Annotated in this window: 48 protein-coding genes and 3 pseudogenes (2 of these 51 cut by a window edge); 33 read left to right on the top strand and 18 right to left on the bottom strand. The window is 61.2% G+C overall.

Annotation, left to right across the window (positions count from 1 at the left end):
• The 4 genes from C4Q27_RS26950 to C4Q27_RS26965 all read left to right on the top strand — a co-directional run.
• Window positions 1-170: the final stretch of an efflux RND transporter periplasmic adaptor subunit gene (locus tag C4Q27_RS26950; RefSeq protein ID WP_104887662.1), read on the top strand. The gene continues 934 nt to the left of window position 1, outside the view; the window shows 170 of its 1,104 coding nt (coding positions 935-1,104); the start codon falls outside the window, past its left edge; it ends in the stop codon at window positions 168-170.
• Window positions 167-3,259, top strand: a complete 3,093-nt coding sequence (locus tag C4Q27_RS26955) for an efflux RND transporter permease subunit (protein ID WP_104887663.1) — start codon at window positions 167-169, stop codon at window positions 3,257-3,259. Before C4Q27_RS26950 ends, C4Q27_RS26955 begins: the two co-directional genes overlap by 4 nt.
• Window positions 3,260-3,331: 72 nt before the next feature.
• Window positions 3,332-4,624, top strand: a complete 1,293-nt coding sequence (gene fabF, locus C4Q27_RS26960; protein WP_064492099.1) for a beta-ketoacyl-ACP synthase II — start codon at window positions 3,332-3,334, stop codon at window positions 4,622-4,624.
• Window positions 4,621-5,859: a multidrug effflux MFS transporter gene (locus C4Q27_RS26965; protein WP_064492087.1), complete on the top strand. Its 1,239-nt coding sequence runs from the start codon at window positions 4,621-4,623 to the stop codon at window positions 5,857-5,859. The genes fabF and C4Q27_RS26965 overlap by 4 nt, the downstream gene beginning before the upstream one ends.
• Before the next feature lie 152 nt (window positions 5,860-6,011).
• Here the strand turns inward: C4Q27_RS26965 and C4Q27_RS26970 are convergent, their stop codons facing one another.
• Window positions 6,012-6,995 carry a TerC family protein gene (locus C4Q27_RS26970; protein WP_064492088.1) on the bottom strand — a complete coding sequence of 328 codons (984 nt, stop codon included), beginning with the start codon at window positions 6,993-6,995 and terminating at the stop codon, window positions 6,012-6,014.
• An 802-nt stretch (window positions 6,996-7,797) separates the two neighbouring features.
• Between C4Q27_RS26970 and C4Q27_RS26980 the strand changes: the two genes are divergently transcribed.
• From C4Q27_RS26980 to C4Q27_RS26995, 4 genes are all read left to right on the top strand, one after another.
• Window positions 7,798-8,178, top strand: coding sequence for a hypothetical protein (locus C4Q27_RS26980; RefSeq protein WP_010954186.1), 381 nt, complete (start codon window positions 7,798-7,800; stop codon window positions 8,176-8,178).
• Window positions 8,179-8,289: 111 nt separating this feature from the next.
• Complete coding sequence (locus C4Q27_RS26985; RefSeq protein ID WP_104887665.1) at window positions 8,290-8,817, top strand: (2Fe-2S)-binding protein; 528 nt, start codon at window positions 8,290-8,292, stop codon at window positions 8,815-8,817.
• On the top strand, window positions 8,814-9,815 hold the full coding sequence (locus C4Q27_RS26990) for a xanthine dehydrogenase family protein subunit M (protein ID WP_104887666.1): 1,002 nt from the start codon (window positions 8,814-8,816) through the stop codon (window positions 9,813-9,815). Before C4Q27_RS26985 ends, C4Q27_RS26990 begins: the two co-directional genes overlap by 4 nt.
• Complete coding sequence (locus tag C4Q27_RS26995; RefSeq protein ID WP_104887667.1) at window positions 9,812-12,028, top strand: xanthine dehydrogenase family protein molybdopterin-binding subunit; 2,217 nt, start codon at window positions 9,812-9,814, stop codon at window positions 12,026-12,028. The genes C4Q27_RS26990 and C4Q27_RS26995 overlap by 4 nt, the downstream gene beginning before the upstream one ends.
• A gap of 49 nt (window positions 12,029-12,077) precedes the next feature.
• On the opposite strand, the gene C4Q27_RS27000 is transcribed toward C4Q27_RS26995, so the two are convergent.
• From C4Q27_RS27000 to clpK, 6 genes are all read right to left on the bottom strand, one after another.
• A complete protein-coding gene (locus C4Q27_RS27000; protein WP_104887668.1) occupies window positions 12,078-13,859 on the bottom strand; it encodes a monovalent cation:proton antiporter-2 (CPA2) family protein in 1,782 nt (593 codons plus the stop codon).
• A 194-nt stretch (window positions 13,860-14,053) separates the two neighbouring features.
• Window positions 14,054-14,557, bottom strand: a complete 504-nt coding sequence (locus C4Q27_RS27005) for an Hsp20/alpha crystallin family protein (RefSeq protein ID WP_064492091.1) — start codon at window positions 14,555-14,557, stop codon at window positions 14,054-14,056.
• A 26-nt stretch (window positions 14,558-14,583) separates the two neighbouring features.
• Window positions 14,584-14,955, bottom strand: a complete 372-nt coding sequence (locus tag C4Q27_RS27010; RefSeq protein WP_020190681.1) for an Hsp20/alpha crystallin family protein — start codon at window positions 14,953-14,955, stop codon at window positions 14,584-14,586.
• A gap of 27 nt (window positions 14,956-14,982) precedes the next feature.
• Window positions 14,983-15,438 (bottom strand): Hsp20/alpha crystallin family protein, encoded by a 456-nt coding sequence (locus tag C4Q27_RS27015; protein ID WP_010954193.1) that lies wholly within the window; start codon window positions 15,436-15,438, stop codon window positions 14,983-14,985.
• Between the two features lie 189 nt (window positions 15,439-15,627).
• Complete coding sequence (locus tag C4Q27_RS27020; RefSeq protein ID WP_010954194.1) at window positions 15,628-16,098, bottom strand: phosphate-starvation-inducible PsiE family protein; 471 nt, start codon at window positions 16,096-16,098, stop codon at window positions 15,628-15,630.
• A gap of 60 nt (window positions 16,099-16,158) precedes the next feature.
• Window positions 16,159-18,930 carry a heat shock survival AAA family ATPase ClpK gene (gene clpK, locus C4Q27_RS27025; RefSeq protein WP_064492093.1) on the bottom strand — a complete coding sequence of 924 codons (2,772 nt, stop codon included), beginning with the start codon at window positions 18,928-18,930 and terminating at the stop codon, window positions 16,159-16,161.
• Window positions 18,931-19,671: 741 nt separating this feature from the next.
• On the opposite strand from clpK, the gene C4Q27_RS27030 reads away from it, so the two are divergent.
• Window positions 19,672-21,873 (top strand): bifunctional diguanylate cyclase/phosphodiesterase, encoded by a 2,202-nt coding sequence (locus C4Q27_RS27030; protein ID WP_064492094.1) that lies wholly within the window; start codon window positions 19,672-19,674, stop codon window positions 21,871-21,873.
• Window positions 21,874-22,002: 129 nt separating this feature from the next.
• On the opposite strand, the pseudogene C4Q27_RS27035 reads toward C4Q27_RS27030, so the two are convergent.
• The 4 genes and pseudogenes from C4Q27_RS27035 to hisI all read right to left on the bottom strand — a co-directional run.
• Window positions 22,003-23,619, bottom strand: a pseudogene (locus C4Q27_RS27035) (heavy metal translocating P-type ATPase); the annotation flags it as partial.
• 366 nt (window positions 23,620-23,985) lie between these two features.
• A complete protein-coding gene (dksA, locus tag C4Q27_RS27040) occupies window positions 23,986-24,390 on the bottom strand; it encodes an RNA polymerase-binding protein DksA (RefSeq protein ID WP_064493495.1) in 405 nt (134 codons plus the stop codon).
• 36 nt (window positions 24,391-24,426) lie between these two features.
• Window positions 24,427-25,773 (bottom strand): dihydroorotase, encoded by a 1,347-nt coding sequence (locus C4Q27_RS27045; protein WP_104887669.1) that lies wholly within the window; start codon window positions 25,771-25,773, stop codon window positions 24,427-24,429.
• Window positions 25,770-26,183 carry a phosphoribosyl-AMP cyclohydrolase gene (gene hisI / locus C4Q27_RS27050; protein WP_064493493.1) on the bottom strand — a complete coding sequence of 138 codons (414 nt, stop codon included), beginning with the start codon at window positions 26,181-26,183 and terminating at the stop codon, window positions 25,770-25,772. Before hisI ends, C4Q27_RS27045 begins: the two co-directional genes overlap by 4 nt.
• 97 nt (window positions 26,184-26,280) lie before the next feature.
• Here hisI and C4Q27_RS27055 point away from each other — a divergent pair, with 97 nt between their 5' ends.
• Together C4Q27_RS27055 and hemB are read left to right on the top strand one after the other, a co-directional pair.
• Window positions 26,281-26,715, top strand: a complete 435-nt coding sequence (locus C4Q27_RS27055) for a DUF4440 domain-containing protein (protein WP_104887670.1) — start codon at window positions 26,281-26,283, stop codon at window positions 26,713-26,715.
• A 5-nt stretch (window positions 26,716-26,720) separates the two neighbouring features.
• The gene (hemB, locus tag C4Q27_RS27060) at window positions 26,721-27,731 is read left to right on the top strand and encodes a porphobilinogen synthase (RefSeq protein WP_064493492.1); all 1,011 of its coding nucleotides are present in this window, start codon (window positions 26,721-26,723) and stop codon (window positions 27,729-27,731) included.
• 51 nt (window positions 27,732-27,782) lie between these two features.
• Here the strand turns inward: hemB and C4Q27_RS27065 are convergent, their stop codons facing one another.
• The gene (locus C4Q27_RS27065) at window positions 27,783-28,949 is read right to left on the bottom strand and encodes an N-acetylmuramoyl-L-alanine amidase (protein ID WP_177410029.1); all 1,167 of its coding nucleotides are present in this window, start codon (window positions 28,947-28,949) and stop codon (window positions 27,783-27,785) included.
• Between the two features lie 129 nt (window positions 28,950-29,078).
• On the opposite strand from C4Q27_RS27065, the gene C4Q27_RS27070 reads away from it, so the two are divergent.
• From C4Q27_RS27070 to C4Q27_RS27090, 5 genes and pseudogenes are all read left to right on the top strand, one after another.
• On the top strand, window positions 29,079-29,480 hold the full coding sequence (locus C4Q27_RS27070; protein ID WP_020190656.1) for a Fur family transcriptional regulator: 402 nt from the start codon (window positions 29,079-29,081) through the stop codon (window positions 29,478-29,480).
• A gap of 46 nt (window positions 29,481-29,526) precedes the next feature.
• Window positions 29,527-30,359, top strand: a pseudogene (locus tag C4Q27_RS27075) (GTP-binding protein).
• A 50-nt stretch (window positions 30,360-30,409) separates the two neighbouring features.
• Window positions 30,410-31,354 carry a GTP cyclohydrolase FolE2 gene (gene folE2, locus C4Q27_RS27080; protein ID WP_104887672.1) on the top strand — a complete coding sequence of 315 codons (945 nt, stop codon included), beginning with the start codon at window positions 30,410-30,412 and terminating at the stop codon, window positions 31,352-31,354.
• Window positions 31,355-31,664: 310 nt separating this feature from the next.
• The gene (locus C4Q27_RS27085) at window positions 31,665-33,755 is read left to right on the top strand and encodes a TonB-dependent siderophore receptor (protein ID WP_104887673.1); all 2,091 of its coding nucleotides are present in this window, start codon (window positions 31,665-31,667) and stop codon (window positions 33,753-33,755) included.
• 14 nt (window positions 33,756-33,769) lie between these two features.
• Complete coding sequence (locus C4Q27_RS27090) at window positions 33,770-34,492, top strand: DUF4198 domain-containing protein (RefSeq protein WP_104887674.1); 723 nt, start codon at window positions 33,770-33,772, stop codon at window positions 34,490-34,492.
• Window positions 34,493-34,534: 42 nt separating this feature from the next.
• Here the strand turns inward: C4Q27_RS27090 and C4Q27_RS29495 are convergent, their stop codons facing one another.
• The 3 genes from C4Q27_RS29495 to C4Q27_RS27100 all read right to left on the bottom strand — a co-directional run bounded on the left by C4Q27_RS29495 (window position 34,535) and on the right by C4Q27_RS27100 (window position 36,583).
• A complete protein-coding gene (locus tag C4Q27_RS29495; protein WP_162497224.1) occupies window positions 34,535-34,693 on the bottom strand; it encodes a hypothetical protein in 159 nt (52 codons plus the stop codon).
• Window position 34,694: 1 nt separating this feature from the next.
• Window positions 34,695-36,011 carry a cation:dicarboxylate symporter family transporter gene (locus tag C4Q27_RS27095; RefSeq protein ID WP_104887675.1) on the bottom strand — a complete coding sequence of 439 codons (1,317 nt, stop codon included), beginning with the start codon at window positions 36,009-36,011 and terminating at the stop codon, window positions 34,695-34,697.
• Between the two features lie 158 nt (window positions 36,012-36,169).
• Entirely contained in the window at window positions 36,170-36,583 is a 414-nt protein-coding gene (locus C4Q27_RS27100) for a VOC family protein (protein ID WP_064493486.1), read from the bottom strand.
• A gap of 101 nt (window positions 36,584-36,684) precedes the next feature.
• On the opposite strand from C4Q27_RS27100, the gene C4Q27_RS27105 reads away from it, so the two are divergent.
• The 9 genes and pseudogenes from C4Q27_RS27105 (at window position 36,685) to C4Q27_RS27145 (ending at window position 47,005) form a co-directional block, all read left to right on the top strand.
• Window positions 36,685-37,557, top strand: a complete 873-nt coding sequence (locus C4Q27_RS27105) for a LysR family transcriptional regulator (RefSeq protein WP_064493485.1) — start codon at window positions 36,685-36,687, stop codon at window positions 37,555-37,557.
• A gap of 31 nt (window positions 37,558-37,588) precedes the next feature.
• Window positions 37,589-38,872, top strand: coding sequence for a DUF2254 domain-containing protein (locus C4Q27_RS27110; RefSeq protein ID WP_104887676.1), 1,284 nt, complete (start codon window positions 37,589-37,591; stop codon window positions 38,870-38,872).
• 128 nt (window positions 38,873-39,000) lie between these two features.
• Complete coding sequence (locus C4Q27_RS27115; protein ID WP_064493483.1) at window positions 39,001-39,390, top strand: DUF2946 family protein; 390 nt, start codon at window positions 39,001-39,003, stop codon at window positions 39,388-39,390.
• Window positions 39,391-39,461: 71 nt separating this feature from the next.
• Window positions 39,462-41,615 (top strand): TonB-dependent siderophore receptor, encoded by a 2,154-nt coding sequence (locus tag C4Q27_RS27120; protein ID WP_104887677.1) that lies wholly within the window; start codon window positions 39,462-39,464, stop codon window positions 41,613-41,615.
• 5 nt (window positions 41,616-41,620) lie between these two features.
• The gene (locus C4Q27_RS27125) at window positions 41,621-43,096 is read left to right on the top strand and encodes a PepSY domain-containing protein (RefSeq protein ID WP_064493497.1); all 1,476 of its coding nucleotides are present in this window, start codon (window positions 41,621-41,623) and stop codon (window positions 43,094-43,096) included.
• Window positions 43,097-43,402: 306 nt separating this feature from the next.
• On the top strand, window positions 43,403-43,693 hold the full coding sequence (locus C4Q27_RS27130; protein WP_010954210.1) for a cytochrome c5 family protein: 291 nt from the start codon (window positions 43,403-43,405) through the stop codon (window positions 43,691-43,693).
• Window positions 43,694-44,040: 347 nt separating this feature from the next.
• Window positions 44,041-44,325: pseudogene (locus C4Q27_RS27135) on the top strand (cytochrome d ubiquinol oxidase subunit II); the annotation flags it as partial.
• 142 nt (window positions 44,326-44,467) lie between these two features.
• Window positions 44,468-44,875: a DUF2946 family protein gene (locus tag C4Q27_RS27140; RefSeq protein WP_064493480.1), complete on the top strand. Its 408-nt coding sequence runs from the start codon at window positions 44,468-44,470 to the stop codon at window positions 44,873-44,875.
• A gap of 78 nt (window positions 44,876-44,953) precedes the next feature.
• The gene (locus C4Q27_RS27145) at window positions 44,954-47,005 is read left to right on the top strand and encodes a TonB-dependent receptor (protein WP_064493479.1); all 2,052 of its coding nucleotides are present in this window, start codon (window positions 44,954-44,956) and stop codon (window positions 47,003-47,005) included.
• Window positions 47,006-47,052: 47 nt separating this feature from the next.
• On the opposite strand, the gene nikR is transcribed toward C4Q27_RS27145, so the two are convergent.
• The gene (gene nikR, locus C4Q27_RS27150; RefSeq protein ID WP_010954217.1) at window positions 47,053-47,469 is read right to left on the bottom strand and encodes a nickel-responsive transcriptional regulator NikR; all 417 of its coding nucleotides are present in this window, start codon (window positions 47,467-47,469) and stop codon (window positions 47,053-47,055) included.
• Window positions 47,470-47,556: 87 nt separating this feature from the next.
• Between nikR and nikA the strand changes: the two genes are divergently transcribed.
• From nikA to C4Q27_RS27185, 7 genes are all read left to right on the top strand, one after another.
• Entirely contained in the window at window positions 47,557-49,131 is a 1,575-nt protein-coding gene (gene nikA / locus C4Q27_RS27155) for a nickel ABC transporter substrate-binding protein (protein ID WP_064493478.1), read from the top strand.
• A gap of 1 nt (window position 49,132) precedes the next feature.
• A complete protein-coding gene (gene nikB, locus C4Q27_RS27160) occupies window positions 49,133-50,074 on the top strand; it encodes a nickel ABC transporter permease subunit NikB (protein ID WP_064493477.1) in 942 nt (313 codons plus the stop codon).
• Window positions 50,071-50,916: a nickel ABC transporter permease subunit NikC gene (gene nikC / locus C4Q27_RS27165; RefSeq protein WP_010954220.1), complete on the top strand. Its 846-nt coding sequence runs from the start codon at window positions 50,071-50,073 to the stop codon at window positions 50,914-50,916. Before nikB ends, nikC begins: the two co-directional genes overlap by 4 nt.
• Window positions 50,917-51,687 carry a nickel import ATP-binding protein NikD gene (gene nikD / locus C4Q27_RS27170; RefSeq protein WP_064493476.1) on the top strand — a complete coding sequence of 257 codons (771 nt, stop codon included), beginning with the start codon at window positions 50,917-50,919 and terminating at the stop codon, window positions 51,685-51,687.
• Window positions 51,684-52,505 (top strand): nickel import ATP-binding protein NikE, encoded by an 822-nt coding sequence (nikE, locus tag C4Q27_RS27175; protein ID WP_064493475.1) that lies wholly within the window; start codon window positions 51,684-51,686, stop codon window positions 52,503-52,505. Before nikD ends, nikE begins: the two co-directional genes overlap by 4 nt.
• A gap of 105 nt (window positions 52,506-52,610) precedes the next feature.
• Window positions 52,611-53,063 carry a four-helix bundle copper-binding protein gene (locus C4Q27_RS27180; RefSeq protein ID WP_064493474.1) on the top strand — a complete coding sequence of 151 codons (453 nt, stop codon included), beginning with the start codon at window positions 52,611-52,613 and terminating at the stop codon, window positions 53,061-53,063.
• Between the two features lie 243 nt (window positions 53,064-53,306).
• Window positions 53,307-54,365 (top strand): diguanylate cyclase, encoded by a 1,059-nt coding sequence (locus C4Q27_RS27185; RefSeq protein ID WP_064493496.1) that lies wholly within the window; start codon window positions 53,307-53,309, stop codon window positions 54,363-54,365.
• Between the two features lie 15 nt (window positions 54,366-54,380).
• Here C4Q27_RS27185 and mhpT read toward each other — a convergent pair whose 3' ends face one another.
• Both mhpT and C4Q27_RS27195 read right to left on the bottom strand, forming a co-directional pair.
• Window positions 54,381-55,622 (bottom strand): 3-(3-hydroxy-phenyl)propionate transporter MhpT, encoded by a 1,242-nt coding sequence (gene mhpT, locus C4Q27_RS27190; protein WP_019438196.1) that lies wholly within the window; start codon window positions 55,620-55,622, stop codon window positions 54,381-54,383.
• A 34-nt stretch (window positions 55,623-55,656) separates the two neighbouring features.
• The gene (locus C4Q27_RS27195; RefSeq protein WP_064493473.1) at window positions 55,657-57,048 is read right to left on the bottom strand and encodes an alginate export family protein; all 1,392 of its coding nucleotides are present in this window, start codon (window positions 57,046-57,048) and stop codon (window positions 55,657-55,659) included.
• Between the two features lie 261 nt (window positions 57,049-57,309).
• Here C4Q27_RS27195 and C4Q27_RS27200 point away from each other — a divergent pair, with 261 nt between their 5' ends.
• A protein-coding gene (locus tag C4Q27_RS27200) for an arylsulfatase (protein ID WP_064493472.1) crosses the window boundary here: on the top strand, window positions 57,310-57,671 show its 5' end (the start). It continues 1,303 nt past the right edge of the window; the window shows 362 of its 1,665 coding nt (coding positions 1-362); the start codon lies at window positions 57,310-57,312; its stop codon lies off the right edge, out of view.

Consider the following 57,671-nt stretch of genomic DNA (forward strand, 5'->3'; position numbering starts at 1 on the left):
TGTCCTGGCGCGCTGTGGAAGTTCTAAGTGTCAGTGACGAAAAAGCGGTCGTGAAGAGTGACCTGCACGCTGGCGATCGGATCGTGGCACTGGGTGCGCATCTGCTGCGCGATGGCGTCGAGGTCATGGAACAGGCTCAAACAGCTCAGGTCATGGGGCACCAACCATGAGCCAGCAGCGTTTCAACTTATCCGCGCTCGCGGTACGCGAGCGATCAATCACCCTCTTCCTGATTGTGCTGATCGCCTTCGCCGGCACGCTGGCCTTCTTCAAGCTGGGCCGTGCAGAGGATCCGCCCTTCACCGTCAAGCAGATGACGATTATCACTGCCTGGCCCGGCGCCACTGCGCAGGAAATGCAGGATCTGGTGGCCGAACCGTTGGAAAAACGCATGCAAGAGCTGCGTTGGTATGACCGTACCGAAACCTACACCCGGCCTGGGTTGGCGTTCACGATGGTGTCGCTGCAAGACAAGACCCCACCTTCGGCGGTTCAGGAGGAGTTCTACCAGGCCCGCAAGAAAGCGGGTGATCAGGCCAAGCTCATGCCAGCGGGCGTCATTGGCCCAATGCTCAATGATGAGTTCTCGGACGTGACATTTGCGGTCTACGCGCTCAAAGCCAAAGGCGAACCGCAGCGCCAGCTGGTACGCGACGCCGAAACACTGCGCCAGCAGCTGCTGCACGTCCCGGGCGTCAAGAAGGTCAACATCATCGGGGAACAGGCTGAACGGATATTCGTGTCCTTTTCCCATGACCGCCTGGCCACGCTCGGAATCACGCCACAGGACATCTTCTCGGCCCTTGACAACCAGAACGCCCTGTCACCGGCGGGCTCGGTCGAAACGCAGGGGCCACAAGTGGTGGTCAGGGTTGACGGCGCCTTCGATCAACTGGCAAAGATTCGCGAAACCCCTGTGGTCGCCCAGGGCCGCCCCCTGAAACTGTCGGATGTGGCCGACGTTGAACGCGGCTATGAAGATCCCGCGACGTTTCTGGTGCGTAACGATGGCGAGCCAGCCTTGCTGCTTGGCATTGTCATGCGCGAAGGCTGGAACGGCCTCGACCTTGGCAAAGCCCTGGAGGCCGAAACAGCCAAAATCAACGAAAGCATGCCCTTGGGCATGACGCTCAGCAAGGTCACCGATCAGGCGGTGAACATCACGTCCTCCGTCGACGAGTTCATGATCAAGTTTTTCGTTGCCCTGCTGGTCGTGATGCTTGTCTGCTTCCTCAGCATGGGCTGGCGTGTCGGCGTTGTCGTCGCAGCCGCGGTGCCATTGACACTGGCGATCGTATTCGTGGTGATGGCCGCAACAGGCAAGAATTTCGACCGGATTACGCTGGGTTCGCTCATCCTGGCCTTAGGGTTGCTGGTCGACGACGCGATCATCGCCATCGAAATGATGGTCGTGAAGATGGAAGAAGGTTACGACCGCATCAAGGCTTCGGCATATGCCTGGAGCCACACGGCAGCCCCCATGCTGTCCGGCACACTGGTTACCGCCATCGGATTCATGCCTAACGGTTTCGCCCAGTCCACTGCCGGTGAATACACCAGCAACATGTTCTGGATTGTCGGCATCGCCCTGATCGCATCCTGGGTGGTGGCGGTAGCGTTCACCCCCTACCTGGGCGTGAAGTTGTTGCCTCGGATCAAGACGATTGAAGGTGGTCATGCCGCTATTTACAACACCCGTCATTACAACCGATTCCGCGCTTTGTTGGGCTGGGTGATCGCACATAAATGGCTCGTGGCAGGCACCGTGGTTTCGACATTTGTGGCCGCCGTGCTTGGCATGGGATTGGTAAAGAAGCAGTTCTTCCCGACCTCCGACCGCCCCGAAGTGCTTGTGGAGCTGCAGATGCCTTATGGCACCTCCATCGAACAGACAAATGCCACTGCGATCAAGGTGGAGTCCTGGCTACGTCAGCAAGAGGAGGCAAAGATTGTCACCACTTACATCGGCCAAGGCCCGCCCCGCTTCTTCCTGGCAATGGCCCCTGAGTTGCCCGACCCGTCCTTTGCCAAGATTGTCGTCCTGACCGAAAACCAGGGCGCTCGTGAGGCCCTCAAGCATCGTCTTCGGGAGGCGGCCTCCGAAGGTCTGGCACCCGGCGCTCAAGTGCGGGTAACACAACTGGTATTCGGGCCCTACTCCCCCTACCCGGTCGCCTATCGGGTGATGGGCCCGGATGCCTCGCAACTGCGTCAGATTGCAGCACGCGTCCAAAGCGTGCTGCAGGCGAGCCCCATGATGAAGACCGTCAATACCGACTGGGGCCCGCTTGTTCCCACGCTTCACTTCTCCCTGAATCAAGATCGCCTGCAGTCGGTTGGCCTGACGTCCGCCTCGGTGTCGCAGCAGCTTCAGTTCCTGCTCACCGGTGTGCCGATCACGTCGGTCAGGGAAGATATCCGCTCTGTGCAGGTTGTAGGGCGTGCCGCTGGCCAGATCAGACTCGATCCTGCCCAGATCGAGAATTTCACCCTGGTAGGCTCGAACGGTCAGCGCGTTCCGGTTTCGCAGATCGGTGATGTGAGCATTCGCATGGAGGACCCCATCCTCCGTCGCCGCGACCGAACGCCCACCATGACAGTGCGGGGTGACATCGCGGAAGGGCTGCAGCCGCCTGATGTATCCACGGCGATCTGGAAAGACCTCCAGCCCATCGTCACGCAGCTGCCTGCGGGCTACAAAATCGAAATGGCAGGCTCTATCGAGGAGTCGGCCAAGGCCAGCCAGGCTATCGTCCCCCTCCTGCCGATCATGATCGCCCTGACTTTGTTGATCATCATACTGCAGGTGCGCTCTATCTCGGCGATGGTCATGGTGTTTCTGACTTCACCGCTGGGGTTGATCGGTGTAGTACCCGTATTACTGCTGTTCGGCCAACCGTTCGGCATCAACGCGTTAGTCGGCTTGATCGCGCTCTCCGGGATTCTGATGCGCAACACCCTCATCCTGATCGGGCAGATTGACCACAACCAGCTTGAAGGACTTGCGCCCTTCGACGCCGTGGTCGAGGCCACAGTGCAACGCGCACGCCCAGTGTTGCTCACGGCATTGGCAGCCATCCTGGCCTTCATCCCCCTCACCCACTCGGTGTTCTGGGGCACCTTGGCCTACACCCTGATCGGAGGCACGTTCGTGGGCACGATCATGACCTTGGTGTTCCTGCCGGCGATGTATTCCATCTGGTTCAAGATCCGCCCCAATAGCCGCATTGCCAAGCCAGAAGCTGCACACCGCGCCTGAGTAGACATTGCCTTCAACCCGTGCGTGCCCGATGCAATTCGAGGTGCGCTCATGATCCAACGAGAGGTCGAAATGACTCACAACGTTAATCAAAAACGCATCGTGGTGACCGGCACCGGCGTTGTCAGCCCGCTGGGCTGCGGCGTAAAGGAAGTCTGGCGGCGATTGCTGGCTGGGCAGTCCGGGATTCGCGCGCTTGCTGGCGATGTCGTCGAAGGCACTGGCGTGTCAGTGGGCGGCAGCGTGCCCACATTGGCCGAGGATGCCGTGGCAGGCTATCAACCCGAGCGGGTCATCCACGCCAAGGAACGCAAGAAGATGGATCGGTTCATCGAGTTTGCGCTGGTAGCAGCGGATGAAGCATTGCAGCAAGCCGGCTGGCATCCCGAGCGTCAGGCTGAACGCGCGCGCACCGCCACCATCATCGCATCGGGCGTCGGCGGCTTCGGTGCCATCGCAGAGGCGGTGCGCACCACTGACGCACGTGGCCCTCGCAAGTTGTCGCCCTTCACGGCGCCATCGTTCCTGGCCAATATGGCAGCGGGTCATGTCTCCATACGCTATGGCTTCGAAGGCCCACTTGGGGCACCCGTCACAGCCTGCGCTGCGGGGGTGCAGGCCATTGGCGACGCCGCTCGGCTCATCAGAAGCGGCGAAGCGGATATTGCGATCTGCGGTGGCGCCGAAGCGGCAATCGATCGTGTGACGCTAGGCTGCTTTGCGGCTGCACGAGCGCTCAGCACGGGCTTTTCGGATAGCCCTGAGCAAGCCTCCCGTCCTTTCGATAGCCAACGGGACGGGTTTGTCATGGCTGAAGGGGCTGGCTTGCTGGTGATCGAGTCGCTGGAACATGCGCTGGCCCGTGGCGCCAAGCCCCTGGCCGAGCTGGTCGGCTACGGAACGAGCGCTGATGCCTACCATCTGACCGCTGGCCCCGAAGACGGAAGCGGTGCCAGGCGCGCCATGCAACTCGCGCTGCAACAGGCGTCGATAGCGCCTGGGGATGTGGACCATATCAATGCGCATGCGACTTCGACCCAGGTTGGCGACAAGGGTGAACTTGCAGCGATTCGCGCCGTATTCGGTAGCGGCAGCGGCGTGGCGATTACATCGACCAAATCGGCCACCGGCCACCTCCTGGGGGCGGCAGGCGGTGTCGAAGCCATTTTCACGGTGTTGGCGCTGCAAGATCAGATCGTTCCACCCACGCTCAACCTGACTCAGGTCGATGATGCTGCGCTTGGCCTTGACCTGGTTGCACGAATAGCCCGTGAAATGCCCATCGAATATGCCTTGTCCAATGGTTTCGGATTCGGTGGTGTGAACGCCAGCGTACTGTTCCGACGCTGGGAGGCCAACGTATGAACAGCCGACTCGAAACACACGCCAACGAAGCTGAAGGTGATGTTCAGAGGGCCAACGTCCTGACGGCCAAGGTCATCCTGTTACTGGCAGCACTCGCTGCCATCAGCAACTTGTCCACCAATATCATCCTGCCCGCTTTTCCTGAAATGGCTCGACAGCTCAACGTCTCATCCCAGCAACTCGGGCTGACGCTCTCCAGCTTTTTCATTACGTTCGCCTTCGCCCAATTACTGGTAGGGCCGCTTGCCGATCGCTATGGCCGCAAGCGCCTGGTAGTAGGTGGGCTGATGATTTTCGTGGTGGGTACGTTTTGGGCGGCTAACGCCGCCACACTCGACATGCTGATCCTCGGACGGGTAATCCAGGCCATTGGCGTGTGTGCCGCCGCGGTTCTGGCCAGAGCCATCGCTCGCGATCTTTATGAGGGTGAGAACCTGGCACGCGCGTTATCGCTGACGATGATCGCTGCCGCCACAGCGCCAGGCTTCTCACCTTTGATCGGCAGTATGCTGAACACCACTTTGGGTTGGCGCGCACTTTTCATAGCCGTCGGCATGTCGGCAATCCTTATCGCGCTGTTCTACCTCAGAGGGATAGGTGAAACCCTTCCTGCCCATCGTCGGGTGACTCAATCAGTACCTGCGATCCTGATCGCATACGGCAAACTGGCGTCCAACCGCCTCTTCATTTTGCCCGCACTCGCGACCAGCCTGCTGATGAGCGGCTTATTCGCCTCGTTCGCCGCTGCGCCGTCAATCTTGATGGAAGGCATGGGGCTCAACTCGCTCCAGGTGGGCCTGTATTTCGCGGCAACTGTCTTCGTGGTCTTTGCCGCTGGCTTGGCTGCTCCTCGCCTGGCTCACCGTTGGGGTAGCCGCGCCATCACCTTGTCAGGCCTCGCGACTGCGTGTACGGCAGGTGCATTGCTGCTGGTCGGCCCAAGCAATCCAAGCTTGGGCTGGTACTCATTGTCGATGGTGCTTTTCCTATGGGGTATGGGTATTGCCAATCCACTGGGAACGGCCTTGACCATGACACCGTTCGGGAAAGAAGCAGGACTGGCTTCAGCCCTTTTGGGATTCCTGACCATGGCGATCGGAGCAGTGTCGACCTGGATGGTTTCCACGCCGAAGTTCCCCACGATTGCCGTACTGGGTGCCACTCAAACCTCGGTGTGCTTTCTGGCAATGGTGCTTTTCGCTTGGTATGTCAAACGTAAGGCAATTGTCAGGTAGGAGTATCTCTGCATGAGGTTTGCTCCTGCTTCGCCTGGGATGTGCCAAATCAACTGCATGGCCCGGGCAGCAGCGGAGGCGACCGCTTTCACGCCTTGAATCCTAGGCGATCCGGTCATCGCGCTCACGCAGCAGCCAGCGGTCGTAATTATTCAAGAAGCATTAGCGGACGCTCGGGTTTTCCAAAGCGAAAGCAACACGCCGCCAATCAGCAGGCCGATTGTAATGCTCAACGATATTTCGGCTGGCACTTTACCCACAATATCATGAAGGAAAATTTTCGAGCCGATAAAGACAAGCACCAGAGCCAGCGCATATTTAAGGTAAACAAAGCGACTGATCATGGCAGCCAATGCAAAATAGAGCGCTCGCAAACCGAGAATGGCAAAGATGTTCGACGTATAAACGATGAACGGATCCTGTGTGATAGCAAAAATCGCAGGCACGCTGTCAACAGCAAACACCAAGTCTGCACACTCAATCAAAATAAGTGCAAGGAAGAGCGGTGTCACCCATAGAATTCTTTTTCCTGACGCATCGGGCAAGCGAACCACAAAGCGTTGACCGTGCAATTCTTTGGTGATGCGTAGGTGTGTGCGCAGGTAGTTGACGAAACGGTTGTTTTGCAAGTCAGGCGCATGATCGACGCGAGCGAATAGCATCTTGACCCCGGTGAAGACCAGGAACGCGCCGAAACAGTAAAGTATCCAACTGAACTGGGCGATGAGCGCAGCCCCAAGGCCAATCATGATAGCCCTCAGTACGATAACCCCCATGATCCCCCAAAATAATACTCGGTGCTGGAACTCCCGAGGAATGGCCAGGAAACTGAATATCAGGGCAATAACGAAAACGTTATCCATTGACAGGGATTTTTCAATCAAGAAACCCGTCACATAGTCCATGCTGGCATCGCCGCCTTTCTGGAAATACACCCAGACCGCGAACAGAAGGCCCATACTGATGTATCCTGCGGACAGCAACAAGCTCTCTTTGACTCCAATCTCCCGATTCCCGCGATGGAGCACACCTAAGTCAAGCGCCAACAGTGTTAGCACAACAGCGAAAAAGGAAAGCCAAAGCCAGAGGTCAGTACCAAGAACGTCTTGGTAGAGATACGTACTAAGGGCAGACATGAGCCCCTCCTGTATAGTCGTAGTTGAACAACTATGACTCCGACATGGCGGTATAACCGTCAGAGGGGCCCGGCGTCACGAATAAAGAATTTATCGAGCGCGAAGTAGGCTGCAAGTAGAAAACATTTACAAATTTTGTCCATGACAAGCTAAAACGCTTGCAGTGAAAAACTAACTTCGCACACCTGATTGCCAGCCTCATGGGTGCCCCGCACGTTATCAACGCCTTCATTGGAGCAAAGCGCCGCTCGCTCGTGTCGACCTGATGCAGCGCCTTCCGTCGGTCAGAAGGCACCCTCCCACGCACGCCAGGCCGAACATAGGGTGAACAATCCAATAAGGCATTTCACCATGACACCAGCAAAACCTTTTACGTTAATGCTTGCACTTTGCCTGGGCTGCGCTTCAGCACTAGCTTCGGCCGCCACAGACCTGAACCATCAGCGCGCCCCAGGCATGCAATCGAACGACAATGGACAAATGAACGGCCAAGGCGGAGCGACTGGCTCGGGAACACCCGGCGATGGCATGGGTACGGGTGATGGCGGCACTGACGACAATGGGACGGACAATACCGGCGGTGACGGTACCGACAGCGGCTCGGGAACCGGCAGTCATGGCTCTGGTAGTAGCGGCACAGGCGCGGGCGGTGGTGGCAGTGGCTCAGCCGGAAGTGGATCTGGCGCAGGTTCCGGCAGTTAGCTGAGAGGGCCGATCGACACGGATCACCCGTCCATCACCGGGCGCCTCAGTTCTGCCCTGGTTTTCAACCGTTCATGCAACCCATGCAGGAGGAAATACCATGCCACGCGGGGACAAAGACAAGTACACGGACAAGCAGAAACGCAAGGCCGAGCACATCGAGCAATCTTACGAGGACAAAGGCGTGGGCAAGGATGAAGCCGAAGCTCGCGCCTGGGCCACCGTCAACAAACAATCGGGGGGCGGTGAAAAACACGCAGGCTCGGGAAGCAGGACACCGTCGCACGTGAAGAAGACCGCACGCTCGGATTCGGCCAAGCGCGCCGCTGAATCTCGCCAGGGGCATTCGCGGACGTCGCATGCGTCGCTGGAATCGCAAAGCAAGGAAAGCCTTATGAAAGAGGCACGCAGCAAAGACATCAAGGGGCGCTCGACCATGACCAAGGCCCAGTTGATTGAAGCCCTGCAAAAACACGGGTGACGGCCAGATGTGATCGGCAACTTGGCAAGCCGGCTGAACGTTTGCTCAACCGGCCCGGTCGCACAACAGAGACGCAGCCGGCTGCGCGAACCCTGACCGTGAGGACCTACCATGAGCGCGATCTCTCCCAATGGGGCTGAAGAACACCCCATCGGCCTGACCCTGAATGGTCAGCGCCTGACACTGCAGGTGAATCCCTGGGCCACCCTCCTCGACCTTTTGCGCGAGCAGTTGGACCTGGTCGGCACCAAGAAGGGTTGCGACCATGGCCAGTGCGGGGCCTGCACGGTGCTGCGCGATGGCAAGCGCGTCAATGCCTGCCTGACCTTGGCCATCATGTGCGACGGGGCCGAACTGGTGACCATCGAAGGGCTGGCCAGCGGCGACGTTCTGCACCCCATGCAGCGTGCATTCATCACCCACGATGCTTTCCAGTGCGGTTACTGCACCCCGGGGCAGATCTGCTCCGCAGTCGGGCTTGCCCGCGAAGGGCGCGCCTACACCCGCGAGGCCATTCGCGAACAGATGAGCGGCAACCTTTGCAGGTGTGGTGCATATAGCAACATCGTCGCTGCGGTGGAAGAAGCCCTACCGTTGATGACGGACCTGGCCCCGCCACAACGAGGGCCGAATCCATGATGCCTTTCAGCTACCACAAGCCCGCATCAATCAGCGAAGCCGTGAGCCTGGCTGACGCCAGCTCACACTTCATTGCCGGCGGCACCAACCTCGTCGACCTGATGAAAGAAAACGTGGTTCGCCCCAAGCGCCTGATCGACATTTCTGGCCTTGGGCTGAACGGCATCCACCCCACGTTGAACGGTGGCTTGTTGATCGGCGCATTGGTGAGCAATGCCGACCTGGCCTGGCACCCAATGATCGAGCAGCACTATCCATTGCTGTCGGACGCCATCCTGGCTGGGGCATCACCGCAGTTGAGGAACATGGCCAGCACCGGTGGCAACTTGCTGCAACGTACCCGTTGCTACTACTTCTACGACACCGGCACTCCCTGCAACAAACGTGAACCCGGCAGCGGATGCCCGGCGCGTACAGGCTCGAACCGTATCCACGCGATTCTTGGTGCCAGTGATGCCTGTGTCGCGACCCATCCCTCGGATATGTGCGTGGCATTGGCAGCGCTCGAAGCCGTGGTGCATGTGCAGGGGCCGCGCGGAGAGCGCCAAATACCTTTTGCGGCATTCCATCGCCTCCCTGAGGACACCCCGGAGCGAGACAATCAGCTGGCAATCGATGAACTGGTGGTCGCCATCGAGCTGCCGCCCCCGGTGTTCGAAAAACATTACCGTTATCTGAAAATTCGCGACCGCGCCTCCTACGCGTTTGCGCTGGTGTCGGTCGCCGCAGCCTTGAGCTTCGATGGCCAGGTGATCCGGCAAGCTCGCCTGGCGCTGGGCGGCGTTGCTCACAAGCCGTGGCGAGACCCGGTTGTGGAACGCATGCTGGCCGGCCAGGCGCCTTGCGAAGCGCTGTTCACCCGGGCCGCAAAAACGTTGCTGCAAGGTGCAAAACCTCTGAGCCACAACGGCTTCAAGGTCACGCTCGCCCAGCGTGCAATTGTGCGGGCATTGGATGACGCGGCGCGCGGCGCCGCTGACGGGGGGCGACGACCATGATCAAATCCACACCGGTAGCCGGTACGTCCCTGGACCGCGTAGACGGCGTGGCGAAGGTCACCGGGCAGGCGCGTTACGCGGGCGAATACCCCGAAGTGGGCCTGCTCCATGGCAGCGTCGTGTCCAGTACCATCGCCCGAGGTCGGGTACTCAACATCGACAGTACGCAAGCGATGCGCGTGCCCGGGGTGATCGCCGTGCTTGATCATGGCCATCGTCCACATATTTCCAGTTATGACGACGACTACAGCGACGCCGACGCCGCGCAGGGGGCGCCGTTTAGGCCCTTGTTCGATGATCGAGTGCTCTACAACGGTCAACCGTTGGCGCTGGTGGTTGCCCAAACCCTCGAACTGGCCCGGTATGCAGGTTCGCTGATCAGGATCGAGTATGCCGAGGAGGCCCACCAGACCGACCTGGGCGCATGCCAACAGTCGCATGCAGCACCCGCCGAGACACCGGCGCCGCGTGGCGACTTTGCCGCGCAGTTTGCCGGGGCCCCGGTGCAGGTGGATGCCACCTACCTGACAGCCAACGAGTACCACAACCCGATGGAGCCCCATGCGTCAACCGTACTCTACAAAGGCGACGGCACGCTGGAAATCCACGACAAGACCCAAGGCACGCAAAACTGCCAGGACTACCTGCACAAGGTGTTTGGCCTGCCCAAGGCAAACATCCGCGTGCGCGCGGCATTCGTCGGCGGTGCCTTCGGCTCGGGCTTGCGCCCGCAGTACCAGTTGCCACTGGCAGTGATGGCGGCGTTGCACCTGAAGCGCTCGGTGCGCGTCACGCTGACTCGCCAGCAGATGTTCACCTTTGGCTACCGGCCCCGCACCGAGCAGCGCCTGCGCCTGGGTGCTGACGCAAACGGGCAGTTGCTGGCGATCGCCCACGATGCGCTTGGCCAGACCTCCCGCTTCGAGGATTTCACCGAGCACGTGGTGGAATGGAGTGGCATGCTCTACCAGTGCGACAACGTTGCCCTCAGCTATCGCCTGGCCTCGCTCGATGTGTACACCCCGCTGGACATGCGTGCGCCTGGCGCCGCGTCGGGGATGATTGCCCTGGAATGCGCCATGGATGAGCTTGCCTGTGCAGCGCAGATTGACCCGCTTGACCTGCGCCGGCGCAATTTCGCCGCCAGCAATGCCAACGAGGGCAAGCCCTACTCCAGCAAGGAACTGCTGGCGTGCTACCGGCAAGGTGCCGAACGTTTTGGCTGGCAAAACCGTAATCCGCAACCGCGCAGCATGCGCCATGGCAACCAGTTGGTCGGCTGGGGGATGGCCGGCGGCGTCTGGGAAGCCATGCAGATGAAGGCCAGCGCCAAAGCGCGCTTCGATGCCCAAGGCCACCTCACCGTCTGCAGTGCCACCACCGATATCGGGACCGGCACCTATACCGTCATGACGCAGATCGCAGCCGACGCGGCTGGCGCCAGGGTCCAGGATGTCACCTTCGTGCTGGGTGACTCTTCACTGCCCACCGCCCCCCTTCAGGGCGGATCGTTCACGGTGTCGTCGGTCGGCTCGGCCGTGCGCCAGGCCTGCCAGGTACTGCGCACCAAAGTGCTGGAACATGCGCGCAAGATGTACCCCCAAGTGGCCAGCACGGCCCGGGAGCAGATCATTTTCGCCGATGGCTACCTGCACGCGGGTAGCCATCGCCTGGCCTTGGCGGACATCATCGCCAGCGCCCCCGAAGGTGAGTTCGAAGTGCAGATCGACGCCGAGCCCGGCGCCAGACGCCAACCGTTCTCCACCGCCACGCATTCGGCGGTATTCGTGGAAGTCCACGTCGACGAGGACCTTGGCACAATCAAGGTAGTACGGGTAGTCAGCGCCGTTGCGGCGGGACGGGTAATCAACCCGAAAACCGCGCGCAGCCAGATTTTGGGAGGCGTGGTGTGGGGGGTGGGTATGGCCCTCCACGAAGCCGCGCTGACCGACCATCGGTTGGGCCGCATCGTCAACCACAACCTCGCGGAATACCACATCCCGGTGAACGCAGACAGCGGGGATATCGAAGTCATCTTCGTTGAAGAGCACGACGACATCGTCAACGAGCTGGGGTCCAAGGGCGTGGGCGAAATCGGCGTCGTCGGGGTGGCAGCCGCGGTGGCCAACGCGGTCTACCATGCCACGGGCAAGCGTGTGAGGGAGTTTCCGATCACGCTCGACAAACTGCTGAAAGACAACAGTCAGGTATGAGTAATATCTGTGCATGAGGTTTGCGCCTGCATCGCCGTCGGATTCCCGCTCACTGGGCGTCGGTGGCTTCAGGCGCAGGCGGATCAATGCGCTCGATATTTCCCAGAACCAACGCTCGCCCGGCAAATAGACCGCCGGATGTTTCCAGGGCAAAACGTGCGGCATCGCGTGTGCGCACCTCGTCGGTCACCGCGTCAGCTTCAACGCTCGAGGCTCCCAAGGTCAGCACGGCCTGGCGGCCAAGCAGCAAGGAGGATTCAAAGGTTTCCCGCACGATGTAGTCGGCGTCGTGCCTGACCAGCTCCAGCGCGTGCTCGCGGTCAAAGGCGCGTACCAGCACCTTCACCTGCGGGCAATACTGCCGCGTGCTTTCGACGATTCGTGTCGCAGCCTTCTTGTCATTCACGCACACAATGATGGTGCGGGCGTGACGGGCCCCGGCAGCATGCAACAGGTCATGCCGGGCACCATCACCGTAATAGACCTTGAAACCATAAGGCTCCACGGCGCGGATCACCTCGGGGTCCATGTCGATGATTGAAAGCTTGGCGCCATGAGCGAGCGGTGCCTGACAAGCGATCTGGCCGACACGGCCAAACCCTATGATGAGTACATGGCCTTGGAGATTCTGTGCCGGCTCCACACCGTCCATGGAAACCGCCCGGGGCCGCGCGAAACGCTTGAGCAACAGAAGGTTCACCGGCGTGAGGGCCATGGACAGCACCACGATAGCCGTCATGTTGGCGTTGATTTCGGCACTGACGACCTTGAGTTTCAGCGCTTCGGTAAACAGCACAAACGCAAATTCGCCCCCCTGCGCCATCAGCACGGCGCGATCCAGCGCATCGCCATGCTGGCTTTTCGCTAGGCGCGCGACCCCATAGATGCACAGCGCCTTGACCACCATCAGCGCCAGCACGCCAGAGCTGATGAGCAGCCAGTTCCTGGCCACCACCTGCAGGTCCAGCGCCATGCCGACGCCGAGAAAGAACAGCCCCAGCAACAGTCCGCGAAACGGTTCTATGTCAACCTCCAGCTGGTGGCGGAAGGTGGACTCCGACAGCAGCACACCGGCAACGAACGCTCCCATCGCCATCGACAGGCCGCCGATTTCCATCAGCAGCGCTGCTCCTAGCACCACCAGCAGCGCGGCAGCAGTCATCACCTCGCGCGCCCGGGCTTGGGCCAGTACCCGAAACAGGGGGTTGAGCAACCACAACCCGATGATCACCAGTGCGCTGAGGGACACGGCTGCGACAGCCATGCGCTGCCACAGGGGTGAGGTGGGTTCGGGCACCGCTGCAGTCGGCGCCAGAAATGCCACCACCGCCAGCAAGGGCACTATCAGCAGATCTTCAAACAGCAGAATGGACACGATGCGTTGGCCCCTCGGCTCGGTCAAGTCACCCCGCTCCGAGAGAACTTGCATGACGATGGCAGTGGATGTGAGTACAAAACCGGCCGCGCAGACGAATGACACCTGCCAAGGGAAACCAAAGGCCTTGCCGACGACGGTGAGCAGAACGGCACAGATCAACACCTGCAGGCTGCCCAGCCCAAAGATCTGCGCCCGTAGCGCCCACAGATGCGAGGGATTGAGCTCCAGGCCAATCACGAAGAGAAACATAACCACGCCCAACTCGCCCACATCAATGATGGTGTGAGGGTCATTGACCAGTTGCAGCCCGAAAGGCCCGATCATCATCCCCGCCAGCAGGTAACCCAGCACCGAGCCGAAACCGATGCGCTTGAGCAGTGGCACGGCCACCACGGCAGCGCTGAGCAACGTGATGACACCCAACAACAGTCCTGCGTTGCCTTCAGCGGCCATGGCTTCGACCCTCAGCCCCTGTCAGGACCGGTTATGGAGAAAGTTCCGGACGAATTATCGCTGGGCGTCTCAGTTCGCCTGGGATGTGCAATATCCACTGCATGGGAAGCCGCAGCTTCCGGTGGAGCAACTGAAGAAACACCCGCCCGCAGGTAGGTCGCGGGCGGGTAATCCTGGTGACGAGGGGCTGTCCCCTAGCCTTCGCGAACCTCGATGCGCCTGCCACTCGCACGCGCTTGCTTGGGCAATTCGATACGCAGCACGCCGTTGTTGCATCTGGCGCTGGCCTGCTCGGCAATGACCTCGGCAGGAAGCCGGAAGGTGCGCCGGAAACTGCCAAAGGTGCATTGCCGGACGCGATAATGCCCATTGCCCTGCTCCTGCTCGACGCGCTTTTCACCGCGAATGATCAGCGTATCGCCCCGCACTTCCAGGTTCAGGTCCTCCTTGACCATTCCAGGTATCTCAAGGCGAACGACGATCCGCTCACCATCCTCGTAAAGATCGCCGGCCAGCAGCCCCCAGTTCGAGGCAAGCGCCGGTGATGAGGTCGCATCCTGCGACTCGCCCCTGCTCCGCTTCACTGGCGTGAAGCGCGTCAGGGCCTCGCTGGTGCGACCGCGAAGCTGACGCCAGCCCTCGCCCAGCGAATGCCAGGTTTCCTCCAGGCCATGTCTGAGTTCAGCTAGTTTGTCCATGGGTCGTCCTCCACACGCTCAAGGCCCTACGCGCTTTTCACGACGATCTTGCGCGGCTGGGCATGTGCATGTTTGGGAACACGTACGTTCAGCACGCCGTCCCGTAGCTCAGCATCGATTCGGGTCGTATCCAGCTCGGAGCTCAAGGTGAAGGCTCGTCTGAATCGCGACAGCTGGACTTCAGCGTAGACGGCCTCCAGCTGTTCGGACAACTGCGGCATGATCTCCCCTTCCAGCACCAGCGTGTCACCCTCCACATTGACCACGAGATGATCCTTGGGCACCCCGGGAAAGTCGGCAAACAGCTGGATTCCGTTTTCGTCTTCGAAGACATCGACGCGCGGCAGCAGTGTTTGGGTTTCAGTTTCGCCGCGCACGACTGCTTGCTTGTCGTTCATGGTGATTCCTCCTTCAAACCTTTGCTGTTACTGGATGACTATACGCTTGGGCTGCAGCGCTTCTCGCCGCGGCAGGGAAATGCGCAGGACGCCGTCGCGGTAGTGGGCCTCGACCTTGTCGGTATCGACTTGATCATTGAGGCTCACGGTACGCTTGAAGGGACCGGCATAGCGCTCGTTGGCGTACACGGAGCAATTGCCCTCCTGCGTGCTGCGCGCGGGCCGGCGCTCGCCGGAAATCGATAGCAGGCCTCGGTGAATCTGCAGATCGATGTCGCTCGGGTCAACGCCGGGAACGAAGGCGTAGACCTCCATGCTCGATGGCGTGCTCGCGACATTGATGGCAGGAAAAGCACCACTGGCCAAGGCACGAATGCTGCCTGGGCGCCCGAGCCCAGTTCCCAGCACATGTTGCAGTTCGCGCTGGAGCTTCTCGAACTCGGCAATCGGATCGCTCGACAGATTAAGAAGGGACTCGTACATGACAATCCTCCTTCCAGCTGACTGAAATGATCTCGAACAGGAGGCGCGAAGCGCCGGGTTTCGGCCCCTGATGACGGAATTATGTGAGCAATCTGGAGGTTTTCAAGCCCCGGTTTGAACGGATATGGAATTACACATCCGCGCTCTTTTTCCCGTTCAATCTTTGCCTTGGCGCCATTCACACAGAGCCTAGGCAACTCGATCATCACGCTCACGCAACAGCCAGTAGGTCAGCCCCAGGGCCAGGGTGGCGCCAGCGAGCGCCGCGACTTTGGCCGGGCTGACATCGGGATCAAGGATCACGATCTTGCGCGACAGCGCGATCAACCCGATCAAGAGGACCGTCTTGACCTGAATGATGCTGCCATGGCGCAAGACAACGCGCACGATGGAATGCTTGAATTCCATCGCGATCAGCAGCGTCATGACCATACCGAACACATTCTGGAAGATCCGGTGGTCCAGCGGATTGAACGCATCGATGATCAGCAGGCTGAAGACTATCTGGATCAGCTGTACCAGCGACACCACGATAACCACCGCGATCACCAGCGAAAGAATGTGAGCGACGATCTGCTCGAAACGCTCGTAAAACGTCAACACCGCCCACTCGCGACGCAGTCGCATGCGCGTGGTCTCGGGCTCATCGCTGTCCTTCATGCCTCACCTCTTCAGCAGCAAGATCATTGCAACGAGAAACCGCAGCCTTCGGCCTGGGCTTCACGCATTTTCACTGTCGAGCTCTTTGGCCGGCTCGGCTTGCCGGCGGTCGAACCCGACCCGCTCCGCCTTGTCGTCCCAGCGCACATGGGCGTGATCACCCTTGCCAATGCCGCCGCCGAGCATTTCACGTGCCAGTGCCGTCTCCAGCTCGCTGCGGATCAGTCGCTTGAGCTCGCGAGCACCGAATTCGGGCTTGTAGCCGACTTGCGCCAAGTGATCGACCAGTGTCTCGTCGAACGTCAGCGTCACGCCCTGGCTCGCGGCATTGCGGGCTACGCGCTCGAGTTGCAGGCCAACAATGTGGCGGATCTCCAGCTTGCCCAGCGCATGGAAGACGATGATCTCATCGATTCGGTTGAGGAACTCGGGGCGAAAGTGCCCACGCAGCACTTCCATCACCTCGACCTTGGTCTGCTCGTACTCCTCACCAGCCGCTCCAGGCGCCTTCAGCCGCCGCTGAATAATGTCGGAGCCCAGGTTGGACGTGGCGATGATAATGGTGTTGGTGAAGTCCACCACGCGCCCCTTGCCATCGGTCAGTCGCCCGTCGTCGAACACCTGCAGCAGGATGTTGTAGACGTCGGGGTGGGCCTTCTCGATTTCGTCGAGCAGCAGCACGCTATAGGGCTTGCGCCGGACCTTTTCGGTAAGCTGGCCGCCTTCGTCATAACCAACGTAACCCGGAGGCGCGCCCACCAGCCGAGCCACGGAATGGCGCTCGCCATACTCCGACATGTCGATACGCAACAGGGCGCTCTCGTCGCCGTAGATGGTTTCGGCCAGCGCCTTGGCCAGCTCGGTCTTGCCGACACCGGTGGAGCCCAGAAACAGGAACGTGGCAACGGGCTTGCTGCCTTCGCGCAGCCCAGCGCGCGACAGCCGAACCGCGTCCGCCACCGCACGCACCGCCTCGTCCTGCCCCACCAGGCGCTCATGCAGCCGCTGCTCCAGGTGCAACAGCTTCTCGCGCTCCTCCACCGTCAGTTCATTGACCGGAATGCCGGTCAGCCGCGAGACGATTTGCGCCACATGTTCCGCCTTGACCTCGGTGCTGCCCGAGCCGCGCTCGAGCTCCCACTCCTCGACCCGCTGCTTGAGTTCGGCCTCCGTGGCTTCGACGCGCTTGCTGATCTGCGCCGCATTGTCATATTGCTTGCGCGAAGCCGCGTAGTCCTGCTCGCGGCGCAATTGGTGCAACTCCGACTCCATTTCCTGCACCGCAACCGGGCGCGCCGTCGCCGATAACTTGACGCGGGCGGCAGCCTGATCGAGCAGATCGATGGCCTTGTCCGGCAGAAAGCGCGCGCTGACGTAGCGGTCGGACAGTTCGGCGGCAGCGATGATCGCCTCCTCGGTGATGCTGACCTTGTGGTGCGCTTCGAAGGTGTCGCGCAGGCCGCGCAGGATCATGATGGTCTGCGCCACCGTTGGCTCGGGCACCACGACCGGTTGGAAACGCCGCTCCAGCGCAGCGTCCTGCTCGATGTACTTCTGGTACTCGTTGAGCGTCGTCGCGCCAATCAGGTTCAGCTCACCACGCGCCATCATCGGCTTGAAGACGTTGGCCACGTCCAGGCCGCCTTCTCCACCGCCCTGGCCTGCCCCGACGATGGTGTGCACTTCGTCGATGAAGAGAATCAGCTCGCCCTGATGCTCGGCGATTTCCTTCAGCACCTTCTGCACGCGCTCCTCGAACTCGCCTCGGTACTTCGCGCCAGCCACCAACGAATTGATGTTCAGTTCGACCAGGCGCTTGTCGCGCAGCGTCTCGGGCACCTCGCCGGCCACCATGCGCTGCGCCAGCCCCTCGACGATGGCCGTCTTGCCCACGCCAGGCTCGCCGATCAACACCGGGTTGTTCTTCTTGCGCCGCGCCAGTACCTCAATGGTGGTTTCGATTTCCTGTGCCCGCCCGATGACCGGGTCCAGCTTGCCATCGCGCGCCATCCTGGTGAGATCGCGCGAGTACTTGTCGAGCTCCGGCGTTTCGGTCGGCGCCTCGGCGCGGCCATCCTCTGCACCCTTGCCAACCACCTTGCTGACGCACTGGCGCAGGGCCTGCGGCATAAGGCCATAGCGGCGCAGCAAGTTGGCGGCCAGCCCTTCGCCCTCTTCGGCCAGCCCGATCAGGAAGTGCTCGGGGCCTACGTATGCGTGCCCCAACTCATTGGAGGCGACGAAGGCGCGACTGAGCGCATCCTTGACCCGAGGCGACACGCCGACTTCGCCTTCAAATGGCTTGTCGCCGCGCTTGGCTTCGGCTTCGATCTGGCGCTTGAGGTCATCAACCTTGATCTTGAACTGGCTCAGGATGGTCTTCACCACATCGCTGTCGGCCAGCGCCAATAGCAGGTGTTCGGTATCGACTTCGGACCGACCGAACTCCGTGGCACGCTTGGCGGCTTCCTGCAACAGGGCCTCCGAGTGTTCGCTGATGCGGCTGGCCAGCCCGCTGCTGCGGCGGCGTGGCGTGCCGGACGCTGCGCGGCCAGGTTCCCCAGACGACGCTTCAGCCACTTCATCGGCACCCGTGGCAACGGATGCCGAGTCTTCTCCGATGCGCAGCAAATCGCTGCCCATGAACTCTTCGAACAAACCGCTGCGCGAGCCGAAAAGGGCTTCCAGTGGGGAAAGGGTGCGTTTTTGCTGGCGCACCAATTGGCGGTAGTGATCATCACACAACAGCATGATGTTGTGGCGGCCATTGACCTTGGCCTCCACCCGTGTCGTGGCGGGTTGGCCACAGACCTGGCATTGTTTGCTGGCCATGCGGGCGCTCCTTGAGTCATTGAGATGACGAGATGGAGCCTGCCGCAGCACCTCGTCTGCTGGTGGGCCTTCGTGACGACTTCAACGAAATCTCCGAGTCAGCTTCAATTCGGAATCGAACGGCTGTGCTTCGATGCACCCGCTTCGCGCTCCTCGAGGATGATCGTCAACAGCCCATTGTCGAATGGGCGCTTGATCAAAACCTGATCGGCATCGTCAGGCAGGTTCAAGGGTGGCGGGCAACAGCCGTAGAGCGTTCGGCACGAGGGAAGGCGCCCGACTGCTGCTCTCGCAGCAGTCGGGCGTGATCGGGATGTTCTTTCCTTGAGATGGGCCATTCAAAGGAAAGCCAGTACTGTATCCGTAATGTCCAGCGCCAGCTTCAGCACGCCTGCTAGGCAAGCGCGGGTTGGCGAGCGCGGGTTGGCGAGCGACGAAAACAGATGCGCCCAGGCCCAAGGAACTTTTGCAATGCTGGCTAAAGTCTGCGCCTGGTAGTTCGCAAGTCAAGCAGTATCTGCGATCGGTTCAGAAATAGTCAGCGGGCAGGCCGAGGCGAGCCGAGTTAAGGCGCACGCGCTCCATCTGATACGTTCTTTTATCATCCACCTGAGTCTTTTTCGTGGAAGGCCCACTGCTTTATAAGATTTCGCGATCGGGGTGCGATCGGACTGTACCCGGGCACTCAATTCTCCAGCCGTTCAGGGAACCGGAAGGCCTCGCAAGTACTCAGGAATCCCCATGAACACCTCCTGCACGAGCTATCACAGCATGGCGCTTTCCGAGTCTCAGCGCGACATACTCGGTATGATTGCGACCAATCATCAACTGCACGACATCCTCACCGCCATCTGCTTGATGATCGACGCCCAGGATCCCGGCACGCTGTGTTCGATACTGCTCACCGATGCGCAAGGCAAGCATTTGCTGAAGGGCGCCGCGCCTGGCCTGCCGCCTGCCTACAGCGATGCGATCCATGGGTTGCCCATTGGGCCTCAGGAAGGCACGTGTGGCACAGCTGCATTCCGCCGCGAGCTGGTGGTGACAGCGGATATAGCCCGGGATCCGAGCTGGGAGCGTTTTCGCAGTCTGGCGCTAGGGTACAATCTACGCTCCTGCTGGTCGTTGCCATTACTCTCGCATCAGGGATCCGTACTTGGGACATTTGCGCTATACCAGGATCAAGCGATTGCGCCAAGCGAGGTGCAGATCCATCGGCTGACCTGCGCGGCGCAACTGGCTGCCATTGCGATCCGACATGAGCGTGACGGCCAACGTCTGGAGGAAAGCGAACAACGGTTTCGCTCATTGTTTACCTACAACCCCAACCCGGTTTTCGCCCTCGACAGGGCGGGCAACATCCAGAGTGTGAACCCTGCTGGCCTGAAGCTTAAAGCTGGCGCGGCAACTGATCTTGTCGGCCATCATTTCTCCCACCTCGTGTTCGAAGAAGACCTGCCGAAAGTGAATCAGCATTTTTTCGCGGCCCGCGCCGGTGAGCCGCAGCGATTCGAGGCAAGGGTGCGCGACGAGAGCGACGACAAGCAGTTGATCATGGATATCGCTAACCTGCCAATCATGGTCAATGGCGAGATCGTCGGGGTATTCGGCATCGCGCGGGATATCAGCAAACAGAAGCATTACGAGCGCCAGTTGAGTATCAATGCCAGCCATGACGGGCTGACGGGTTTGCTTAACCGCCTGTCTCTGGAAGACCGGCTTGTCCTGGCGTGTCGCAGCAGCCGTCAACGTAAAGTTCAACTGGCGGTCATGTACATCGACCTGGATGGATTCAAATCCATCAACGACTCCATCGGGCACTACTTCGGCGATCAAGTGCTGATCGAGGTGGCACAGCGCTTGACCCAGCAGGTCCGTCCGGCTGATACCGTCGTGCGTATGGGCGGCGATGAGTTTGTCGTACTGCTGACGGACCTGCTTCGTGATGAAGACGCTGTCCCGGTGGCCGAGCGACTGCTGGCCAGCATTGGCAAACCCTACTGTATCCAGGGTATTGACCTGCACGTGAGTACCAGTATCGGTATTACGGTAAGCGATGGCCACATCGAGCAGCCGATGAAGTTGATCCAGCAGGCTGACATGGCCATGTACAAAGCCAAGCAACAAGGTCGGAACAACTTTCAATGGTACACCAGTGATCTTAACCACCGCGTTTGCGAGCACAGAAGCCTACGTAATGACCTGCAAAAGGCTATCAAAACTCAATCGTTCAGCCTGCATTATCAACCGCAAATAGAAGCGCGCACGCGTCGGGTGGTCGGGATCGAAGCTTTGTTGCGCTGGGAGCATCCGGTTAGAGGGTTCATCTCTCCAGCGGTTTTCATACCGGTGGCAGAGGACAGTGGTCAAATTATCCCTCTGAGCCTTTGGGTACTCGATACGGCGTGCGCGCAGTTGCGCAACCTATGTGATCAGGGCTTCAACGGTATCTCGATGGCCGTAAATATTTCGCCGATGCATTTCCAGTGCGGTCAGTTCGTTGAATGTATCCAGGCAGTGTTGAGCAAGCATGGGCTAAGCGCTGGACAATTGGAACTGGAGATAACCGAGTCACTCTTGCTGCATAACGTTGAACAAGCAATCGCAACCTTGCACCGCCTCAAAGACTTGGGTGTACGCATTGCGCTGGATGATTTCGGTACGGGGTTCTCCAGCCTGAGTTATCTCAAGTGCTTGCCAATAGACAAAATCAAGATTGACCGCTCCTTTATCCAGGACATCTCGACGAACCCACACGATGCAGCAATCACTCAAGGCATCATTTCGATGGCCCATCATCTCAGCCTGTCAGTGGTCGCTGAAGGTGTGGAAACTGCGCCTCAGGTGAATTTCCTGGAAAGGGGGCGCTGCGATATTCTCCAAGGCTATTACTTTGCGAGACCCATGTCGCATGAGGCGCTCAGGACTTTCTTGGCCGACTAGTCCACCGCCATGGTGATGTCCTCGGCTCGCCGGGTTGATATTTTCGTGCTGCTTTGTAAGCGATGCCCATCGTTGCCGGCGCTGTGACAGGCGGGGGGAGCCCCCACCTGCATGCCTGCGTTATAGGCGTCAGCGTTGGATGCCAGCACGATATGCTGACATTTCCCTCTTCTCCACATCCCGTTCGTCATAACGTAACAAGCGCCCGGAGTTGCTGAGCACCAGCAATGTACTGAAATTGTGCAACAGCGCTGCGACCATCGCCCCCGCCGCTCCCAATAAACCGAAAGCTGCTGCCCCCACGATAGCCAAGGTCCAGCCCAAGCCGATCAGCACGTTCACCTGGAGCGTGCGACGGCAAAGACGGCTGAGACGGAGGCAGGTGCCCAAGCGCCGCAGATCACCGTTGATCAGCACGATATCCGCTGCGGCCAGCGCGATATCAGCACCGCCCGCCCCCATCGCCACCCCCACGACACCCGCCTTGAGCGCCAGCGCGTCATTGATGCCATCACCCACCACCAAGGGGCGGAAGCCAACCTGAAGCTCATGGTTGACCTGGCGCAACTTCTCTTCTGGCAATGCTTCGGACACCACGCGAGTGATACCGACCTGTGCAGCGATGGATTCAGCCACACGGGTGCGATCACCGCTCAGCAGCAACTGACGCTCCAGGCCTAGTTCACGCAATTGCTGCATGGCCTCGGCAGACTCTGCGCGCACGTTGTCGGCCAGCAACAGCCAACCCAGAAATTGCCCATTCTGCGCCAAGCCCGCGATTGGGCCATCATGTTCAGGAACTGGAGGCACCGTCATGCCCAACTCATCGAAAAGCTCCGGTCGCCCCAACGCAGCTTTTCCCTCGGCTGTGTGCGCCACAACGCCAAAGCCTTGGCGTTCATGGACATCCAGTAGCGGCAAATGGTGGTCATGCGGTACCAATGCCGCCAGAGCACGGCTGACCGGATGGCTACTGGCCGCACCGAGACTTGCGGCGAGGTTGATGATATCGGCCTGCGACAACGTACTCGATAGGCCAACCACGCTGCGCAGACGCAGTTTGCCGTAGGTCAGTGTGCCGGTCTTGTCGATCACCAGCGAAGACAAGTCGGCGAGTTCCTCGAGGAAGGCAGACCCTCGAATCAGGATACCGTGCCGAGCGGCGACGGCAATGCCTGCCACCGCTGTCGCCGGTGCCGACAGAACCAATGCACACGGACAGGCGGCGACCAGAACGGCCAACATGGCCTGGGCATCCTTGGTAACGAACCAGGTCGCGGCGGCAATCAGTAGCACCAGTACCAGATAACGCCCGGCGTGTCGTTCGAGCAAGCGTGTGATGGGCGGCTTGGCTTGTTCGGCGCGCTGCATCAGGGCGATGACCTTGCCCAAGGTAGAATCATCGCCAACACGCGTAATCTCCACCCGCAGCAAGCCATCCAGATTGATCGACCCTCCATGGATATCCATCCCGGTCGTCACCTCCTGGGGAATGGACTCCCCCGTGATGGGCGCGGTGTCCAGGCTGGCCTGGCCTTCAATAATGCGTCCATCGTCTGGTACCCGGTCACCGGCACGGACTTCGACTTGGTCGCCAGGGTTGAGGCTTGCGTTATCGACCTCATGAACCTGCCCATCGGCATTGATAAGACGTGCACGACTACGGGTCAGCTGCCCAAGTGCCGCAATCGCTTCTTGCGAGCCGAGCACGCTACGCTCCTCCAGGACATGACCGAAAATCATGACGTACGTGGCGCTAGCAATCGCCACGCTGCTATTGACACTGCAAGGATTGGTCGGGGTGTTCAGCCCTGACTCCTACTGGTTCGTCCTCTTGCCATTTGCGACATATTCGGTAACGTTATAACAACAGATGTAAAAAATCTGTTCGTCCAGCACCAGGACCGGCGCGGCTGATAACGGCTGAGCTATTGAGTCGCTCTTGGGACAGGGCGTCCCCTCCCATTAGGTATCGGGATAAAAACTGGTGTTCAGCGTGATACGTAGGCCCCTGGGCGAATGGGCAAAACAACGTTACCTCGAACGCGAGCATACCCGGGGGCATCTACTGTGGCTATGTGCTGATGAACCCTATGGTGGCGATTTGCACCCTCAATCGTCGCGCATGTGCCGCTCATTGCGCTCCTGGCGTTCTTTGGCCTCCACGCACAGGGTGGCGGTTGGCCTGAGCAGCAACCGCTTGAGACCAATCGGTTCGCCAGTTTCCTTACACCAGCCATACTCGCCACGGGCAACGCGTTCCAAGGCCTCGTCGATCTTGTCCAGCAGTTTTTTCTCCCGCTCCAGCAGCCTCAATTGCCATTGACGATGCTCCTCCGCCGTGCCGATATCGGAGGGATCACTGGTAGGCTCGAAGTCGCGGATCGCTTCGAATTCTTCAGCGATGCGTTGCTGAAGCTCATTGCGCTGGGCAAGCAGCAGCTCACGGAAGAACCTTTGCTGGGCAGCGTCCATGTAGGCGTCTTCGGGTTGGGATAGTAGCTCTTGTTCGGTCATTGCAGGTGCGCTCAGGTCAATGAAAAGAAATGGCGGTCAACCGCGTCGTGCGTTGAACGCCAGCGGCAAGCCTTGGCAGCCCTCGACCAGCCGGCCTTCATGCCAGGCCAGTTGCCCGGAGACCAGTGTCGTGGCCACTCGGTGATGAAAACGATGGTGCACGAACGGCGTCCACTGACAGTGCGCCAGAACCGGGTCGAGGCTGACAGCGCGGGGCTCGGGCAGACGCTCGATCAGCGTCATGTCCGCCCAGTAGCCCTCACGCAGGTAACCGCGTTCCGAAATGGCGAACAGATCCGCGACGGCGTGGCTGGTCTTGCGCACCAGTTGGGCAACTGTCAGCACGCCCTCCTCCACAAGCTCGAAGAGCGCCGGAAGTGCATGCTGTACCAACGGCAAACCTGATGGCGCCGAGGCATAAGGGCGTTGTTTTTCCGCCAAGGTGTGGGGTGCGTGATCGGTACCGATGACGTCGATGCGGTCGCACAGCAGAGCCTGACGCAGTGCGTCCCGGTCTTCCCGGGTTTTGATGGCAGGGTTGCATTTGATCAGGTGGCCCAAGCGGGCATAGTCACGGTCATCGAACAGCAGATGGTGCGCGCACACTTCGGCGGTGATCTGCTTGCCCTGCAAAGGCCCAGGCTGGAACAACTTCAGCTCTTGGGCGGTGGTCAGGTGCAGCACATTCAACCGTGTGCCGAACTGCTTGGCAAGCTGCACCGCCAGGCTCGAAGAGCGCAGGCAGGCATCGGCATCCCGAATGATCGGGTGCATGGCCGGCGGAATGAAATCGCCGTAGCGCTCACGTATGCGCGCTTCGTTGGCCAGGATCGACGGGGTGTGCTCGCAGTGCGCCAGGAGGATGGTCGGCACGCTGGCGAACAGCCGTTCCAGCACCCTGGGGTCGTCCACCAGCATGTCGCCGGTGGAGGCGCCCATGAACACCTTCACTCCCGCCACCTCACGTGGGTCGAGGGCCGCCACGGTATCGAGGTTGTCCTTGCTCACGCCAAAATGAAAACCGTAGTTGGCAACCGAGGTGGTGGCGGCGCGGGCTTTCTTGTCGTGCAGGGCGGCAAGATCCAGCGTGGCCGGGTTGGTGTTGGGCATGTCCATGAAGCTGGTGATACCGCCCGCCACTGCTGCGCGCGACTCACTGGCCATGGTGCCCTTGTGCGCAGCGCCAGGCTCACGAAAATGAACCTGGTCGTCGATCATGCCGGGGAGCAACCATTGGCCCCGGGCATCGATTTCGAGCGGCGCATTGACGCCCGCGATGCTGCGGCCGATTTTCTCGATACGGCCATGGGCGACCAGTACATCGGCCTCCTGTATGGCACCTTCATTGACCAGGCGGGCGTTGCGAATGATGACTTGACTCATACGCCCACCTCGGCGGGGTTGCCCGTCACCACCACTTGATCACCCTGGATCGCGTTGTAGAAACAGCTGCGACGCCCTGTGTGGCAGGCGACACCTGCCTGATCCACCAGCAACAACAGCGCGTCGCCATCGCAGTCCAGCCGCACGTCGTGTACATGCTGGACATGCCCCGAGCTTTCGCCTTTGCGCCACAGGCATCCACGGCTACGTGACCAGTAGCATGCCCGCCGGGTCTCGAGGGTTTCCAGCAGCGCCTTTTCGTTCATCCAGGCCAGCATCAGGACTTCGCCGCTGTCATGCTGCTGGGTGATGGCGGGGATCAGCCCCTGGGGGTTCCAGGGTATGTGGCCAAGCACATCGGTCAAGGCGAAGCGGCTTCCCGCCTGTGCCTGCTCAAGGGTAAGGAACATGATTTGCAACCTGTGGTAAATGTTATGTTATAACAATTACAACTTAGCAGATTACGCCGCTACTGTTCATCTTTTCCACTTGCGCAGGAGAGACGCCATGACCGATACATGCCAGAACCCAACCATCGAAACCTACGCCGACACCGAACTGGCCTGCCTGGCCGGTGCCAAAGCGGCGCTCTACCGTTGGGCCGCGACCGTGGCCACACGTGATGTGGATCAGGTGCTGGCGTTGTACGCACCAGATGCGATCCTGGTTCCGACCCTGTCCAACCAAGTGCGTGACTGCGACGACAGCCGTCGCAACTATTTCGAGAATTTCCTCGCTAACGACGGGCTGGTCTGTGACATCCAGTTGTTCAAGAAGCGCGTCAGCCGCAAGCTGGGGACCGTGGTCGTTGGAGGCCAATACACCTTCGTCTTTCGTGAGGACGGCGAGCAGCGGGTAGTGCCAGCGCGCTTCCTGTTCACCTTCGAGCGGATCGACCAGCAGTGGTTGATCACTGGCCACCATTCCTCCATCGAGGCATGAGAGGCATGACCCACTTCGCGAACTCAACGGGCGCGTTCCCGGCCACGCGTTTGCGCCGTAATCGCGCTGACGAATGGACGCGTCGTCTGGTCGCTGAAAACAGCCTGTCTCGCGATGACCTGATCTGGCCGGTTTTTCTCAAGGAAGGCTCAGGTACACGCGAGGCAATCACCGCCATGCCGGGCCAGGTACGCGTCAGCCTGGCCGAACTGCCGGATCACGTAGGCCGGGCGGTCGAACTGGGCATTCCGGCCATTGCCCTGTTTCCCGCCACTCCAGTGCAGCGCAAAGACAGTGAGGGCACCCACGCCCTCGACGCGGACAACCTGATCTGCCGCGCCGCCAGGTTGCTCAAGGCCACGTTCCCCAACCTTGGCTTGATCGGCGACGTCGCACTGGACCCCTACACCGACCATGGCCACGACGGCGTGCTGCGCCAAGGCCGCGTGGCCAATGACGAGACCTTGCAGGTACTGGCGGCCCAAGCCGTGGTCCAGGCCCAGGCCGGCATCGACACCTTGGCACCTTCGGACATGATGGACGGGCGCATCGGCGCGCTCAGGTCCGCGCTGGACCTGGCCGGGTTCAGCGATGTGCGTCTGATGTCCTACGCCGCCAAGTACGCGTCCGGCTTCTACGGCCCGTTCCGCGACGCGCTGGGTTCGGCGGCCGCGCTCAAAGGCGACAAGCGCACGTACCAGATGGACCCGGCCAACAGCGACGAAGCCCTGCGCGAAGTAGCGCTGGACCTGCAAGAAGGCGCCGACATGGTGATGGTCAAGCCCGGCATGCCTTATCTGGACATCATTCAAAGGGTCAAGGCAACCTTTGCCGTGCCGACATTCGCCTACCAGGTCAGCGGTGAATACTCGATGCTCAAGGCAGCGATCAATCAGGGCTGGCTGGATCCGGACACGGTTATCCTGGAGGCGTTGATGGCGTTCAAACGTGCGGGGTGCAACGGCATCCTGACTTACTTCGCTCTGGAGGCCGCCTCGCGGCTGAAACAGGGTTGAGTGGCCTGTTAGAGAGGACACCGCGCTCAAGCGCAAGGACACGCAGCGTGCTCACGCCTCTCTCTTGGCCGTGATCAGGCTGCCAGCCGGTGGTTTCTGGCGGAAGTAGCTGTCCAGCCCGGCGAATATCGCCTCCGCGACCTTGCGCTGATGACGGGCATCATGCAACCGCCGGCAATCTCCGGCATTGGAAATGAAACCGGTCTCGACCAGGATCGAGGGTACTGCCGCCGACTTGAGCACGGCGAAACCTGCCTGTTCCACCCGCGCTTGATGCAGGCCCGACACCTGCCCAAGCTGCGAGAGCACCTGATGCCCAAGATCCAGGCTTGTGGCGATCGTCGAGTTCATCGACATGTCCAGCAGCACGCTGGCAACCATGGGGTCGCGCTCACGCAGCTTGATCGGCAATCCCCCGCCGGCCCTGTCTGCATCGTTTTCCCGCTGCGCCATCCAGCGCGCCATCGACGACGTCGCGCCCCCTTGCGACAAGGCGAACACCGATGCCCCAGACGCCGTGAGTCGCGGTGCAGCATCGGCATGTACCGACACGAACAAGTCCGCGTTCAGCCGCTGACCGAGTTCGGCGCGCTTGCGCAGCGGAATGAACACATCGTCACTGCGCACCAAGCGTGCCTTGTAGCCTTTCTGTGCATCGATGCGCTTGGCCAGCAACTTGGCGATCTGTAACGCAACGTGCTTTTCCTGCTCGCCCTTGGGCCCTACTGCACCGGGGTCTTTGCCGCCATGCCCGGCATCGACCACGATCAACAGGTCGCGCTGTCGCGCCAAGGGCTTGGCAACTTCCGGCGCAACGCCCACCGGTGGCCCAGTGAGTACCAACTCCAGGCCATGCGGCCTGGTGTTGAGCGAGCGGACTTCGCCGCGCACTGCCGAGTCGGCCAGGTCCAGCACGATACGCAAGTCACCGGACGCGGTGATGCCACTGCGTACGGCTGTGACGGCAGTGCCTTCCAGGGCAAGATCGTTCAGTGACGCCTGCAGACTGGCCTGAGGAAGATCAAGAACCAACCGCGGTGGCGCCGCGAGGCTGAAATGCTTCGCCGCCACCGGCCCGGTAAGCTCCAGCGACACCTTGGTGACGCTGCCCGACCGGCTCACCCAAACCCGTTTAACCGCCTGCCCGGCTTGTGCCGCAAGAGGCAGCGGCAATGCCAGGCATGCAAGCAGTAGTTTCAGCACTCGTCGACGATCCATATGGACTCCCATTGACCTGCGAACCAGCGAAGCCTCGGGCAATTTCGCTAGCCATTTTATTATTGTTACCTTATAACATCCCAAATCCGGAACAAAATGAAGACTGCCCGCCAACGGAAGGAGACCTGCATGCAACTGACCAGCAATCAGCAACGTGTCCTGACGGCGCTTCAGCAAGCCGACAAGCCGCTCAGTGCCTACGCCATTCTGGACAGCCTGCGCAATGAAGGTGTCAGGGCGCCGACGCAGATCTACCGCGCGCTGGGCCACTTGGCCGAGCAAGGGTTGATTCATCGGCTGGAGTCTTTGAACGCTTATGTCAGCTGCACCTGCCCAAGCCAGTGCGAAGCAGGTTTCAGAGCGTTCGCCATCTGCGACAGCTGCGGCCATGTCGATGAGTTCAACGTACCGCACCTGAACCAGGCCCTGGGGCACTGGATGAAACAGAACGTGTTTTCGCTGTGCAGCTCGGTCATCGAGCTGCACGGTAAATGCGCCGCCTGTACTCGCCGTGATGCAGGCGAGGACTGAGCAGAGCCGCACGCATGCGCACCACCCTTTATCATGAGGCCTCCCGATGAGCCCCCCTGTCCCCCATACCAACGAAGCCGCGCGGCTGCCCGTCACTGTACTTTCCGGCTTCCTGGGAGCCGGCAAGACTACCCTGCTCAACCATATTCTGAGCAACCGCGAAGGCCGGCGAGTCGCGGTGATCGTCAACGACATGAGCGATGTGAACATCGATGCCGCACTGATACGCGAGGGTGGCGCCGAGCTGTCACGCACCGACGAAAAGCTGGTGGAGATGAGCAATGGCTGTATTTGCTGCACCTTGCGCGAAGACCTCCTGCTCGAAGTGGACCGTCTAGCCAAAGAGGGTCGTTTCGACCAATTGGTCATCGAATCGACGGGCATCTCCGAGCCACTGCCGGTGGCGGAAACCTTCACCTTCGAAGGCGAGGATGGCCGCAGCCTCAGCGAAGTGGCACGCCTCGACACCATGGTCACCGTGGTCGATGCCTTCAATTTCCTGCGCGACTACAGCTCGCGCGACAGCCTGCAGGCACGCGGTGAATCGCTGGGCGAGGAAGACGTGCGCACCGTGGTCGACCTGCTGATCGAGCAAATCGAGTTCTGCGACGTCATCGTACTGAACAAGACCGACCTGATCAGTGGCGAAGAGCGCGATCGCCTGATGGCCATCCTCAATACCCTCAATCCAAGGGCGAAAGGTCGAAATGGCACGAGGACGTTGGCGATGCCCGCCAGGAGCTGGTGCTGATCGGTATGGAAATGGACGAGGCAGCGCTGCGGGCGCGTTTCGATGCCTGCCTGCTGACCGATGAGGAAATGGCCCAGGGACCGGAAGGCTGGATGAAGCTGACCAACCCCTTCCCCGGCTGGAACTGATTCAAACGCCTTGCTGCCACGTGCAAGGCTCCCACCACTGGATATACATGATGAGCTCAGCATTACCCGACGTTTCCGTCACCGACCTGGCCCCCAGCCTCAGCCCGCTGCAATGGGTCGGCATGCAGGGTATCGACCTGCCGGTAAGGATCCAAGAACCGACCTACCAGCGTGAGCTGCACGCCCGGGCGGATGTCCAGGTCGACCTGCCGGCACCGCATGTCAAAGGCATTCACATGTCCAGGCTGTATCGCCTGCTGGACGCCTGGGGGCAGGCTGCGGCGGTGTCGCCGGCAAGCCTCTTTGCGCTGTTGCAGGAGATGATCGACAGCCATCAGGATTGCGAAAGCCGCAATGCCAGGTTGCGCCTGGATTTCGACTTGCTGGTTCGCCGCCCTGCACTGGTGACCGAGGGCCTCTCTGGCTGGAAGTCGTACCCGGTTCACGTGCTCGCGACGAAGGTCGGTGGGGCGCTGAACCTGAGTATCGAGGTCAGGATCGGCTACTCCTCGACCTGCCCGTGCTCGGCCGCTCTCTCCCGGCAGTTGATTGAGGACGGCTTCCTGCGAACCTTCAAGGACCAGCCACTGCTCGAAGCCAGCGCCGTCGCGCAGTGGATGCGCAGCAACGCGTCGCTGGCGACGCCACATAGCCAACGCAGCGAAGCTCGAGTGCGCGTCACGGTACCTGCCGATGCCCCGGATCTCGGGTTGCTGGCCCTGATCGACCACGTCGAAGGCGCCTTGCGCACGCCGGTTCAGACCGCCGTAAAACGGGCTGACGAACAGGCTTTCGCAGCACTCAACGGGCAGAACCTGATGTTCGTCGAAGACGCTGCGCGGCGTATTCAGGCAAGCCTGCACGGTTACCGCGATAGCCAAGTGCACGTTCGCCATCTGGAAAGCCTGCACCCGCACGATGCTTCGGCCTGGTCCGCCCCGCAGGCCGCTGCGCCTGACCAACAAGAATCATTTGCAACCGGTAATGAACGCTAACCACTAGCGTTACGTTATTACATCTAATAACATGCGCATCCCAACACATGAACATTTCCTCATCAGGATTCATTTGTCAGGTCTGACGCAAGGCGGGCCGCTCTACTCGCAAGGGTTTCTTGTCATCTGTGATGCAGCACCGCCCGAAGCAGGGCGCGGCATCGATGTTGGCATTGAGTGCAGCCTGCACAGCCTACACCGTGGAGCCTGATGGTGTATCCGTTGTGATCCCCTTCGAGCTCGTGGACAGTGCCCAAGTCAGGACGTATCCAACAATGCAACGTTATAGCGTGAAAAACGGAGACTTTACGTGAACCCTCGTGCCCCCCTTCTGGCCGGCCTGACGCTGGGCTTGTTCGGCCAGCCGATTTCAGCGGCACAACCCTTGCTGCTGAACGAAACCTCCATCACCGATGCCTACCTCGAAGAGCGCGCCGACGGGCCGGTGCAAGGCTATCGTGCCAACCGCTCTGCCACGGCCACCCGCACCGATACCGACATCCGCGACACGCCGCAGAGTATCGACGTCGTGCCCGCGCAGGTGATCAAGGACCTCAACACCACCCGCATCGACCGCGCCCTGGACTTTGCTGGCGGCGTGTCGCGGCAGAACAACTTCGGCGGCCTGACTTTCCTCAACTACAGTGTGCGCGGCTTCACCACGGGCGAGCTGTACAAGAACGGTTTCGCCATCAACCGCGGCAGCTACAGCTCGCCGGACACCTCCAACATCGAGCGCATCGAAGTGCTCAAAGGCCCGGCTGCCAGCCTGTACGGCCGTGGCGACCCTGGCGGACTGGTCAACATCGTCACCAAGCGCCCCCAGGCCGAAGCCTTCAGTACCCTCACCCTCAGCGCAGGCAGCTGGGACCGCTACCGCACCGCCCTGGACGCCAACTCGCCGCTGGACAGCGAAGGGAATCTGCTGGGCCGGATCAACCTCGCCGTCGAAGACAACGACAGCTTCCGCGATCATATCGGCAGCGAGCGCCGTATCGTCAGCCCCTCCCTGAGCTGGCAACTGTCACCCGACACCCGACTGATGATCGACACCGAGTTCTCCCGCACCGAGTCGGTGTTCGATCGCGGCATTCCGGCGGTCAACGGCGAAATGGGGTCGGTCAAGCGCTCGACCTTCCTTGGCGAGCCGAATGACGGCGATATCCGCAACGACAACCAGACCCTCGACGTGGCGCTGGAACACGTGCTCAACGACAACTGGAAGCTGCGCCTGGCCAACCACTACACCCAGGGCACGCTCAAGGGCAACAGCTCCGAGCCCCAGGCCCTGGTGGGCACCACCATCACGCGCTTCTATCGCGAACGCGACTTCGAATGGAACGACAGCATCACCCAGGCCGAGCTGCACGGGCAGTTCGAGTTGGGTGGCTGGCAGCATCAGACTCTGGTCGGGCTGGAGTACGAAAACTACCGCAACAGCCAGAAGTACCCGCAAAGCGCCACCTCCGCAGCGTATGGGCTGGATATCTACAACCCGGTATACGGCAAGCCGAAGCCAGCCATCACCCGTGCCAACGACTTCTTCGAGCACACTGAAAGCTACGCGATCAACTTGCAAGACCAGATCGCTTTCACCGAGCGCCTGCGCGGGTTGCTGGGCGTACGCCTGGAGCGCTTCGAGCAGACCTCGCAGAACCGCACCGCGGGTCTCAGCAACAGCCAGGAAAAGGACGTTGCCACACCGCGCATCGGGGTGTTGTACCAACTGACCCCGCAAGTCGGCGTGTTCGCCAACGCATCCACTTCGTTCAAACCCAACACCATCGGCACCCAGGGCCAGGTGTACAAGCCTGAAAAGGGCTTGGGTTACGAGACCGGGGTCAAACTCGACGTCCTCGACAGCCGCCTGGGCGCGACCATCGCCCTGTTCCATATCGACAAGGAGAACGTCATCACCACCGACGCCCTTGGCGAGAGCGTGGCGGCGGGCGAAGCGCGCAGCCAAGGCCTGGACCTGCAGTTCAGCGGCCAGCTGACCGACGCGTTGCGAGTGATCGGCGCCTACGCCTACATCGACGCCGAGGTCACCAAGGGCGACGCAGCCCTGCCCAAAGGCAGCGACTTGCTCGGTATCGCCCGTAACAGCGGCAGCCTGATGGGCGTGTACGAATTCCAGGACGGGGCCCTGCGCGGTTCGGATGTGGGCGCAGCGGTGAACTACGTCGGCGAACGCTCCGGCCAGGCCGGCAGCGACTTCACCCTGGACGCCTACAGCACGGTCGACCTGCTGGCGCACTACAAGGCCAGCGAACAGGTCACCGTCGGCCTTAACCTCAACAACCTGTTCGACCGCAAGTACTACGAACGCTCGTACAACAGCGCTTGGGTGCTGCCCGGGGAGCCACGCAACTTCAGTGTCAGCCTGACCCTTAGCCTTTGAACCGAGGAACCATCATGCATCCATCGTTGAAAGTCGCATCCCTGTTGACCCTGATGGTCAGCGTCAACGCAGGCGCCCACGGCCTGTGGACCGAGGAGCGACGTGGCAATATCGAGGCCGTGTACGGCCACGGCGCCGAGGATAACGCCTACAAGGCGGAAAAGATCAAGCGCGCCTGGGCGTTCGACGCGACCGGGAACATGGTCCCGGTCACGGTCGAGCGCCTGGCGGATCATGCCGTGCTGCAACCACTTACCCCGCCTGCGGCACTTGCCGTGCTGCTGGACAACGGGCCTTGGTCGCAGCGCCCGGACAAGCAATGGGTCAATCAGGATCGCACCCACGTCAAGGATGCGATCGCCTCCACCCACAGCTTGAAATACAGCCTGGCGATCTACCAGAGCGGTGCTCGCCTGCCAAAACTGGACATGCTGCGTTTAGCGATCGTTCCCCTGAGCGACCCTCTGCAAGTCGGGCCAGGCAAGACGCTGGAAGTGCAGGTACTGCTCGATGGCAAACCGGCTGCTGATATCCCGCTGCAGGGCGATTACCGGGGCGCCCCTCACCAGGTCAGCGCCACCACCGACAAGCAAGGCCGGGCACGTATCACCGTACGCAATGAAGGACTCAACATCATCGCGGCCCAGGCTACCCTGCCAATGGCAGACGGCAGCCCCGTGGCCCAGCAGAGTCTGTTCAGTTCACTGACGTTCCTGGGTGAGCCGCACCATGAGTAACATAAGCGACCTACCTCGGCCGTGTCGGCCGAGGTATGGCAGCTATAGACGTTCGGAATGAGTGCCTGCAACCAGCATCCGCACCATGACCATCGGCACAAGCCCGGCTGCGGCCACACGGCAATCGAACACGATGGGCATGTCGATTACCTGCATGATGGGCACTTGCATCACATGCAGGGCGATCATGTCGATGAACACACTAGGTCGTTTTTGCCGAGCCCCCAGCGCTAATCGAACAGGTCAACACTTGCGGGCGCTCCCCGGGCGCTACCACCGGGGCAGCAGGCATCCGGTATTGGTTCTCCCACTTCGCCACAACCAGAGGCGCCAGTGCGTTGCCCAAGACATTCAGCGCCGTGATCGGCATGTCCATCAAGCGATAGACTCCGGCGATGAATGCAATACCTTCCACAGGCAGACCGGCACTGGTCAGCGTAGCGGTCAAGATCACGAACATGGCCCCCGGGACGCCGGCTGCGCCCTTGGAGGTCAGCACCATGATGATGATCAGCATCGCCTGGTCAGCCAAGCTCAGGGGAATTTCATACAGCTGCGCGATGAACAGCGTGCCGATGCCCACGAACAGCGATGCGCCATCCAGATTGAAGGAATAACCCGTAGGAATCACCAACGTAGCAATCGAACGCGGCGCACCGTAGGCCTCGACCTTTTCAATCAGCTGGGGCATGACAGTCGCCGAGGCGGCAGTACTGAACGCCAGGATCAACTCATCCTTGATCGCCTTGATCAGGTCGAAGATGTTGATCCCGGCAACCTTCGCGATGCCGCCCAGCACGACCACGCCGAACAGAATGACCGCGACGTAGGTGACGGCAATCAGTTTTGCCAGAGGCAGCAACGCGGAAAGCCCGAAGTTGGCGACCGTCACGCCGATCAGGCCAAAGATCCCGATGGGTGAGTAGTGCATCACGATATGCGTCACCTTGAACATCGTCGCGGAAATGGCATTGACTACCGCGATCAACGGCATTTTCTTCTCTTTGTCCAGAGCACTTAGCCCAAAGCCGAACATGACCGAGAAGAACAGGACAGGCAGCAGCTTTCCTTGCGCCATTGCACCGACGATATTGTCCGGGATGATATTGAGGATGACTTGAGCAAAACCTGTGCTCTCCGAGGTAGAGGGAAGCGAGAGCGATTGGGTGTTTGCCAGCGTCGTCAAGTTGGCACCTACGCCTGGCTGCGCAAGATTGCCAACCAGCAGGCCGCACACAATTGCGATGCTGGTCACGACAAAGAAGTAGAACAAGGCTTTCACCCCCACCCGCCCTATCGCCTTGCTATCACCATTGCCTGCGATCGCGCCGACCATGCACGCGAATACAAGAGGTATGACAATCATCTTCATCATCTTGATGAAAATATCGCCGACGGGTTGCAAAAAGCTGCTGATTATCCAGGCTTTGTACTCGGGAAAGAAATTTAGAAGTGCCCCCACTACAACCCCGAGCACAAGACCTGCAATAATTCTAGTCACCAGACTAGTCTTCGCCATACGTCCTCCAGTTATTATAATTTGGACTGTACATTGGCCGGCAAAAATGCCAAACACATCGTTGGAGCTTGTTATTTTTATTGAGTGGCCACTCATCGATACACGCCTCTTATCTCACGCAGACAAAGCGGGAGGCGCGTCCCGGACGTTTTTGCCAATCAGGTGGCAAATACACCTTCAAAGTCCTTGAACCCTTTGATCTCGATCGGGTTGCCACTGGGGTCCAGGAAAAACATCGTTCGCTGCTCCCCAGGTTGGCCCGGGAATCGTACAACCGGCGGTATGTCGAACTGCACACCATGAAGCGCCAGGCGGTCTGCCATCGCGAACCAGTCATCCAGATGCAGCACCAAGCCGATATGCGGCATCAACACTTCATGGTCGCCGACTTTACCGGTACGGGTAGTTGGAAAAGGAACACCTTTGTGAAGTGAAATCTGGTGACCGAAGAAATCGTAATCCAAATAAGTGTCACTCGTGCGGCCTTCTTTGCAGCCGAGAATGTTACCGTAGAAGTTACGAGATGCTTCGAGATCTGTAACATGGTATGAAACATGAAATAACGATTTCATAACTACCCTCTTTGGTTTCTGATAGAACTTTCGGGGAGGTTAGCGTAGCCTCGCGCAAGTGCTAAAGCGCATTTTTCCATCTCTCAGCGAAAGGAAATGTTTTGGACACTCGATTTCTCGAAAGCCTGATGGCAGTGATAGAGACTGGCTCGATTGCAGCGGCGGCTCGACGGGAAAACCTGACAGCACCTGCAGTCAGCCAGCGTATACAAGCCCTCGAGAAATCGCTGGCGTGCGAACTCCTGAACCGAAGCGCACATGCTGTCGAACCTACCGAGAAATGCCTGTCGTTGCTGCCGAAGATTCGAGATCTGATCCAGGGGGCAGCAGAGCTGAAAGAGGATCTGGACACCAGTAGCCTGTCGGGGTATCTCAAGATCGGTGCGATCTCTACAGCGTTGACAGGCATATTGCCAGAGGCCATGAATCAGCTATCAAGCATTGCCCCGCAACTAAGGCTACGCATCACGCCAGGGGACTCGCGCAGTCTTTACGAACAAGTAGCCTGCGGAGAGCTCGATGCGGGAGTCATGGTATGTCCGCCCTTCAGCGTCCCCAAAAGCATTCGTATACAGGTTCTTCGAGAAGAACCCCTGATGCTTTTGACCAAAGACCCCGTTGACAAGCGCGACATCCGCTCGACGATTCTTGGTCGAAACCTGATTCGATATGACTCACATGCCTGGGGTGGGCAGATTGCCCAGCAGTACTTGAATGACAATGACCTGCAGCCCGATGTCCTCTGTAATCTGGATGCGCTGGATGCTATCTACATCATGGTCGCCAAAGGCATGGGGGTGTCTGTTGTCCCACTCTGGGCGGGATTGAAGACTGACGACGTACAGGCAACGCCAGTGTCGGACGCTGACAGCTACATGCGCCAGGTAGTCCTGCTTCACAAGGCCAACCCCAGAAGGCCCAAGGCGGTGGAGGTATTGAAGGTACAGCTTATGAATAACTGCAGCTCCCCATAAGGGCCTACACTCTCGGCAACAGGAGGTGTTCATGATAGCTCGCTGGCGTTGGTTGGCTACGCGAATTGCCAAGCGTCTCTGGTTCAGAGCAACGCTTTTCTCCCTGTTGGGGGTGGTTACCGCGCTACTGGCCATGGTGTTCAAGGATGCAGTGCCGGTCAGCTTGCCTGCACGTATCGGTGCAGATGCCGTTGACAAGATATTGGGCATCATCGCCTCGAGCATGCTTGCCGTCACGACGTTTTCGCTCAGTACAATGGTCTCGGCCTACAGTGCCGCCAGCAGTGGCGTAACCCCGCGCGCCACTTCGTTGGTCATGGAGGACGCCACGACCCAGAACGCTCTGGCGACCTTCATCGGGTCCTTTCTCTTCAGCCTCGTCGGCATCATTGCACTGAGCACCGGAGCCTACGGTACACAAGGTCGTGTAGTGCTTTTCACCGTGACGATTGCAGTGGTGGTCCTGATCATCTACACCTTGCTGCGCTGGATTGATCACCTCTCCAAACTAGGGCGCGTAGGCGAGACGATCGACCGTGTCGAAAAAGCAGTGATCAAAGCCATCGAGCAGCGTGTTGAACACCCGTTTCTGGGCGCTGCAGCCTACCCGCCTGACCTCAAGCTTCCTGGGGTAACCCATGAAGTGAAAAGCCGCCAGACCGGCTATGTCCAGCACGTCGATGTCCTCACTTTGAGCAAGATTGCAACGCGCACCGAGATTCGAATTTTCCTCGAAGTCCTGCCTGGCACCTTTGTACATGAGGGTATGGTGGTGGCACGGGCCTTGGCCGTGGATGGCGAGCCGCTCGATGACAATGGCGCGCTGGACATCGAGATGCTCGCTGCCGTGACCATCGGCCTCAGGAGAACGTTCGAGCATGACCCGCGCTTCGGGCTTTCGGTGTTGTCAGAGATCGCCTCGCGAGCGCTTTCTCCAGCAGTAAATGATCCCGGTACAGCCATCGACATCATTGGCCGCGGCATTCGCTGCCTGACGTGTTGGGGGAAACTGCATCCCGTGGCGCAGGGCACGGATAACAAATGCCCGCAGGTCTATGTTCGTGCACTGCTGGCGGATGACCTGTTTGACGATTTTTTTGCGCCGATCAGCCGGGACGGCGCGGCTTTGCAAGAGGTCAATCTGCGTTTGATCAAAGCCCTGGTCAGCCTGGCGCGCATCAATCCCCGCGCATTTCAACCCGCCTGCAGCCGGCATGCCACGCGCTTGCTTGCACACGCGGGCAGTGGGCTTGTACTTCAACAGGACAAGGACGAACTCCGCGCGCTTGCTGCCGAACTCATCGGTGTTCAATAGGTCTCGTGCGCCTGTACCCGATTGAATATTCGTGCTTGAAAAATCACACTATTCAGATGCATCAGAAGATGTAGAATCCCTCGCCAACCTCCCAACCTGATCATTCAGTTTTCGCGCCGAGTTCTGCCATGAAGCTGGCCCACCACACACGATCACATGTCGCCTGGGTGCTGTATTTCAGCGTCCTGTTCGGCTCGTTGCTGTGCGCCATGGGCCATGGTCAAATGGCCGGGTTGCACCTGGCTGGCATGGATGATGCCGCCTGGTGCACGGCCGACAGCAGCGGCATGGTCCAAGGTGAGCAAGACTTCAGCGATCCGACCCTGCCTGCCGGCGGTGACTGTGTGATCGCCAGCCTGTTCAGCGCCACACTGCTGGCCGTATTTTTCGGCCTGCTGACCCTGCTCGCCGGCGAGCCGGGCAGCCCCTTACCCAACCAACCTCCGCCACGCCTGCCCAAGCATCGTTGGCCACTGGTCAATCCCCGCGCCTCTCCTGCTTCGCTTCTCGCGTTCTGACATCGCCACGTCCCCGTGCCGCCTGATCGGCAGCGGGCGTGTGCTCACCGATTTCAGCCAGGAAGCCTTGCATGTTCCGCATGACCACTTTGGCGCTGCTCGTTGGCAGCGCAACCTGTGCCTGGGCGCAGGATGACACCCTGACCCTGCCGGCCAGCAATGTCACGGCCACAGCCAATCAACCCAAGGAGGCAACCAGCCTTGACCTTGATCGCCCCATCGAAAGCGGCTCGCGGCTGAACCTCAGCGCCAGGGAGAACCCCGCTTCCATCAGCGTTGCCGACCGCAAGACCATGGAGCGCATCGGCGCACGTAACTTCCAGGACGCCGCCAATGCACTGCCCGGCGTTAACGCCTCGGCTCCGCCCGGCTGGGGGGGATATGTGTCGTACCGAGGGTTCAACGGTGCCCAGATCAGTCAGTTGTTCAATGGCATCAACTTGCAGTATGGCGGCGCGGCGCGCCCGGTGGGCGCCTGGATCTACGACCGCGTCGAATTGCTCGGCGGGCCATCCTCCTTCCTCAACGGCAGCGGCGCTGTCGGTGGCAGCCTCAATTTCATCACCCGGCTGGCAAGCCGTGACGAAGACACCTTCGAAGGGCGCGTCAGTTATGCACGCTACGACACCATGGAAACGTCGGTCGCCTTCAACAAGGCGCTGAACACGGGCGACGGCCCGCGCCACTATGCCCGCCTCGACTACAGCCGCACCAGCACCAACGGCTATATCGATCGGCAGGAGAATGGGGCCGGCAACCTGGCCTTCTCGCTGCTTAGCGACATCAACGATCAGCTCTCGCACACGCTGGCCATCGAATACCTGGAAGAACAAGAGGACAGCCCCTACTGGGGCACACCGGTATTGCAGCCACTGGTCGGCACACTGCACATCGACAAGCACAACCGTTTCAATAACTACAATGTCGAAGACGGTCGCTACGAGCAGCGCACCCGGTGGCTGCGCTCGATCACCGACTATCGCTTCGATGACAACACCCAACTGCGTAACACCTTCTACCACTACAACGGCCAGCGCGATTACCGCAATCTCGAGGTGTATCGCTACAACGCCGACAACAGCGCCATCGCTCGCTCAGGCGGCTATCGCCAGCGGCACGACCAGGAGGTCAACGGCGACAAGGTCGAGCTGACCCACCAGGGCCAGTTGTTCGGCCTTGCCAGCGACTGGGCGTTCGGCATGGACTACAGCACCAACCAGCAAACCAACTACCCGCTGTCCAAGGGGGCGTTCGACACGGTTGACCCGAACGGCTTCGAACCCGGGCACTTCCTCGATATCCCCGGTATGGACGCGCACATGACCAAGGGCAGAACCACCACCACCGACACCACCTCGGCCTTCGTCGAGAACCGTACCCGCCTGACCGATCAACTGTCGTTGATAACCGCGTTGCGCTACGACCATATCGACTTCGACGTGGTCGACCATGTGGCGCGAGCCAGGCTGGACCGACGCTGGGACGCCATCACCGGTCGCCTGGGGCTGGTCTATGACCTGACCTCCAACGTCAGCCTGTACACCCAATACAGCACCTCGGCCGAACCACCAGGCGGTACCCTGACCAGCGCCTCGATCAGCCAGGTCGGCGACTTCGACCTGAGCACCGGCCGTCAGGTCGAGGTAGGCAGCAAGTTCGACTTCCTCGACGGCCGCGGCTCGGCCACGGCAGCGGCGTATCGCATCGTGCGCAAGGATATCTCCGTGCCCTCCTCGACCGTGCCCAACACCACCGAGCAGGCGGGCCAGCAGACCTCCACTGGCATCGAGCTGGCAGCCTCGTTCAAGGTCACGCCCAAGCTGCTGGCGGCGGGCAACTTCAGTTGGGTAAATGCCGAATACGATGAATTCAACGAGACCATCGGCGGCGTGGTGTACTCGCGCAAGGGCAAGAACCCGGTCAACATCCCCGACCGCGTGGCCAACCTCTGGTTGACCTACGACCTGGCGCCCGGCTGGCAGGTCGGGGCCGATGCCCGCTATGTCTCATCGGTGTACGCCAACACTGCCAACACCGCATGGGTACCGTCGTACACCGTCTACGGGCTGTCCATGACCCACGACCTGGACAAACACGTGCAAGTCAGCGCGCGCCTGCGGAACCTCACCGACGAGGTGTATGCCCGCTTCATCCACCAGACCAACACCCAATACTACCTGGGTGAACCGCGCAGCCTGGAAGTCGCTGTGCAGTGGCGCTACTGATGAGCGTGAAGCGCCAGCTGTACCTGTGGCACCGCTGGCTGGGCATCGTCGCCTGCCTGTTCATGGCGCTGTGGTTCGTCTCCGGGGTTGTCATGCTGTACGTCGGCTACCCCAAGCTGACACCGGCCGAGCGCCTGGCCCACCTGCCGGCTTTGCCGGCGGGGTGCTGCGCCGAGTTGCCCGAGCATTGGGCGCAACAGCCGCTGAAGGCGCTGCGCCTGACCAGCCTGGGCGGGCGCGCGCACTACCTGCTGGAACTGGCCGACGGTCGCCGCGTCATCCTCGATGCCGCCAGCGGCGAACCTCTGGCTCGGGCCGACGCAGCCTGGGCCCTGGCCAATGCCCGGCAGTATGCCGGTGAGGCCGGGCTGGCTTACCTGGGCACCGTGGACGAGGACATGTGGACCCACTCCAGGGCATTGGATGGCGACCGCCCCTTGCATCACGTGCAGGTAGACGATACAGCCGGCACCTGGCTGTACCTGTCCAGCCGCACCGGCGAAGTGGTGCGTGACGCCACCGCCCAGGAGCGTGCCTGGAACTGGGTCGGTGCATGGCTGCATTGGCTCTATCCGCTACGGGGCGGGTTCGGCTTCGACAACGGCTGGCGTACCCTGGTGATCGGCCTGTCCCTGGGCGCAACGGTCATGGCGCTCCTGGGCATGACCGTTGGCATACTGCGCCTGCGGCTGCGCAAGCGCTATCGCAGCGGCTCGTGCAGCCCCTACCCTGGCGGCTGGCTGCGCTGGCACCACATCGGCGGGCTACTGTTCGGCACGGTGCTGGTGCTGTGGGTATTCAGCGGACTCATGTCGATGCGCCCCTGGGGTGTGACCGACAGTCGTTCGCAGTTGGTCCCCCAGGCGCTACGTCAGGGGCCTCTACGGGCGATGGATATCGGCCAGACGGTTGCCCAGGCCATGGCCAGCCTGAGCCGGGAGCCTGGGTTCAACCCTGTTGAAATCCAGTGGCAACGCCTGGGCGGCGACACCTTCCTGGTTGCCCGCAATGCCGCCGGCGATAGCCGGATTCTGGAAGCCGGCGCACCGCCGGCGCGGGCCTTGTCCGAACGACGCTTGCTGACAGCGGCCCGTGCGATGGCGGCAGGCATCGTGGTACAGGCCAACTGGCAAGGGCACTACGACGCCTACTATTTCACCCGTGACGCCCAGAGCATGTACGGCTTTCAGAGCCGCCCACTGCCGGTACTGCGCCTGCGCTTCGACGACCCCGCCAGCACGTTGGTCTACCTCGACCCGGCCAGCGCAGAAGTGGTCGCCAGCCACGATGCCAGGCAACGCGCCGGTCGCTGGCTGTTCAACCTGTTGCACAGCTGGGATCTGCAGCCACTGCTGCAAAGGCCGGTGTTACGCGAAGGCCTGATCATCGCCTTGAGCATCGGCGGCCTGGTGGTTTCACTCAGCGGCGTCGTACTAGGCTGGCGAAGGCTACGCAGAATGACCACTCGAGTTCGCGGTTGAGCCTCCTTTCGTGTTTGGCAGCGGCCTGAGCGATTGCCGCTGATCACTGAAAAAACAAAAGCCGGGACGGTAATGCGCCCCGGCTTTTGTTTGACCCGATGAAAACCCTGCCAAGAGTAAAACACCGGATCAGCTTCAACGTAGCACGGCACCTGCAAGCCGCTACCCTGCGACAGTTCGCCGCACCCTGCCAGCCAGACCGGTAGATGAAGCCCTGACACCGCACATGCGTCAGAACGTCGCACCTGACAGGGATAACCACGCTCTTAGACTCTGCCTTCCAATAAAAAACCTGAGAGGTCGGTCATGAAGAAAACACTGGCAATGCTTGCTTGCCTGGCAACCGCCAGCCTGGCTCAAGCAGCCCAGGACCCGGAGGCGGTCTTCAACCGCGCTTGCCAGATGTGCCACAACGGGCAATTGCCAATGGCGCCGAAGAAAGGTGACCACGAGGCCTGGAAGCCACGGCTGGCCCAAGGCAACGATGTTCTGGTGAAGCACGTCACCGAAGGCTTCAACGCCATGCCGCCGCGCGGCCTGTGCATGGACTGCACCGCCGACGATTACAAGGCGGTAATCGACTACATGTCCAAGTGATTCGTGCGCCAGGGACGCGCCAGGTACTGTGCGCCCCTGGCAACCTAGTCGCACCTAACCATGATGGGCGGCGTTGCTAGACCCGCGACTCGCCATTTTCAATCACAGCGAACACCGGGCAAAGGACATGCATCGAGCAGCAGGACGTCGCCGCACACTCAGCTGGGGCCTCTACGCCTGCGTGCTGTTCGCAGTGCTGCATTGCGGCCTGGGGCATGGTCAGGCCGGCGGCTTGATGCTCAACGGTGCAGGTGGCACTTTTTGTGGCCACTTAGCGACTGCGGCCAGCGCGGTCAGTTTTGACAAAGGGCTCGGCGCCACCTTCGCTGGCGTATCCACCATCGATTGCCCGCTGGTTCAGCATGCACAACCTGCTCTGGTTCATGCCGGTGCCGATCCTGGTGCTGGTGACGTGCAACGGGCTGCTACGTGCCGTGGCACGCAACGCGCACTACACGCCGTTCTTGCTGACCCTGGCCCAGATTTTCCTGGGCTACAGCGGCCTTGGCATCAGCCTGTGGCCAAACATCATCCCGCCGTCGATCAGCATCTGGGAAGCCGCAGCGACGCCCCAGAGCCAAGGCTTCATGCTGGTAGGCACACTGTTCATCCTGCCCAGTTCGCTTGGCTGATCCGACTGTTCATGATGGCCGCCGGCATGCGCAGCCATTGAGCCCTCGCCGTGGTGCGCCTGCGACAAAAAGGCGCACCACGGAACTTGTACAGCCCGCAACGGATGCGGCTTAATGCGCGCCATATTCGCTCGGGTGACTCATGCTTTCACGTGCACGCGCACAACTTTGTCTGTTCGCCTGCCTCGCCGTGCTGTTCAACCTGCTGGCGATGCCGCTCGACCGTGCCTTGCAATCACCCCGCATCGACAGCCAATCGCTGATTCTCGGCAGCTTTTGCAGCCTGCACGGTGCGCAGAGCCTGCCCAAGTCACTGCTGGCCCAGCTCAATGCCGAGCTGCCGCAATTCGACGATCAGCCGGACATGAAACACCAGGCGGGCGACTGCTGCTGTGGTCACGCCGGGCATGCCTTGCTGACCAGCGACTATTATCGCCACCTGTTCCCCCGCTATTGGCCCGACGCACTGTTGCTCGGTAACAGCCACAGGCTGTTGCTGCCGCGCGAGCAGTGGCCAAAGCTCAACCCCCGCGCCTCTCCCCTGGCCTGACCCGTCGTTTCTTGCCCACAGCTGCCCCGTGACCTGCGGTGCGCAGCCTTGCCCGACTGTCTGACCAGGAAACCTTCCATGCCTGCGTTCCGTTGCACCGCACGCGCTGTCCTGCCCGTGCTCGCTGTGTTCAGCCTCAGCCCGCTGTCACTGGCCGTTGCCGAAACTTTGCCCACTGAAAACTCCACCCTCACCCTTGGCGCGGTCAACGTGACCAGTGCCGAAAGCGGCCCGCTGGCCACCAGCAGCGTGCTCAGTTCGGTGGACATCCTGGGGGGCGATATCCTCGAAAAGATGCCCGTGACCTACAGCTGGGAACTGTTCAGTCGCGCGCCAGGGGTGATGCTGACCGAGTTCAACCAGGGCACCACCTCGGGCAAACTGTCGTTTCGCGGCTTCAATGGCGAAGGCGAAGTGAACGCGGTCAAGTTGCTGATCGATGGCATCCCCAGCAACACCAACGACGGCAACATGCCCTTCATCGACTCGGTGTTCCCCATGGACATCGACAGCATCGAAGTGGTGCGCGGCACCAGCGACCCGCGCTATGGCCTGAACAACATCGCCGGCAACGTCAACATCAACACCCGCACCGGCGGCAACTACAACAAGGCGCGCCTGCGCTACGGCAGCTTCAACACCCGCGAGGTGCAACTGGCCAAGGGCATCGAGACCAGTAACTGGACACAGAACTACTTCTTCGCCCGCCAGCAGGTCGACGGCTACCGCGACCATGCCGACACCGAACGCTACAGCTTCGGCGGCAAATGGTTCTATACCCCTGACGATGGCAGCTATCGTCTTGGCCTGATCGCCCGCCACTACGAGTCCGAAGCCCAGGAGGCCGGTTACCTGACCGAGGATGACGCCCGCCATCATCCGCGCATGAGCAATGACTACAACGCCACGGACAAAGGCACGCGGCGAATGAACCAGGTCAGCGTGCACTTCGACACCGACCTGGCCGAGACCCTGTCCTGGTCGGCCAAGACCTACCTCAACACCTATGACGACCGTCGCTGGACGCAGTACTGGCGCACCAGTTCACAGCAGGAGCGCGACACCTACGAGGACCAGTACGGCGCCATCACCTCGCTGACCTGGCGGCCGCAGGTGGACTGGCTGCACGCCTTTGCGCTGGAAGGTGGCAGCGATATGCAGAAGCAACAGAACCGCAGCGAACGCTACCGCACCGTGGAGCGTGTACGCCAGGTGCAGACACGCGACCAGGACTTCGACTTCAACACGGTCGGTGCTTATGTACAGGCGGAGATCGAGCCGTTCGAATCGCTGAAGATCGTGCCGGCCTACCGGGTGGACAAGATCAGTGGCGACTTCACCAACAAGATGACCGGGCAGGACTACGACATCAACGACTACGGGCTGATCAAGCAGCCCAAGCTCAGCATTGTCTATTCGCCGTGGAAGTTCGCCAGCGTCTACGCCAACTGGGGCCGCACCTTCCAGGTCGGGACGGGCGCCGCAGCCTACAAGGTGCCGCCGCGCAACGAGGACCTGGACCCTTCGATCAACGAAGGCTGGGAAACCGGCGTCAAGTTCACCCCGGCCAGCTGGGTCGATGGCCGCGTGGCCTATTGGCGCCAGGACGCCTCTGGCGAAGTGAGCCGTCGCCTGAACGACCCCAGCGGCGAGTCGGACAACGTCGGCGAAACACGCCGCTGGGGCTATGACCTGCAGGTCAACCTGCACCCGGACGAACGCACCGAGGTGTGGATGTCCTACTCCTGGCAGTACTCCAAGATCCTTGAGCCCAGCAGCGCGTTACCAGGCAGCAAAGGCCAGGAAATCGATCACGTGCCACACCATCTGTGGAACACCGGCATCAGCTACCAGGCCACTCCCGCGCTGCAACTGACTGCCTGGGCGAACGGGCAGACCAACTACTACCTGGAGCGGGAGAACACCCAAGGTACGTATGGCGGCTACGTACTGATGAACCTCGGTGCAACGTACAAGGTCAGCGAAACCATGAGCGTGGACCTGCAGTTGAAGAACCTCACCAACCGCTACTACGAGTACGTGTGGTACGACCCGGACGGTGCGGATGCTTCCCTGCACTCCCCGGGTGACGGTCGTGCCCTGTATGCCGGGCTGACGTTGGACTTCTGAGTAACGGCCCTTGGGCCGATCGCGTCACGAACAAGTGACGCAACGCCTCAGCGCACCTTAGGCTGCCCCGGAGCCGGGATCACCTGCACCTGGCCATGTTCCACGCCGCGCTCAACCATCAATTGGCGAGACAACTCGCCAATTCGGCCGCTTTCGCCCTGCAGCACCGAAACCTCCAGGCAGTGGCCGGCATCCAGGTGCACATGCAAGGTTGATCGGGTCAGATCGTGGTGGGCGTGCAGGGTCTGGTTGAGCCGTCTGGGCAGTTCGCGGGTGCTGTGGTCGTACAGGTAACTGACCACGGCCACGCAAGCGGCATCGTCCGGCAAGGCTTCAGACTCGCGCATCCCCGCACGCAACAGGTCGCGGATGGCCTCCGAGCGGCCCTGGTAGCCTTGGGTCGCCACCCGCCGATCGATGACGTCGAGCAGCTCTTCATCCAGCGTGATGGTGATTCGTTGCATTCTGTAACTTCCGGTAAGATGATTTCACGTAGACATCATACCCACCACACTTTAGCCTACGGCCTCCGTGAAAGTGGGGGACGCAGTGTGAAGCAGCAGCCTGGTAAACGAAAGCCCACCCTGTGGGGCATCCTTCTTCTTGCTGCGTGCGCTGCTGCGCCAGCCAGCCGCGCCGCCGAGCAAGGGCCGCAGCTGGTGTACTCCTGGCCTGTGAATGCCGGGCCGCTCGACCCGCGTGGCTATTCCCCCAACCAGATGTACGCCCAGGCCATGGTCTATGAACCCCTGGTGCGCTATACCGCCGCGGGTACGCTGGAGCCATGGCTGGCTGAGGCCTGGCAGATTTCGGACGACGGCAAGACCTACACATTCACCCTTCGCGACGGCGTGCGCTTCAGCGATGGCACACCCTTCGATGCGCCCGCGGCCAAAGCCAACCTCGACGCCGTCCTGGCCAACACTCAGCGTCACCGCTGGATGGAACTGGTGACCACACTGGACCACGTTGAAGCGCCTGAGCGCCTGACCCTGCGCCTGATCCTCAAGCACCCTTACTACCCGACGCTGATGGAGCTGGCCCAGGTTCGCCCATTGCGCTTTGCCTCGCCTCAGGCCAAACCCGGCCAACCGGCTGGTACCGGCCCCTGGATACGCGCCGAATCACGCCTGGGCGAATACGACCGCTTCGTGCGCAACCCCCAGTACTGGGGGCCCAAGCCGGCCTACGGCGAGGTCATGGTCAAGGTCATTCCAGACCCCAACAGCCGCGCGCTGGCCCTGCAGGCCGGCGAGGTCGAACTGATCCAGGGCGCCGCCGGCGAGATCACGGCCGGCACGTTCGTGCGCCTGCGTGACCAGGGCTATGCCACCGCACTGTCGGCACCGCTGGCCACCCGCACCCTGGCGATGAACACCGGCCGTGGTGCTACCCGCGATCTGGCGGTACGCCAGGCGATCAACGAGGCGGTGGACAAGCAAGCCATCATCGACAAGATTCTCTACGGCCTTGAGCCCCGGGCAGATACCCTGTTCGCCAGCAACATGCCCTACGCCGATATCGGCCTCAAGCCCTACCCTTACGACCCGGCGCGCGCCGCCCGCGCACTTGATGCTGCCGGGTGGACGCTGGCCTCAGGCGCGTCTGTGCGCAGTAAAGGCGGCGAACCCTTGGCCATCGAGCTGGTATTCCTCGGCACAAGTGCCTTGCAGAAGAGCCTGGCCGAAGTGCTGCAGGGCGAGCTGGCGAAAATCGGCATCCACATCGACCTGCGTGCGGTTGAAGAAGGGGCTTTGGTCCGGCGCCAACGCGACGGCGACTTCGGCATGATCTTCGCCGACACCTGGGGCGCGCCCTACGACCCGCATTCGTTCGTCAGCTCCATGCGCTACGCCGGCCATGCCGACTACATGGCCCAACGTGGGCTGGCAATCAAGGACGAACTGGACAAGCGCATTGGCCAAGTGCTGGCCAGCACCGACGAACAGCAGCGTGCCGAGCAGTACCGCTTCATCCTCACCACCTTGCACGAACAAGCCGTCTACCTGCCCATCTCGCATCTCACGGCCATCAGCGTGCGCCGAGACTCGGTGGCCAAGGTCCAGTTCGGCAGCACCTTGTTCGATGTGCCGTTCGAAACCATGACGCCAAAACAGGGAGACTGACATGTTGCGCTACATCCTGTTGCGCCTGGCGCTGCTTGTGCCGGTCATGCTTGGCGCTTCGTTGCTGGTGTTCGTGCTGCTGCACCTGGGCAGCACAGACCCGGCGCTGGACTACCTTCGGCTTTCGCACATTCCACCGACCGACGCCGCCATTGCCGAAGTCCGCCATACCCTGGGGCTCGATCGCCCGCTGTATGCGCAATACCTGACCTGGCTGTGGAACGCCGTGCATCTGGACTTCGGCATCTCCTACATCACCGGCCGTCCCGTGCTCGATGACCTGCTCTACTACCTGCCCGCCACCCTGCAGCTCGGCGGCCTGGCGTTAGCCTGCACGCTGCTGCTGTCGATCCCCATGGGGCTGTTGGCGGCCCGCTGGCAAGGGCGCTGGCCCGACCACGCCGTGCGGGCAGTGACCTTCCTGGGGGTGTCCATGCCCAATTTCTGGCTGGCGTTTCTGCTGATCGCGCTTTTTTCCCTGTGGCTGGGCTGGCTGCCGCCGTTGGGGCGTGGGGGGGCCGGGCACCTGGTGATGCCGGTGCTGGCGATCGCCCTGATGTCGATGTCGATCAACGCCCGCCTGCTGCGTGCCAGCCTGCTGGATGCCGGCGGGCAGCGGCACGTTACCTATGCCCGTGCCCGCGGCCTGCCCGAACGGCACGTCTGGCGCGACCATATCCTGCGCAATGCCTGGCTGCCGCTGGTGACGGCCACCGGCATGCACATCGGCGAACTGATCGGCGGCGCACTGGTGATCGAGACGATCTTCGCCTGGCCCGGCGTTGGTCGTTTTGCGGTGTCGGCAGTGCTGAACCGCGACTTCCCGGTGATGCAGTGCTTCACCCTGCTACTGACCGGTATGCTGATGATCTGTAACCTGATAGTCGATGTGTGCTACGCCTGGCTTGATCCTCGCAGCCGGCTGGAAGGGGTGAACGCATGAGTGTGCACGCTGCCCTGCGTCAGCCATTGCTGCTGCGCCGCCCCAGCCTGATGATCGGCCTGGCCCTGGTCGGCCTGCTGGCGGTGCTGGCGCTGTTCGGCCACTGGATCGCCCCGCATGACCCCGACCTAGTCGACCTCGGCCAGCGCCTGCAGGCGCCAGACGCCCGTCACTGGCTGGGCACAGACCACCTCGGGCGCGACCTGCTTTCGCGGTTGATCGTCGGCACGCGCCTGTCCTTGGGCAGCGTGATGCTGACCCTGGCGCTGGTACTGGCGCTGGGGCTCGCGGTCGGCGGTGTGGCCGGGTTCGTCGGCGGGCGCACCGACCTGCTGCTGATGCGCCTGTGCGACATGTTCATGACCTTCCCCACGCTGGTACTGGCGTTTTTCTTCGTCACCTTGCTGGGCACTGGCCTGAGCAACGTGATCATCGCCATCGCCCTGTCCCACTGGGCCTGGTATGCGCGCATGGTGCGCGGCCTGGTGATTGCCCAGCGCGGCCGCGAATACGTATTGGCTTCACGCCTGGCCGGCGCTTCACGCTGGGCGCGGCTGCGCCAGCATGTGCTGCCCAATATCGCCGGCCCGTTGCTGGTGCTGGCAACCATGGACATCGGCCACATGATGCTGCACGTCTCCGGCCTGTCGTTCCTTGGCCTCGGGGTGGCGCCCCCTACCGCCGAATGGGGCGTGATGATCAACGACGCCAAGGAATTCATCTGGACGCAGCCACAACTGCTGCTGTTGCCAGGGCTGATGATCTTCTTCTCGGTGATGGCCTTCAACCTGCTGGGCGATGCGCTGCGCGACCGCCTGGACCCTGCACAGGAGCGCCATTGAATGAGTCCGTCGTTGCTTGAAATCCGTGGCCTTCGCATAGAAACCCAGGCCGGCGTGCTGGTGCATGAGGTTGACTTGCAGCTGCGCCGCGGCGAAGTCTGCACGTTGGTCGGTGCCAGCGGCTCGGGCAAATCCCTCAGCTGCCTTGGCTTGCTCGACCTGCTACCGCCTGGCCTTGCCCGCACCCAAGGACAACTGCTGCTCGACGGCCAGCCGCTGGCTGCAAGCAGTGTCCGAGGTCGCCTGGCCAGCCTGGTGCTGCAAAACCCGCGCAGCGCCTTCAACCCGGTGCGCAACATGGCCAGCCATGCCATCGAAACGCTCAGGCAGCGAGGCATCACCGGCGCGTCAGCACGGGCGCGGATGGCCCACTGCCTGGATGCTGTCGGCCTGGCAGACCCTGAGCGGGTGTTGCAATCGTTCGCTTTTCAGCTCAGCGGCGGCATGCTGCAAAGGATGATGATCGCCCTGGCGCTGATGGCCGAAACCCCATTCCTGCTGGCAGACGAACCCACCAGCGACCTCGATGCCCTGAGCCAGGCGCGTTTTCTCGACCTGCTGATGGAGCTGGTGCAGGTGCATGGGCTGGGGGTATTGCTGGTGACCCACGACATGGGTGTGGTAGCGCGCTGTGCAGACCAGGTCGCGGTGATGGAAGCCGGCCGCATTGTTGAATGCCAACCGGCCCATGAGCTGTTCCAGCGCCCCGCCAGTGCCACTGCCCGCACCCTCCTCCACGCCCACCAAGTCCTTTGCCGGAGCCAACCATGAGCCTGCTGCACGTCCACCACGTTGGCCACCGTTATCGTACAGGGGGGCTGCTGCGCAAGCGCGGTTGGCTGCAGGTACTCGACGGTATCGACCTGCAACTGCACGCTGGCGAATCCATCGGACTGCTCGGCAGCAGCGGCAGCGGCAAAAGCACGCTCGCACGGCTGCTGCTCGGGCTGGAAAAACCGGACCAGGGCCAGGTGAGCTTTGCCGGGCAGGATGTCAGCCAGCTCAAAGGTGAGCAGGCGCGCGCCTTTCAGCGCACGGTGCAACTGGTGTTCCAGGACGCCCCTGGCGCCTTCAACCCGCAGCGCAGCATCGGCTGGAGCATCGCCGAGCCGCTGCGCCATCTGACCGACATGGATGAAGCCGCCCGGCAGGCGCGCACCCTTGCACTGCTGGAGGAAATGGGCCTGCGCGCCGAGCATGCCCAACGCCTGCCGCAGCAGTTGAGTGGCGGCCAGTTGCAGCGTGCCAACATTGCCCGGGCGCTGGCCGCCTCGCCACAGCTGGTAGTGCTCGACGAAGCGTTGTCGAACCTGGACCGGCTGTTGCAGCTGCAGATCCTGCAGCAGCTGGAAGCGCTACGCCAGCGCAGCGGCACCGCTTTCGTGCTGATCAGCCATGACCTGAGCCTGGTGCAGTACTTCTGCCAGCGGGTTGCGCTGCTGCACGGCGGGCGCATCGTGGAGGAACGCCCCGTGACGCACGACCTGTGCTTTGCGCACCCCGTAGGCCGGCAGTTGCAGTCGGCGGTGTTGCCTGCACGCCCGCAGAAGAGGCCATCGCCGCAAGGCCTGCCAACAGTTGCACACTGACACCACCTGGCTTTCGGATTCTCGGAAAACAGTCTATGTTCGCGATACTGATCTGCGCGGACAGCCGTGCGCAGCCAAGGCCGACTTCGATCAAGGAAACGATCCATGCAACGACGTGAAATGCTGAAAACCGTCGCAGGTGCCGTAGCCGTGGCGATGACCAGTTCTGCACTGGCCGCCACTCATGAGCACGCACATCAACATGACCATGGCACTTCCGGCGCCAGGCCGTTTGCCGGGCTGATAGACAGCAGCAGCGATTGCCAGAAGACCGGTGAGGCGTGCCTGGCGCACTGTCTGGTACTGCTTGGTCAAGGTGACACGCAAATGGCGGCCTGTGCCCAGTCCGTCAGCGAACTGCTGGCTACCTGCAGTGCGTTGATGAAGCTGGCCCTGCAAGGCTCCCGCTTCACGCCGGCCATGGCCAAGGTGGCCGCTGATGTCTGTGCCAGTTGTGAAACGCAGTGCCGCAAACACGAAAATGAGCATGCCGAATGCAAGGCGTGTGCAGACTCCTGCGCTGCCTGCCTGAAGGAATGCAAGGCCCTGGCCGCCTGATCCCGCTGACCAATACTGTCATTACACTGCCGCAACGCTTGCTGACGCTGGCACCCGAACGTGGCGAACGCCATCACACGTGAACGCCATGAGCCTTTTCCAGGGTGCCAGCAAAGTGCCAGAATCTGCTACCGTTCACCAGTCGAAGCGCCAGCCATGACAGACCTTGATCCTCATGATGAAATAGCGCATTACGTACGGACGGATCGGCTCGAACAGCTGTTCGTCCAGTCAGCGCCTGCGGTGCTTGGCAGCTTCCTGGCCGCCGTCATGCTGTGCTGGTTGGGCTGGGAGCGTTTCGACCAGCAAAGGGTCATGGTCTGGATGACGTTATTGGGCCTGTCGACCAGCGTGCGTACCGCCATGTTCTTCGCCTATCTGCGAGCACCCGCCAACCAGCGCACGGCCGAACGCTGGGAGTGGCGTTACTGGGTCACGCTGATGCTGTCGGCGGCTATCTGGGGCTGGGGCGCCTTTGCCGTAATGCCCGCCGACGACGCGCTGGGGCAGACGCTGATCATGCTGTTTGCCGTCGGCATGTCTGTCAGCGCGGTATCATGCTACTCCTCCTACCGCAACATGACCCTGGTGTCGATGGGCCTGGTCTTGCTGCCTTCTACGGGCTGGCTACTGTTGCAACCTTCCACGCTGCAACAAGGGATAGCCTTGGCGGTGCTGGTGTTCGCCTGGTTTGTGGTCAGCGCGACGCAAAGCCTGTCCTCGGCATTGACGACGGCCTGGCGCCTGAAACACGAAATGCAACGCGCGCATCGGCTGGCCATGGTGGCCTCGTGCACGGACGAACTGACCGGCCTGAACAACCGACGTGCTTTTTTCGACAACGCTTCGGCGCAGCACGTCCGGTGCAGGGAGGCGGGTACATTCATGGCCGTGTTGATGCTGGACGTCGACCATTTCAAACAGATCAACGACACGTTCGGGCATGCCGCTGGTGACCAGGTGCTGAAGCGCATCGGTGCAGCGATCAGTGCCAGCCTACGTGACAACGACATTGCCGGCAGGCTGGGCGGCGAGGAGTTCGCCATCCTGCTGCCCAATACGCCGCCAGACACGGCGATTGAAGTTGCCGAGCGCCTGCGGGCCCTGATAGCCAAACTGCGTGTGAATGATGAACACCCGGTCACCGCAAGCATAGGTTTAGCGTTCGCGAAAGCCCCTGCCTCTGAGCTCGGCGCCTTGCTCAGCAGTGCAGACAGCGCCATGTACCTTTCCAAGGTATCGGGCCGTAACCGGGTCACAGTCGCCGAACCGGAGCAGGAGGCATTGCGCAAGCAGCACTAGCCCCCCAAGGAAGCGCTATGCAGGGTCCTGAGCCGCAGCCTCACCCGGCTCCGGGCGTTGCGTGCGGGTTCGGTGTTTCAGCAGCGCACGTGCCGCCAACGCCGCGAGCACCAGGCCTGGAGCCGCGGCCATCAGCAGCCCCCCCGCACCTGCACCTGCTGCAAGGATCTGCCCGGCCGCCAGAGGACCGGCCATGGAACCCAGGCGCCCCACCGCCACCGAAGCGCCCAAGCCCGTTGCGCGCACCTGGGTCGAATACAGCGTCGGCGCCAGCGCGTACAGCACCAACTGGCCACCAATGGCGCAATACCCTGCAGTGAACCCGGCCAGCAACATCAGCCCGAAACTGCTCGACAGCCCCAGCCCCGCCAACGACGCCAGCATGCCGGCGTAGGCGATCAATACCGCCCGCCCGGCAAACCCGCGGTCCATCATCCGACCGGTCAGGAACGATCCAGCCGCCCCACCCAGGTTGAACAGAATCTGCACGGCGCCCGCCTGCGGTCGGCTGAAGCCTTGGCCGATCAACAGCGACGGCAGCCAGTTGAGCAACATGTACAACACTGTCAGGGTGAAGAAACATGCCACCCACAGCAACAGCGTGCGGCTTGCCTGCTGCGGCCCGAACAGTTGGGTAAGCACACCTTCACTGCCAGCCTTGGCAACGCCTTGGGCACGGAATGCCTGGGACTCTTTCAGCCAGATCATCAGCACGAAGGCGATCACTATCGGTGCGATGCCGCCGACGTAGAACACCGTACGCCAACCGTCGCCCACGCCGGCCATGCCGATCAGCGACGCAACCGCCCCGCCCAGCGGCACACCACAGTAAGTCAGGCTGACCGCCGTGCTCCGCAGACGCTCAGGCGCCGCCTCGCTGGCCAGGGCGATCAGGATCGGCAACGCCGCCCCCAGCCCGAGCCCTGTCATCAGCCGCGCGATCAACAGCGAATCGTAGGTCTGGGCATGGGCGGTCCCTAGCGAGAAGCCGCCAAACAGCAGCACCGCCACGATCAGGATCGCTTTGCGGCCAAAGCGGTCTGCCAGCCAACCGCCGATCAGCGCGCCGGGCAGCAACCCCAGCAACCCGGCACTGAATACCCAACCGAGCATGGCAGGGGTCAGGTTGAATGCCTTGGCCATGTGCGGCGCGGCGATGCCGGTGGCCTGCAGGTCCAGCCCTTCCAGCAAGGCAACGAGAAAACACAAGCCGATGGTGAGCACGGCCTTGCCCGATGACGCGGATGAATGATGCATGTGTGGCCCTCTGTTGTTGTTATCGGTCGGGTGGTCAAAGGCGGAACGTGGCGCGTACTGAGACGAACGACGAATCTTCGCCGCCAGCCTCCTTGATGGCCGTGCCCACGTCGTAGTACTTCAGGTCAAGGTCCAGGGTCAGGTTGGGAGTGGCAAGCCAGCGCGTGCTGGCACGGTAGATGGTACCGACATGGCGACCCGTGCCGCGGGTGTTGGCCAACATGCTCATGCCGGGCATGTACACGCCGTCTTCCTCACGCTGTTTCCACACTTCGAAGATGCCGGGCTCGATGCGCAGCGTGCGCCAGGGCGAGAAGCCGAAGGTCGGCCCCACCACGATGATGTTGCTCAGGGTGGTGAGGCTGGCTTCACCATAGACACCATTGCGTGGGTAAAGCGGGTCGAAGGTGCCGACTTTTCCGTCGCCCAGGTCACTGTCGCCGCTTGCGGCATCGATGCGCATGGCCAGGCGCGGTTGCCAGGGGTGGGTGAAGGTGAAGCCGCTGTCGCTCGACAGCGCCCAGGCGCGGATCGACGCGTTGCCCAGGTGGCCGGTCTGCCCGACAAGGTTCCAGCTCCAGTCCAGTGCCTGATGGCGGCCGAACAGCCGCGTGCCGAAGGTGTAGCGCTGCTCGTCACCCGACTCGCCGGCCAGGCTGCGGTCGTCGGTTTCCAGGCTAAAGGCTAGCAGGTCCATGTTCCACGACGCCGACAGCGGCAAGGTGCCGTAAAGGCCGTAGAATTTGATGTTGTTGTTGCTGCCATCGTCCCAACTGTCTTCACCGGTTTTCAGCGGGCGCACAGCGAATGCATCCAGCTTGCGTCCGTCCTTGAGGTTGAGGCTGGCGCGCACGCCGTCGAAGCTCAGGCGGATGTTCGGCGCGTCGCGGTAGGTGACCAACACCTGGTCGCCGAAGCCCATCTCCTGGCGACCTATGCGTGTGGTATAGCGCCCGGCGGCGAAATCGTGGTTGAAATCGACGAAGGCCTGTCGCACTTCATTGCGGCTTTCATCATTGGGCGAGTACAAGTCCTTGCCGAAGGCACGGGTATTCTCGACCTGGACGAAGGTACGCACGGCATCGTCGAACAGGTGCAGGTCGGCATGGGCCTGCAGCCGTTGCTGCAGATAGGAATCGTCGTTCAGCCCGCGCAGGCCAAAGAAGGGTTTGTCCGAAGCATCGGCCCGGTAGCGGGCCTCAGCCCCGAGTTGCAGCCAGGCCGACTCTGACAGCCGATGGTAGCGCAGGCCATCGAAGGGGGCAGTGGCCTTGGCGGGGTCGTCGAGAAAGCGGTAGTCCTCGATCCAGCGAGGGGCCCCTGGCCTCCCCGGCCGGCTCTCTTCAAGCGGGCTGGCCGCGTAGGCGGACTGGCACAGCGAAAGCACCATGAGGGGCAGGCATACCCCGTTCAACGGCTTGATCATCAGAATTTCCCTTCACTTGTTTTTATAATTGTTCTTACAAACTGGATAACTCTGTTAACGATTATTTTTGTTAACCATATGCGCCGTCAATAGCGTTTTGCCGTGTACAAGGAATGATCAGCATCAAGCGTTCGCTAATCGCACACTTCTGCAGCGAGCGGCTGCGGCATTCATTCATCCGTCGCTAGAATCCAGTGGCGTGCTGTCTATTCAGAGGCCATGCGCAAAATTCGAGTCCATTACAAAAACAAGAGTCCCCCCATGAATTGCCTCCGCCCCCTTGCCGCCCTCGGCGTGCTCATGCTCGGTGCCAGCCACGCCATGGCCGCACCAACCGTTAAACAACCAAACATTCTGCTGGTGGTCGCTGATGACCTCGGTTTCTCCGACCTGTCGGCCCTGGGCAGCGAAATCCAGACGCCCAACCTGGACAAACTGTTGGCCGACGGCCGCCTGATGCTCGATTTCCACGCCGCGCCCAGTTGCTCGCCGACGCGGGCGATGCTGATGTCCGGCAACGATCCACACCTGGTCGGGCTGGGCATGATGTCGGAGACGCGCAAGCGCCTGCCGGCCGGCGCAGAGGTACGCGCCGGCTACGAAGGCGTGCTCGGTGCCAATGT

The organism is Pseudomonas sp. SWI36, assembly GCF_002948105.1.
GTDB lineage: Bacteria > Pseudomonadota > Gammaproteobacteria > Pseudomonadales > Pseudomonadaceae > Aquipseudomonas > Aquipseudomonas alloputida.

Bases quoted from the DNA above. Each gene is read 5' to 3' on its own strand.
- C4Q27_RS27115 (WP_064493483.1), top strand. From the start codon at position 39,001: ATGAAGCTGGCCCACCACACACGATCACATGTCGCCTGGGTGCTGTAT.
- C4Q27_RS27005 (WP_064492091.1), bottom strand. From the start codon at position 14,557: ATGGACAAACTAGCTGAACTCAGACATGGCCTGGAGGAAACCTGGCAT.
- C4Q27_RS27020 (WP_010954194.1), bottom strand. From the start codon at position 16,098: ATGAAGGACAGCGATGAGCCCGAGACCACGCGCATGCGACTGCGTCGC.
- C4Q27_RS27010 (WP_020190681.1), bottom strand. From the start codon at position 14,955: ATGAACGACAAGCAAGCAGTCGTGCGCGGCGAAACTGAAACCCAAACA.
- C4Q27_RS27120 (WP_104887677.1), top strand. From the start codon at position 39,462: ATGTTCCGCATGACCACTTTGGCGCTGCTCGTTGGCAGCGCAACCTGT.
- C4Q27_RS27030 (WP_064492094.1), top strand. From the start codon at position 19,672: ATGAACACCTCCTGCACGAGCTATCACAGCATGGCGCTTTCCGAGTCT.
- nikB (WP_064493477.1), top strand. From the start codon at position 49,133: ATGTTGCGCTACATCCTGTTGCGCCTGGCGCTGCTTGTGCCGGTCATG.
- nikC (WP_010954220.1), top strand. From the start codon at position 50,071: ATGAGTGTGCACGCTGCCCTGCGTCAGCCATTGCTGCTGCGCCGCCCC.
- C4Q27_RS27100 (WP_064493486.1), bottom strand. From the start codon at position 36,583: ATGAAATCGTTATTTCATGTTTCATACCATGTTACAGATCTCGAAGCA.
- dksA (WP_064493495.1), bottom strand. From the start codon at position 24,390: ATGACCGAACAAGAGCTACTATCCCAACCCGAAGACGCCTACATGGAC.
- C4Q27_RS27065 (WP_177410029.1), bottom strand. From the start codon at position 28,949: ATGGATCGTCGACGAGTGCTGAAACTACTGCTTGCATGCCTGGCATTG.
- C4Q27_RS27070 (WP_020190656.1), top strand. From the start codon at position 29,079: ATGCAACTGACCAGCAATCAGCAACGTGTCCTGACGGCGCTTCAGCAA.
- C4Q27_RS26965 (WP_064492087.1), top strand. From the start codon at position 4,621: ATGAACAGCCGACTCGAAACACACGCCAACGAAGCTGAAGGTGATGTT.
- nikD (WP_064493476.1), top strand. From the start codon at position 50,917: ATGAGTCCGTCGTTGCTTGAAATCCGTGGCCTTCGCATAGAAACCCAG.
- fabF (WP_064492099.1), top strand. From the start codon at position 3,332: ATGACTCACAACGTTAATCAAAAACGCATCGTGGTGACCGGCACCGGC.
- C4Q27_RS26955 (WP_104887663.1), top strand. From the start codon at position 167: ATGAGCCAGCAGCGTTTCAACTTATCCGCGCTCGCGGTACGCGAGCGA.
- C4Q27_RS27195 (WP_064493473.1), bottom strand. From the start codon at position 57,048: ATGATCAAGCCGTTGAACGGGGTATGCCTGCCCCTCATGGTGCTTTCG.
- C4Q27_RS27110 (WP_104887676.1), top strand. From the start codon at position 37,589: ATGATAGCTCGCTGGCGTTGGTTGGCTACGCGAATTGCCAAGCGTCTC.
- mhpT (WP_019438196.1), bottom strand. From the start codon at position 55,622: ATGCATCATTCATCCGCGTCATCGGGCAAGGCCGTGCTCACCATCGGC.
- C4Q27_RS26970 (WP_064492088.1), bottom strand. From the start codon at position 6,995: ATGTCTGCCCTTAGTACGTATCTCTACCAAGACGTTCTTGGTACTGAC.
- clpK (WP_064492093.1), bottom strand. From the start codon at position 18,930: ATGGCCAGCAAACAATGCCAGGTCTGTGGCCAACCCGCCACGACACGG.
- C4Q27_RS27055 (WP_104887670.1), top strand. From the start codon at position 26,281: ATGACCGATACATGCCAGAACCCAACCATCGAAACCTACGCCGACACC.
- C4Q27_RS26990 (WP_104887666.1), top strand. From the start codon at position 8,814: ATGATGCCTTTCAGCTACCACAAGCCCGCATCAATCAGCGAAGCCGTG.
- C4Q27_RS27090 (WP_104887674.1), top strand. From the start codon at position 33,770: ATGCATCCATCGTTGAAAGTCGCATCCCTGTTGACCCTGATGGTCAGC.
- nikE (WP_064493475.1), top strand. From the start codon at position 51,684: ATGAGCCTGCTGCACGTCCACCACGTTGGCCACCGTTATCGTACAGGG.
- C4Q27_RS26985 (WP_104887665.1), top strand. From the start codon at position 8,290: ATGAGCGCGATCTCTCCCAATGGGGCTGAAGAACACCCCATCGGCCTG.
- C4Q27_RS27095 (WP_104887675.1), bottom strand. From the start codon at position 36,011: ATGGCGAAGACTAGTCTGGTGACTAGAATTATTGCAGGTCTTGTGCTC.
- C4Q27_RS27180 (WP_064493474.1), top strand. From the start codon at position 52,611: ATGCAACGACGTGAAATGCTGAAAACCGTCGCAGGTGCCGTAGCCGTG.
- C4Q27_RS27000 (WP_104887668.1), bottom strand. From the start codon at position 13,859: ATGGCCGCTGAAGGCAACGCAGGACTGTTGTTGGGTGTCATCACGTTG.
- C4Q27_RS26980 (WP_010954186.1), top strand. From the start codon at position 7,798: ATGCCACGCGGGGACAAAGACAAGTACACGGACAAGCAGAAACGCAAG.
- C4Q27_RS27145 (WP_064493479.1), top strand. From the start codon at position 44,954: ATGCCTGCGTTCCGTTGCACCGCACGCGCTGTCCTGCCCGTGCTCGCT.
- C4Q27_RS27045 (WP_104887669.1), bottom strand. From the start codon at position 25,773: ATGAGTCAAGTCATCATTCGCAACGCCCGCCTGGTCAATGAAGGTGCC.
- nikR (WP_010954217.1), bottom strand. From the start codon at position 47,469: ATGCAACGAATCACCATCACGCTGGATGAAGAGCTGCTCGACGTCATC.
- C4Q27_RS27015 (WP_010954193.1), bottom strand. From the start codon at position 15,438: ATGTACGAGTCCCTTCTTAATCTGTCGAGCGATCCGATTGCCGAGTTC.
- C4Q27_RS27140 (WP_064493480.1), top strand. From the start codon at position 44,468: ATGCTTTCACGTGCACGCGCACAACTTTGTCTGTTCGCCTGCCTCGCC.
- C4Q27_RS27130 (WP_010954210.1), top strand. From the start codon at position 43,403: ATGAAGAAAACACTGGCAATGCTTGCTTGCCTGGCAACCGCCAGCCTG.
- C4Q27_RS26995 (WP_104887667.1), top strand. From the start codon at position 9,812: ATGATCAAATCCACACCGGTAGCCGGTACGTCCCTGGACCGCGTAGAC.
- folE2 (WP_104887672.1), top strand. From the start codon at position 30,410: ATGAGCTCAGCATTACCCGACGTTTCCGTCACCGACCTGGCCCCCAGC.
- hemB (WP_064493492.1), top strand. From the start codon at position 26,721: ATGACCCACTTCGCGAACTCAACGGGCGCGTTCCCGGCCACGCGTTTG.
- hisI (WP_064493493.1), bottom strand. From the start codon at position 26,183: ATGTTCCTTACCCTTGAGCAGGCACAGGCGGGAAGCCGCTTCGCCTTG.